This is a genomic window from Pseudomonas sp. HMSC08G10 (assembly GCF_001808425.1).
GTDB lineage: Bacteria > Pseudomonadota > Gammaproteobacteria > Pseudomonadales > Pseudomonadaceae > Aquipseudomonas > Aquipseudomonas guariconensis.
In genome coordinates, this window is sequence record NZ_KV793335.1 from 122506 (window position 1) to 177483 (window position 54978).

General features: G+C 62.6%; 53 protein-coding genes, 1 tRNA gene, 3 pseudogenes and 1 riboswitch (1 of these 58 only partly in view). Of the genes and pseudogenes, 32 read left to right on the forward strand and 25 right to left on the reverse strand.

Annotated elements, in window-relative coordinates; genetic code table 11:
* The 5 genes and pseudogenes from HMPREF3173_RS25175 to HMPREF3173_RS22610 form a co-directional block, all read left to right on the forward strand.
* Positions 1-111, forward strand: a pseudogene (locus tag HMPREF3173_RS25175) (hydrolase); the annotation flags it as partial.
* Positions 112-185: 74 nt separating this feature from the next.
* Complete coding sequence (locus HMPREF3173_RS22595; protein ID WP_070576929.1) at positions 186-2339, forward strand: FUSC family protein; 2154 nt, start codon at positions 186-188, stop codon at positions 2337-2339.
* The gene (locus tag HMPREF3173_RS22600) at positions 2329-2535 is read left to right on the forward strand and encodes a DUF1656 domain-containing protein (RefSeq protein ID WP_043214896.1); all 207 of its coding nucleotides are present in this window, start codon (positions 2329-2331) and stop codon (positions 2533-2535) included. The genes HMPREF3173_RS22595 and HMPREF3173_RS22600 overlap by 11 nt, the downstream gene beginning before the upstream one ends.
* Positions 2536-2537: 2 nt before the next feature.
* Entirely contained in the window at positions 2538-3485 is a 948-nt protein-coding gene (locus tag HMPREF3173_RS22605) for an HlyD family secretion protein (RefSeq protein WP_371906715.1), read from the forward strand.
* 18 nt (positions 3486-3503) lie between these two features.
* On the forward strand, positions 3504-4427 hold the full coding sequence (locus HMPREF3173_RS22610; RefSeq protein ID WP_070576931.1) for a LysR substrate-binding domain-containing protein: 924 nt from the start codon (positions 3504-3506) through the stop codon (positions 4425-4427).
* A 68-nt stretch (positions 4428-4495) separates the two neighbouring features.
* Here HMPREF3173_RS22610 and HMPREF3173_RS22615 read toward each other — a convergent pair whose 3' ends face one another.
* The gene (locus HMPREF3173_RS22615) at positions 4496-5362 is read right to left on the reverse strand and encodes a LysR family transcriptional regulator (RefSeq protein WP_070576933.1); all 867 of its coding nucleotides are present in this window, start codon (positions 5360-5362) and stop codon (positions 4496-4498) included.
* A gap of 100 nt (positions 5363-5462) precedes the next feature.
* On the opposite strand from HMPREF3173_RS22615, the gene HMPREF3173_RS22620 reads away from it, so the two are divergent.
* Together HMPREF3173_RS22620 and HMPREF3173_RS22625 are read left to right on the forward strand one after the other, a co-directional pair.
* The gene (locus HMPREF3173_RS22620) at positions 5463-5876 is read left to right on the forward strand and encodes a VOC family protein (protein ID WP_070576935.1); all 414 of its coding nucleotides are present in this window, start codon (positions 5463-5465) and stop codon (positions 5874-5876) included.
* A gap of 145 nt (positions 5877-6021) precedes the next feature.
* On the forward strand, positions 6022-7326 hold the full coding sequence (locus HMPREF3173_RS22625) for a cation:dicarboxylate symporter family transporter (RefSeq protein ID WP_070576937.1): 1305 nt from the start codon (positions 6022-6024) through the stop codon (positions 7324-7326).
* Between the two features lie 94 nt (positions 7327-7420).
* Here HMPREF3173_RS22625 and ychF read toward each other — a convergent pair whose 3' ends face one another.
* The 8 genes from ychF to HMPREF3173_RS22665 all read right to left on the reverse strand — a co-directional run bounded on the left by ychF (position 7421) and on the right by HMPREF3173_RS22665 (position 14220).
* On the reverse strand, positions 7421-8521 hold the full coding sequence (gene ychF / locus HMPREF3173_RS22630; protein ID WP_043214908.1) for a redox-regulated ATPase YchF: 1101 nt from the start codon (positions 8519-8521) through the stop codon (positions 7421-7423).
* Positions 8522-8543: 22 nt separating this feature from the next.
* Positions 8544-9128: an aminoacyl-tRNA hydrolase gene (gene pth / locus HMPREF3173_RS22635; RefSeq protein WP_043214910.1), complete on the reverse strand. Its 585-nt coding sequence runs from the start codon at positions 9126-9128 to the stop codon at positions 8544-8546.
* 79 nt (positions 9129-9207) lie between these two features.
* Positions 9208-9804, reverse strand: coding sequence for a 50S ribosomal protein L25/general stress protein Ctc (locus HMPREF3173_RS22640; protein ID WP_043214913.1), 597 nt, complete (start codon positions 9802-9804; stop codon positions 9208-9210).
* Between the two features lie 120 nt (positions 9805-9924).
* Positions 9925-10866, reverse strand: coding sequence for a ribose-phosphate pyrophosphokinase (locus HMPREF3173_RS22645; protein WP_043214915.1), 942 nt, complete (start codon positions 10864-10866; stop codon positions 9925-9927).
* Positions 10867-10913: 47 nt separating this feature from the next.
* Positions 10914-10988, reverse strand: a tRNA-Gln gene (locus tag HMPREF3173_RS22650).
* A gap of 34 nt (positions 10989-11022) precedes the next feature.
* Entirely contained in the window at positions 11023-11868 is an 846-nt protein-coding gene (gene ispE, locus HMPREF3173_RS22655; RefSeq protein ID WP_070576939.1) for a 4-(cytidine 5'-diphospho)-2-C-methyl-D-erythritol kinase, read from the reverse strand.
* 3 nt (positions 11869-11871) lie between these two features.
* Positions 11872-12489 (reverse strand): lipoprotein insertase outer membrane protein LolB, encoded by a 618-nt coding sequence (lolB, locus tag HMPREF3173_RS22660; protein WP_043214919.1) that lies wholly within the window; start codon positions 12487-12489, stop codon positions 11872-11874.
* A 3-nt stretch (positions 12490-12492) separates the two neighbouring features.
* Complete coding sequence (locus tag HMPREF3173_RS22665; RefSeq protein ID WP_070576941.1) at positions 12493-14220, reverse strand: tetratricopeptide repeat protein; 1728 nt, start codon at positions 14218-14220, stop codon at positions 12493-12495.
* 506 nt (positions 14221-14726) lie between these two features.
* Between HMPREF3173_RS22665 and hemA the strand changes: the two genes are divergently transcribed.
* Genes hemA through murI form a run of 5 tightly spaced genes read left to right on the forward strand, consistent with a single transcriptional unit; the run spans position 14727 to position 19453 of the window.
* A complete protein-coding gene (hemA, locus tag HMPREF3173_RS22670; protein ID WP_043215333.1) occupies positions 14727-16004 on the forward strand; it encodes a glutamyl-tRNA reductase in 1278 nt (425 codons plus the stop codon).
* Positions 16001-17083, forward strand: coding sequence for a peptide chain release factor 1 (gene prfA / locus HMPREF3173_RS22675; RefSeq protein WP_043215331.1), 1083 nt, complete (start codon positions 16001-16003; stop codon positions 17081-17083). Before hemA ends, prfA begins: the two co-directional genes overlap by 4 nt.
* Positions 17084-17914, forward strand: a complete 831-nt coding sequence (gene prmC / locus HMPREF3173_RS22680) for a peptide chain release factor N(5)-glutamine methyltransferase (protein ID WP_070576942.1) — start codon at positions 17084-17086, stop codon at positions 17912-17914. It begins immediately after the preceding gene.
* Positions 17908-18663 (forward strand): molybdopterin-synthase adenylyltransferase MoeB, encoded by a 756-nt coding sequence (locus HMPREF3173_RS22685; RefSeq protein WP_043215329.1) that lies wholly within the window; start codon positions 17908-17910, stop codon positions 18661-18663. Before prmC ends, HMPREF3173_RS22685 begins: the two co-directional genes overlap by 7 nt.
* A complete protein-coding gene (murI, locus tag HMPREF3173_RS22690; RefSeq protein WP_070576944.1) occupies positions 18656-19453 on the forward strand; it encodes a glutamate racemase in 798 nt (265 codons plus the stop codon). Before HMPREF3173_RS22685 ends, murI begins: the two co-directional genes overlap by 8 nt.
* A 33-nt stretch (positions 19454-19486) precedes the next feature.
* Here the strand turns inward: murI and phrB are convergent, their stop codons facing one another.
* From phrB to HMPREF3173_RS22710, 4 genes are all read right to left on the reverse strand, one after another.
* Positions 19487-20902, reverse strand: a complete 1416-nt coding sequence (phrB, locus tag HMPREF3173_RS22695) for a deoxyribodipyrimidine photo-lyase (protein ID WP_070576945.1) — start codon at positions 20900-20902, stop codon at positions 19487-19489.
* A 10-nt stretch (positions 20903-20912) separates the two neighbouring features.
* Positions 20913-21776 carry a MerR family transcriptional regulator gene (locus HMPREF3173_RS22700; RefSeq protein WP_070576946.1) on the reverse strand — a complete coding sequence of 288 codons (864 nt, stop codon included), beginning with the start codon at positions 21774-21776 and terminating at the stop codon, positions 20913-20915.
* A complete protein-coding gene (locus HMPREF3173_RS22705) occupies positions 21766-22734 on the reverse strand; it encodes a YbgA family protein (RefSeq protein WP_070576948.1) in 969 nt (322 codons plus the stop codon). The genes HMPREF3173_RS22700 and HMPREF3173_RS22705 overlap by 11 nt, the downstream gene beginning before the upstream one ends.
* 109 nt (positions 22735-22843) lie before the next feature.
* Positions 22844-23830 carry an NAD(P)/FAD-dependent oxidoreductase gene (locus HMPREF3173_RS22710; protein WP_043215317.1) on the reverse strand — a complete coding sequence of 329 codons (987 nt, stop codon included), beginning with the start codon at positions 23828-23830 and terminating at the stop codon, positions 22844-22846.
* A 188-nt stretch (positions 23831-24018) separates the two neighbouring features.
* Between HMPREF3173_RS22710 and HMPREF3173_RS22715 the strand changes: the two genes are divergently transcribed.
* Together HMPREF3173_RS22715 and hemH are read left to right on the forward strand one after the other, a co-directional pair.
* Positions 24019-24924, forward strand: a complete 906-nt coding sequence (locus HMPREF3173_RS22715; protein WP_070576949.1) for a TIGR01777 family oxidoreductase — start codon at positions 24019-24021, stop codon at positions 24922-24924.
* A gap of 13 nt (positions 24925-24937) precedes the next feature.
* Positions 24938-25951, forward strand: coding sequence for a ferrochelatase (gene hemH / locus HMPREF3173_RS22720; protein WP_070576951.1), 1014 nt, complete (start codon positions 24938-24940; stop codon positions 25949-25951).
* A gap of 71 nt (positions 25952-26022) precedes the next feature.
* Here hemH and HMPREF3173_RS22725 read toward each other — a convergent pair whose 3' ends face one another.
* Together HMPREF3173_RS22725 and upp are read right to left on the reverse strand one after the other, a co-directional pair.
* Positions 26023-27297: a uracil-xanthine permease family protein gene (locus tag HMPREF3173_RS22725; protein ID WP_043215312.1), complete on the reverse strand. Its 1275-nt coding sequence runs from the start codon at positions 27295-27297 to the stop codon at positions 26023-26025.
* A gap of 2 nt (positions 27298-27299) precedes the next feature.
* A complete protein-coding gene (gene upp, locus HMPREF3173_RS22730; RefSeq protein ID WP_028691132.1) occupies positions 27300-27938 on the reverse strand; it encodes a uracil phosphoribosyltransferase in 639 nt (212 codons plus the stop codon).
* Between the two features lie 165 nt (positions 27939-28103).
* Here upp and HMPREF3173_RS22735 point away from each other — a divergent pair, with 165 nt between their 5' ends.
* The 4 genes from HMPREF3173_RS22735 (at position 28104) to HMPREF3173_RS22750 (ending at position 30174) form a co-directional block, all read left to right on the forward strand.
* Positions 28104-28661 carry a hypoxanthine-guanine phosphoribosyltransferase gene (locus tag HMPREF3173_RS22735; RefSeq protein ID WP_043215311.1) on the forward strand — a complete coding sequence of 186 codons (558 nt, stop codon included), beginning with the start codon at positions 28104-28106 and terminating at the stop codon, positions 28659-28661.
* Between the two features lie 2 nt (positions 28662-28663).
* Positions 28664-29137 (forward strand): WbuC family cupin fold metalloprotein, encoded by a 474-nt coding sequence (locus HMPREF3173_RS22740; RefSeq protein ID WP_070576953.1) that lies wholly within the window; start codon positions 28664-28666, stop codon positions 29135-29137.
* A 207-nt stretch (positions 29138-29344) separates the two neighbouring features.
* Positions 29345-29815 carry a hypothetical protein gene (locus tag HMPREF3173_RS22745; protein WP_043215307.1) on the forward strand — a complete coding sequence of 157 codons (471 nt, stop codon included), beginning with the start codon at positions 29345-29347 and terminating at the stop codon, positions 29813-29815.
* Positions 29816-29883: 68 nt separating this feature from the next.
* Positions 29884-30174, forward strand: a complete 291-nt coding sequence (locus HMPREF3173_RS22750) for a PA4642 family protein (protein WP_043215305.1) — start codon at positions 29884-29886, stop codon at positions 30172-30174.
* 144 nt (positions 30175-30318) lie between these two features.
* Here HMPREF3173_RS22750 and mqo read toward each other — a convergent pair whose 3' ends face one another.
* Entirely contained in the window at positions 30319-31830 is a 1512-nt protein-coding gene (gene mqo / locus HMPREF3173_RS22755; RefSeq protein WP_070576955.1) for a malate dehydrogenase (quinone), read from the reverse strand.
* A 596-nt stretch (positions 31831-32426) separates the two neighbouring features.
* Positions 32427-32660 (reverse strand): hypothetical protein, encoded by a 234-nt coding sequence (locus HMPREF3173_RS22760; protein ID WP_070576957.1) that lies wholly within the window; start codon positions 32658-32660, stop codon positions 32427-32429.
* 178 nt (positions 32661-32838) lie between these two features.
* Between HMPREF3173_RS22760 and HMPREF3173_RS22765 the strand changes: the two genes are divergently transcribed.
* Positions 32839-33423, forward strand: a complete 585-nt coding sequence (locus HMPREF3173_RS22765; protein WP_043213803.1) for a YajG family lipoprotein — start codon at positions 32839-32841, stop codon at positions 33421-33423.
* A 95-nt stretch (positions 33424-33518) separates the two neighbouring features.
* Here HMPREF3173_RS22765 and HMPREF3173_RS22770 read toward each other — a convergent pair whose 3' ends face one another.
* The gene (locus HMPREF3173_RS22770; protein ID WP_043213804.1) at positions 33519-33725 is read right to left on the reverse strand and encodes a hypothetical protein; all 207 of its coding nucleotides are present in this window, start codon (positions 33723-33725) and stop codon (positions 33519-33521) included.
* Between the two features lie 159 nt (positions 33726-33884).
* Between HMPREF3173_RS22770 and HMPREF3173_RS22775 the strand changes: the two genes are divergently transcribed.
* On the forward strand, positions 33885-34145 hold the full coding sequence (locus HMPREF3173_RS22775) for a hypothetical protein (protein ID WP_070576959.1): 261 nt from the start codon (positions 33885-33887) through the stop codon (positions 34143-34145).
* 50 nt (positions 34146-34195) lie between these two features.
* On the opposite strand, the gene HMPREF3173_RS22780 is transcribed toward HMPREF3173_RS22775, so the two are convergent.
* Positions 34196-35365 (reverse strand): 1-acyl-sn-glycerol-3-phosphate acyltransferase, encoded by a 1170-nt coding sequence (locus tag HMPREF3173_RS22780; RefSeq protein ID WP_168166406.1) that lies wholly within the window; start codon positions 35363-35365, stop codon positions 34196-34198.
* A gap of 124 nt (positions 35366-35489) precedes the next feature.
* Here HMPREF3173_RS22780 and HMPREF3173_RS22785 point away from each other — a divergent pair, with 124 nt between their 5' ends.
* Genes HMPREF3173_RS22785 through HMPREF3173_RS22795 form a run of 3 tightly spaced genes read left to right on the forward strand, consistent with a single transcriptional unit; the run spans position 35490 to position 36568 of the window.
* Positions 35490-35675 (forward strand): CPXCG motif-containing cysteine-rich protein, encoded by a 186-nt coding sequence (locus HMPREF3173_RS22785; RefSeq protein WP_043213807.1) that lies wholly within the window; start codon positions 35490-35492, stop codon positions 35673-35675.
* Positions 35675-35935, forward strand: a complete 261-nt coding sequence (locus tag HMPREF3173_RS22790; RefSeq protein WP_043213808.1) for a putative signal transducing protein — start codon at positions 35675-35677, stop codon at positions 35933-35935. The genes HMPREF3173_RS22785 and HMPREF3173_RS22790 overlap by 1 nt, the downstream gene beginning before the upstream one ends.
* 12 nt (positions 35936-35947) lie before the next feature.
* A complete protein-coding gene (locus tag HMPREF3173_RS22795) occupies positions 35948-36568 on the forward strand; it encodes an SOS response-associated peptidase (RefSeq protein ID WP_070576962.1) in 621 nt (206 codons plus the stop codon).
* A 33-nt stretch (positions 36569-36601) separates the two neighbouring features.
* On the opposite strand, the gene HMPREF3173_RS25400 is transcribed toward HMPREF3173_RS22795, so the two are convergent.
* The 3 genes and pseudogenes from HMPREF3173_RS25400 to HMPREF3173_RS25410 all read right to left on the reverse strand — a co-directional run.
* Positions 36602-37444 (reverse strand): methyl-accepting chemotaxis protein, encoded by an 843-nt coding sequence (locus tag HMPREF3173_RS25400; protein ID WP_371906719.1) that lies wholly within the window; start codon positions 37442-37444, stop codon positions 36602-36604.
* A gap of 12 nt (positions 37445-37456) precedes the next feature.
* Positions 37457-37723: pseudogene (locus HMPREF3173_RS25405) on the reverse strand (HAMP domain-containing protein); the annotation flags it as partial.
* Positions 37724-37890: 167 nt separating this feature from the next.
* A pseudogene (locus tag HMPREF3173_RS25410) lies at positions 37891-38743 on the reverse strand (cache domain-containing protein); the annotation flags it as partial.
* Between the two features lie 149 nt (positions 38744-38892).
* On the opposite strand from HMPREF3173_RS25410, the gene HMPREF3173_RS22805 reads away from it, so the two are divergent.
* Positions 38893-39708, forward strand: a complete 816-nt coding sequence (locus HMPREF3173_RS22805) for a M48 family metallopeptidase (RefSeq protein WP_043213812.1) — start codon at positions 38893-38895, stop codon at positions 39706-39708.
* A 64-nt stretch (positions 39709-39772) separates the two neighbouring features.
* Here the strand turns inward: HMPREF3173_RS22805 and HMPREF3173_RS22810 are convergent, their stop codons facing one another.
* The 3 genes from HMPREF3173_RS22810 to HMPREF3173_RS22820 form a co-directional block, all read right to left on the reverse strand.
* Complete coding sequence (locus HMPREF3173_RS22810; protein WP_177343710.1) at positions 39773-40357, reverse strand: TMEM165/GDT1 family protein; 585 nt, start codon at positions 40355-40357, stop codon at positions 39773-39775.
* 91 nt (positions 40358-40448) lie between these two features.
* Positions 40449-40568: riboswitch (yybP-ykoY riboswitch) on the reverse strand.
* Positions 40569-40607: 39 nt separating this feature from the next.
* Positions 40608-41606: a class I SAM-dependent methyltransferase gene (locus HMPREF3173_RS22815; protein ID WP_070576964.1), complete on the reverse strand. Its 999-nt coding sequence runs from the start codon at positions 41604-41606 to the stop codon at positions 40608-40610.
* A gap of 50 nt (positions 41607-41656) precedes the next feature.
* Positions 41657-42622 carry a 2-hydroxyacid dehydrogenase gene (locus HMPREF3173_RS22820; protein ID WP_070576966.1) on the reverse strand — a complete coding sequence of 322 codons (966 nt, stop codon included), beginning with the start codon at positions 42620-42622 and terminating at the stop codon, positions 41657-41659.
* 226 nt (positions 42623-42848) lie between these two features.
* On the opposite strand from HMPREF3173_RS22820, the gene HMPREF3173_RS22825 reads away from it, so the two are divergent.
* The 8 genes from HMPREF3173_RS22825 to HMPREF3173_RS22860 form a co-directional block, all read left to right on the forward strand.
* Positions 42849-44531, forward strand: coding sequence for a fatty acid--CoA ligase (locus HMPREF3173_RS22825; RefSeq protein ID WP_070576968.1), 1683 nt, complete (start codon positions 42849-42851; stop codon positions 44529-44531).
* Positions 44532-44842: 311 nt separating this feature from the next.
* Positions 44843-46705 carry a DUF1302 domain-containing protein gene (locus HMPREF3173_RS22830; RefSeq protein ID WP_043213820.1) on the forward strand — a complete coding sequence of 621 codons (1863 nt, stop codon included), beginning with the start codon at positions 44843-44845 and terminating at the stop codon, positions 46703-46705.
* Between the two features lie 24 nt (positions 46706-46729).
* Positions 46730-48094, forward strand: a complete 1365-nt coding sequence (locus HMPREF3173_RS22835) for a DUF1329 domain-containing protein (RefSeq protein WP_070576970.1) — start codon at positions 46730-46732, stop codon at positions 48092-48094.
* A gap of 232 nt (positions 48095-48326) precedes the next feature.
* A complete protein-coding gene (locus HMPREF3173_RS22840) occupies positions 48327-51041 on the forward strand; it encodes a winged helix-turn-helix domain-containing protein (protein WP_070576971.1) in 2715 nt (904 codons plus the stop codon).
* A 149-nt stretch (positions 51042-51190) separates the two neighbouring features.
* On the forward strand, positions 51191-52798 hold the full coding sequence (locus tag HMPREF3173_RS22845; protein WP_070576973.1) for a tetratricopeptide repeat-containing response regulator: 1608 nt from the start codon (positions 51191-51193) through the stop codon (positions 52796-52798).
* Positions 52795-53487 carry a sensor histidine kinase gene (locus HMPREF3173_RS22850; protein WP_043213827.1) on the forward strand — a complete coding sequence of 231 codons (693 nt, stop codon included), beginning with the start codon at positions 52795-52797 and terminating at the stop codon, positions 53485-53487. The genes HMPREF3173_RS22845 and HMPREF3173_RS22850 overlap by 4 nt, the downstream gene beginning before the upstream one ends.
* Positions 53488-53695: 208 nt before the next feature.
* Positions 53696-54340 (forward strand): MBL fold metallo-hydrolase, encoded by a 645-nt coding sequence (locus HMPREF3173_RS22855; RefSeq protein WP_070576975.1) that lies wholly within the window; start codon positions 53696-53698, stop codon positions 54338-54340.
* A gap of 95 nt (positions 54341-54435) precedes the next feature.
* A protein-coding gene (locus tag HMPREF3173_RS22860; RefSeq protein ID WP_043213831.1) for a YiaD family glycine zipper/OmpA-like lipoprotein crosses the window boundary here: on the forward strand, positions 54436-54978 show its 5' portion. It continues 177 nt past the right edge of the window; only the first 543 of its 720 coding nucleotides appear in the window; the start codon lies at positions 54436-54438; its stop codon lies beyond the right edge, outside the window.

The following is a 54978-nucleotide window of genomic DNA, read 5'->3' on the forward strand; positions in this document are numbered from 1 at the left end:
GAGCTGCACCGCGACTGGCGCAACGACATCGAAGGCCTGGGCACACTGTTCTCCAACCACATCCCGGACTACCGTAACCTGATGACCAGCTTCAGCACGCTGACGAAGTAATCCGGCGTGGGAGCTTTGCCTTAGGGGCTACTGCGCCTGGGGCAGGGCTCCCCGTCCGTGTCCAGAGGTACCGGATGGGTCCACTGATCGGCTATTTCAAACTGGCCCTCAATCCCGGGCGTGGGGTGTTGCTCTTCACCTTGCGCACCATCGTCGCAGGCCTGCTGTGCCTGTACCTGGCGTTCATCTTCGATCTGGAACAGCCCAAGTGGGCGCTGATGACCGTGATCATCATCAGCCTGCCCTTGGCCGGCATGACCCTCAAGCGCAGCTTCGCTCAGGTGATCGGCACAGCGGCGGGCGCGGCGGTGGCGGTGGTGCTGATGGCGCTGTTCCCCCAGGCACCGATGCCCTTCATCGTTTGCCTGGCCTTGTGGCTGGCATTCTGCACGGCAGGGGGCACGCTGCTGCGCTATACCGACTCCCATGCCTTCGTCCTCAGTGGTTTCACCGCCGTGGTGGTGGCGATGCTGGCGGTGCCCGAACCGGACGGCATCCTGCTACTGGCCATCACGCGCCTGACCGAAACCCTGCTGGCAGTGGCCTGTGTAGCCGTGGTCAGCCTGCTGACAGCGCGTCCGCAGGCGGTCGCCCAAGGTTACTTCGCCCAGGTCGACAGCCTGGTCAAGCTGATCGCTCGGCATGCCGCCGAGGTCATCAGGACCGAGGAAGACGAAGCCGCTTTCAACCACCGCCAAGCCCAGCTGATCGCCCAGGTCAGCGCGCTGGAAGGCCTGCGCCGACATCTGTATTTCGATGCCCCGCACCTGCGCAACGCCGATGGCCTGGTGCAACTGCTGGCCAACCAGCTGGTGCTGCTGGTGTCGCGCCTGTTGGTGTTGCGACAGCAACGTGAGCTGATCAAGCAGCACTGGCAAGGGCCACTGCCGTCCGACATCCAACTGTTGCGCAACGATGAGCTGGACAGCCTCGATGCCCTGGCCAGTGAGGGCGTGGCGTTGTCGGCGCAGCGTCGTCAGGCCATACACCGCCTGCACCAGCGCTTCGAGCAGGCCGCCGATCGTGCGGAGTTTCTCAGCGAGCCATTGCCACCGCGTCTGCGTTCACTGGCCTGGGCCCTGCGTTGGGAGCAGGCGCGTCTGTTGCAACAACTGAACGAGTTGATCGAGCTGAACGAGGCGATCCAGCAGGGCAGGGCTGCCAGCTGCCCCCATGCCCAAGGGCGGGGCAGTGCCCTGCATCTGGATTTTCGCCTGGCCGGCATGAACGCCGCGCGGGCCTTCCTGGCGTTGTTCCTGGCCGGGTGGCTGTGGATCGAGACCGCTTGGGACGGCGCCCGCTCCGGGGTGATCCTGATCGGCGTCATGTGCTCGCTGATGGCCACTTTGCCTCGACCGCTGCTGGCCAGTCAGAACTACAACCGCGGTTTGCTGGTGGCGCTGGTGCTGTCGGCGGTCTATCAGTTCGGCCTGCTGCCGATCTTCAGCGATTTCGAAATGCTCGCCCTGTGCCTGACACCCTTGCTATATCTGGCCGCCGTCGGTCTGGCCAACCCCATGACCGCCGGGATCGGCATGGGCATCGGCCTGGTGGGCCTGCTGATGATCGGCCCGCAGAACGTCGGGGCTTACCACAACAGCGCCATCCAATGGTTCGAGTTCGCCGGGGCCTACCTGGCCGGGGGGCTGCTGGCGATGGTGGTGTTTGCCCTGGTCTTCCCGTTCAACCCGCAAAGGCGCATGGCCCGCCTGTTTCGCCTGAGCCGGGAGGATGTGTACCAACACGTGACTGCACCCTCCAGCCTGGTGCGCCAGTTCGATTTCGAGAGCCGCATGCTCGACCGGCTCTCGGCCATGATCGGCCTGCTGCCGGCCACCAGCGATGCGCGTTCGCGGGAGCTGTTCGAGTGCAATCTGGTGTGCCCGGCATTGGCTATCGTCCTGGCCAAGGCACAGGCCCAGTGCGTCACCAGCGAGACCTTGCCGGAAGGCGTAAAGGCGCGATTGCGCCTAGGGTTGCAAGAGATGGCGGACTTCATCGGTGCGCGTCGTCAGGTGGACCTGGATGCACTGCTGCACGAGCTCGAAGCGCTTGGCGAAACCCTGGACGCCTTGCATCAGGCGCATTTCGAGGCGGGCCGGGAGGCGCTGCGTCAGTTGTTCATCCTGCGGGTCGCGCTGGCGATCGCCGGCCAGTTGCTCCAGCGCTACCGCCAGGTGCTGGCGCCGACCACGCAGCCTGAAGAGGAGGGCGCCTATGCCCATTGATTTCGAGTTCGGCGGTGTCTATCTGCCGCCGATCGCCCAGGCGCTGTTGCTGGGCTTGCCGTTGTTTCTGCTTGCCGACGCCTTGCTGCGTCGAGTTGGGGTGCTGGCGTTGGTGTGGCATCCCGCCTTGTTCCAGGGTGCTCTGTATGCCGCGATCTGCGCGGCCCTGGTGTTATCGATGGGAGTGAGTGTCTGACGATGCCTGCCTTGAAGCCTGTATTTTCCAAGGCACTGACCTTGGCCGTGCTGGCCCTTGCCCTGGTGCTGGGCTGGTTTGCCTGGGACTACTACACCCGTGCGCCCTGGACCCGCGACGCCCGGGTGAGGGCGGACGTGGTGACCCTGTCGGCCGAGGTGGCCGGTCGCATCATCGAACTGCCGATCCATGACAACCAGTTCGTCAAGCAAGGCGACCTGCTGCTGCAGATCGACCCCGCCCGTTATGAGCTTGCGGTATTGCATGCCGAGCGCGCGGTCGAGGTCGCTCGCGCCGCACTGGGGCAGTCCAAGGCGTCGATCGTCGCCAACGAAGCCCTGCTCAAGCAACGGCGCAGCGAAGAGCAACGCCGGCGTAGGCTTCAGTCCTTGTCGGCGATTTCCGCGGAAGAGTGGGAGAAGTCCGGCACGGACGTGGCCGTGGCCCAGGCCGATCTTTTACGCGAGCAGTCCAACCTGGGGTTGGCCCAGGCCAACGTACAGCTCGCCGAGGCCACATTGAAGCAGGCCCGCCTGGATCTGGAGCGCACACGGGTCACCGCGCCGGTCAGTGGCTATGTGACCAACCTGTTGACCCGCCAGGGGGATTTCGCCCAATCCGGCACGCCGCTATTGGCGCTGGTCGACAGCAGCTCGTTCCACGTCAGTGGTTATTTCGAAGAAACCAAGCTGCCGAAGATCAAGGTGGGCAGCCACGCGCGCATCGCCTTGATGAGCGGCGAGGTGCTGGAGGGCACGGTGGAAAGCATCGCCTACGCCATCACCGATCGCGAGAACCAGCCGGGCAACCGCCTGCTGGCCAACGTCAACCCGAGCTATACCTGGGTCAAGCTTGCCCAGCGGATCCCGGTGCGCCTGCGTCTGGAGCACAGCGCCGACGCACCGCCGCTGCGCGCTGGGACCACGGCGACGGTCACCATCGTGGATTGAGTTAGGTGAGTCTGTCGCATGTTCGATCTGAATGATTTGTACCTGTACACCAAGGTGGTGGAGCACGGTGGCTTCGCCCCCGCCGGCCGTGTCCTCGGCTTGCCCAAGTCGCGCCTTAGCCGTCGTGTGGCCCTGCTGGAAGAGCGCCTGGGCGTGCGTCTTATTCAGCGCTCCACCCGCCAGTTCGCCGTCACCGAGGTGGGCCTGGAGTACTACCATCACTGTGTATCGATGATGGACCGGGCGTATGCCGCCGAAGACGCGATCGAGCGCAGCCGTGCGGTGCCCAGCGGTATTATCCGCCTGGCCTGCAGCACCTCACTGCTGGACTCGCGCCTGGCGCCGATGCTGGCGCGCTTCATGGCCGAATGCCCAGTGGTGGAGTTGCTGGTCAAAAGCTACAACCGGCGTGTCGATGTCATTGGCGAGGGCTTCGACCTGGTCCTGAGCGTGCGCCATCGACCACTGGAGAGCAGCGAGCTGGTGATGCGCAAGCTGGCCCATAGTCGCCAATGCTTGGTGGTCGCCCCCAGGCTGCTGATCGGACATGAGCAACCTCTCCGCCCCTCGGACCTGTTCGAACTGCCGAGCCTGGGCTGGGGCGCCAATGTACAGGAGTACAGCTGGGATCTGGACGGGCCGGACGGCGCCGTGGCGTCGATTCGCTACCGGCCCCGCCTGGTGTCGGACGATGTCGCGGTGCTGCGCCAGGGGGCGTTGGCAGGTGTCGGTGTGGTGTTGCTCCCCGAGGAACTGGTGCGCGCCGACCTGGCGGCCGGGCGCCTGGTGCATGCCTTGGAGGACTGGACCCCACGCAAGGGCGAGATCGTTGCGCTGTTCCCGTCACGACGCGGGGTGATGCCTGCGGTGCGCAAGCTGATCGACTTTTTGGTGGAGGCGTTCGAGCAAGAGGCCGAAGGCCAGATGCGACAAACCCCTTGAAACGAGGATGTCACGAGGTGGGAGGTCAGGGAGCTGCAAGGCTCGGCGTCCGCTTCGTAGAGAGCGGATCATAAAGCCGTGCGCTTGAGTATTTCTTTTATGGCATCCAGCGCTTTGGGCCTTCGCGGGATGGATTTATACAGCAGAACGAGTTGGCGTATGTAGTCATCGGAGTCTGAGACGGGCGTGGCGAACACCTTCCCACTTTTCAAACCTGCCCATGCGGGAACGAGCGATACGCCCATCCCTTTCTCTACCATGATGTAAATGGCGTCAAGCGCATCGAGGTTGCACAGTAAATCAGGGCTCAGATCGTTGTCATGCAAGTATTGCAGGGCTATCTGCCCGCCCCAGGCATTTGAATCGTATCGAATCAACGGGTGGGTGAGAATGGTCGTATTTATATTGCTCTGCTCAATGGGATCCTTTGTCAACAGCATTAAAGGTTCATGCCGCAGCGTTTGCATCTTGATGGATTTCGGTAAGGAAAACGGGGGGCAGACCATAAGCCCGGCATCGAGTTCACCTGATACCACCTGCTCATACAGCGTGCGCGAGTCGCCAGGGGTGATTCTAAGCCTCAGGTGCGGTGCCGTTATCGTTAATTGGTGCATTAATTCTGGAAGCAGGCCTGTCAACGCAGTTGAAATAGCGCCTAACTTGAAATCACCTGTAAGCCCACTGCTGTCGAATCCATCCCTCAGTTCCGTGGCGCGCTGAATTAAGTTGCGCATTTTCGGCAGCAGTGCCAGGCATTGTTCAGAGGGTTCAACCGAGTGGGATCCACGGTTCAATAGTTCACAGCAGAGCGATTTCTCAAGCGCTTGAATACGCTGGCTGATGGCAGGTGCAGTAAGGTTTTCTCTGCGGGCGGCTGCCGCGATGGAACCTGTTTCAATAACCGCGACCAAACTTTCGAGAAATCGAATATCCAAAACAATTCCTTTAGGTCAGAGATGGAAAATCACGCTCCAGAACAAGCGAAAGGATAGGGTAGGCTGCACGAAATTCCCACCCAAACAAGAGGGCGTTTCCGTGACCGCATTTTTCCATGCCTCCTATCATGTAACAAACCTTGAAGAGTCGCGTAAGTTTTACGGCGAGGTGCTGGGCTGTAAAGAAGGCCGCTCCAGCGAGAGGTACATCGATTACGACTTATTCGGTCATCAAATTTCCCTTCACGAAGGCACGCCATTTCCGACCACGCGCACCGGCAAGGTCGGCGAGCACATGGTGTTGATGCCGCACATCGGCCTGGTGCTTGAGCTGGATGATTGGATGGCGATGGCAGAGCGGCTGCAAGCCCATGGGGTGAAGTTCGATATTCCCCCCGTTGTGCGCTTCCCGGGTCAGCCGGGTGAGCAGCGGACAATGTTCTTCCTCGATCCAAGTGGCAACCCAATCGAGATAAAAGGTTTCAAGGACTTCAAAGAAGTCTTTGCTGTTTGAAGGCGTGCTTTCATCCAAGCAGCACGCTTTGTCGATCACGCTGTTTATCATGAGCATCAACGCATGAGTGCTAATACCGAATGCGTGAGTGTGCGCGGCGTTTACCAGCCAGTTGACAGTCCAAATTATAATAATGGGAGGACGTATGGCGAAGGCGAGTCTGGTCACAAGAATTATCGTGGGTCTGGTGTTGGGCATTATAGTGGGTGCCCTGTTAAATATTTATCCAGATTACAAAATATGGGTGAGTAGTCAGGTTCTGCAGCCAGCCGGTGATATTTTCATCAAGATGATGAAAATGATCGTGGCGCCACTGGTCTTTGCCTGCATGGTCAGTGCCGTTGCCGGTAATGGCGACAGCAAGGCAATCGGGCGGGTGGGGGCCAAAACCATGTTCTACTTCTTCGTCGTCACGGGTATCGCCATTGTTTGTGGTTTGATCATAGGTAGTGTGGCCCAGCCAGGTACCGGCGCAAACTTGAGCACCCTTTCGGCTGCCCAGTCACTGACGTTGCCCTCTTCTTCGGAGGGTGGCCATGTCGGAAGTGTGATTCTTGGTGTCATTCCGGATAACATCGTGAATGCAATGGCGCAGGGTAACTTGCTACCTATCTTGTTCTTTTCGATCCTGTTCGGTTTTGGTGTGAATGCGCTAGATGCGGATAAGAAGCGACCGCTGATCGCTGTATTCAACGCCATGTCGGGGGCGATGTTCAAAGTCACGCACATCGTCATGCACTATTCTCCGATCGGCATTTTCGGCCTCATTGGCGTGACGGTGTCTAACTTCGGACTTTCTGCGCTGTTGCCGTTGGGTAAATTGATTCTTGTCACTTACGCCGCTGTCCTGCTGTTCGGACTGGTCGTACTTGGCGGAATAGCCAAAGCGGTTGGCATTAACATCTTCGACCTGATCACGTTCATCAAGGATGAACTGATTTTGGCGTTCAGTACCGCCACTTCGGCTACCGTGATGCCACAGCTCATCGAGAAGGTGGAGGCTTACGGCGCGCCGAGGTCCATTGCTTCCTTGGTGATTCCTACTGGGTACTCATTCAATCTGGATGGCGCATCGCTCTTCGTAGGCATTGGTACGCTTTTCATCGCCCAACTGTACGAAATCCCATTGAGCCTAGCTGACCAGGCGGTGCTGGTGCTCATCATGGTTCTGACGTCCAAAGGCGCGGCGGGTGTGCCAGGGGCGATGTTCGTCATCCTCACCGCCACGCTGACCAGTGCCGGGCTTCCCGTGGAGGGCATCGCTTTCATCGCCGGTGTCTACCGGCTCATGGACATGCCGATCACCGCGTTGAATGTGCTGGGCAACGCCTTGGCGCCCTTGGTGATCTCCAAGTGGGAAAACCAATTTCGAGTAGCACCTAGCCAACAGCCTGACGCAGTTGCGGGTGAGCGCCCTATGAACGCGTTGGCAAGCGAAGGGGGTGTCTGAACCGGACACTCGTGGGCAATAAAAAACCCCTTGAATCGGCTGTATTCAAGGGGTTTTGATGTCCATCAGGAGCTCGTGCGATCTCGACTCCCGATTAGACGTTGAAGCGGAAGTGCATCACGTCACCGTCCTTGACGATGTAGTCCTTGCCTTCCAGACGCCATTTGCCGGCTTCCTTGGCGCCGCCTTCACCTTTGTACTGGATGAAGTCGTCATAGGCCACGACTTCGGCGCGGATGAAGCCTTTCTCGAAGTCGGTGTGGATCACGGCGGCGGCTTGCGGCGCGGTGGCACCGACACGCACGGTCCAGGCGCGGACTTCTTTCACACCCGCGGTGAAGTAGGTCTGCAGATTGAGCAGGGCGTAGCCGGCGCGGATCACGCGGTTCAGGCCAGGCTCTTCCAGGCCCAGGGCCTCGAGGAACATGTCCTTCTCCTCGCCTTCTTCCAGCTCGGCGATCTCCGCTTCGATCTTGTTGCACACTGGCACCACGACCGCGCCTTCTTCCTCGGCGATGGCCTTGACCACGTCCAGGTGCGGGTTGTTCTCGAAGCCGTCCTCGGCCACGTTGGCGATGTACATCACCGGCTTGCTGGTCAGCAGGTGGAAGCCGCGGATCACGGCCTTCTCCTCGACGCTCATGTTCTTCATCAGGCTGCGCGCAGGCTTGCCATCGGTGAAGTGGGCAATGAGCTTTTCCAGCAGGGCTTTCTGGGCCAGGGCTTCCTTGTCACCGCCCTTGGCGTTGCGCGCGACCTTCTGCAGTTGCTTCTCGCAGCTGTCCAGGTCGGCGAAGATCAGTTCCAGGTCGATGATCTCGATGTCACGCTTGGGGTCGACGCTATTGGAGACGTGGATCACGTTCTCGTCTTCGAAGCAGCGCACCACATGGGCGATGGCGTCGGTCTCGCGGATGTTGGCGAGGAACTTGTTGCCCAGGCCTTCGCCCTTCGAGGCACCGGCGACGAGACCTGCGATGTCGACGAATTCCATGGTGGTCGGGATCACACGCTCAGGCTTGACGATCTCGGCCAGGGCGTCGAGGCGTGCATCGGGCATCGGCACGATGCCGCTGTTCGGCTCGATGGTGCAGAAGGGGAAGTTCTCCGCCGCGATACCGGACTTGGTCAGGGCGTTGAACAGGGTGGACTTGCCGACGTTGGGCAGGCCGACGATGCCGCAATTGAAACCCATGGGAATTCCCCTCTCTAGGAAATCAGGCCTTCTGGCTGTGCAGTTCGCGCATCGCCTTGGCGAAATCGCCGGCGAGCACGTCCGGCATCACGCCGAGGGCAAAATCGATGCTGGCGTCGAGCTTCTCCTGCTCGGCGCGCGGTGCGCGGCCCAGGACGAAGTTGGAGACCAGTTTGGCGTCACCTGGGTGGCCGATGCCGAGCCGCAGGCGATGGAAGTCGTTCTGGTTGCCGAGCTGCGCGATGATGTCGCGCAGGCCGTTGTGCCCACCATGGCCGCCGCCTTTCTTGAGCTTGGCGACGCCCGGGGGCAGGTCGAGTTCGTCATGCGCCACCAAGATGGCCGCCGGTGGGATCCGGAAGAAATTGGCCAGTGCCGCGACGGACTGGCCGCTGCGGTTCATGTAGGTGGTGGGGATGAGCAGACGAACGTCTTGGCCCTGATGGCTGAACTTAGCCGTCAGGCCGAAATACTTGCGGTCAGCGGTCAGCGATACACGCTGGGCGCTGGCGAGGCGTTCAACGAAAAGAGCCCCTGCGTTATGCCGGGTCTGTTCGTATTCGGGGCCGGGGTTACCCAGGCCGACGATCAACTGGATGGCGGTCACGTCAGGGGCTCTTCCTTGGAGTTGGTGGGTTACGGTGCGCGCGGCACTGTAACCCGATCAACGCCGGCGTGCGAGTGGATTACTCGGCAGCGCCTTCAGCAGCGTCAGCGGCTACGCGCGGGGCGTGGACGTTGGCAACAGCTTTGTCATCACCGTGGGCCAGAGCGACGAACTCTACGCCTTTCGGAGCTTTCAGGTCCGACAGGTGGATGATGGTGCCGATTTCAGCCTTGGCCAGGTCGACTTCGATGAACTCAGGCAGGTCTTTGGCTTCGCAGGAAACTTCGATCTCGGCTTCTACGTGGGAGATCTCGCCGCCTTTCTTGACCGGGGCTTCTTCGTTGATGAAGTGAACCGGTACCTTGGCGGTCAGCTTCTGGCCAGCAACGACGCGAACGAAGTCGGCGTGCATGATGAAGCCTTTGGCTGGGTGACGCTGCAGGGCCTTGACGACGACGTTCTGCTTGGTGCCGTCGACGTTCAGTTCCAGAACGTGGCTGAAGGCAGCTTCGTTATCGAACAGCTTGGTGATTTCCTTGGCCAGGATGGTCAGGGATTGGGCTTCTTTGCCACCACCGTAGACAACGGCTGGGATGTTGGCGGAATGACGCAGGCGGCGGCTCGCACCTTTCCCCAGGTCAGTACGCGCTTGGGCGTTCAGGATGAAATCGGTCATTTTGTATCTCCAAAATAGCCTCCCGTATGGCGTTTGCGACCAGCGCCATCGGGATTGGCAAAAAAGCCCCGCCCCGACAAGATGCCGGGGCGGGGCGCTTTTCGTCAGCGAGCGTTCCGCTTAGCGGAACATCGCGCTGATCGATTCTTCGTTGCTGATGCGGCGAACCGCTTCAGCGACAACCGGTGCGATATCCAGCTGGCGGATACGGTCACAGGCTTGAGCAGCGGCGGACAGCGGGATGGTGTTGGTCACCACCAGCTCGTCCAGCACGGACTTCTCGATGTTCTCGATCGCACGGCCCGACAGTACCGGGTGCGTGCAGTAGGCGTAGACCTTGGCCGCGCCGTGGTCTTTCAGGGCCTTGGCCGCGTTGCACAGGGTACCGGCGGTATCGACCATGTCGTCTACCAGGATGCAGGTGCGTCCTTCGACGTCGCCGATGATGTGCATCACTTCGGAGTGATTGGCCTTTTCACGGCGCTTGTCGATGATACCCAGGTCGACACCCAGGGACTTGGCGACGGCACGTGCGCGCACGACACCACCGATGTCCGGGGAGACGATCATCAGGTTCTCGAAACGCTGGTCTTCGATGTCGTCGACCAGTACGGGCGAGCCGTAGATGTTGTCGACGGGAATATCGAAGAAGCCCTGGATCTGGTCAGCGTGCAGGTCGACAGTGAGTACACGGTCGATACCCACGACAGTGAGCATGTCAGCGACGACTTTGGCGCTGATGGCTACACGTGCCGAACGCGGACGGCGGTCCTGGCGGGCGTATCCGAAGTAAGGAATCACGGCAGTGATTCGTGACGCTGAGGAGCGGCGGAAGGCGTCGGCCATCACTACCAGTTCCATCAGATTGTCGTTGGTAGGGGCACAGGTTGGCTGAATGATGAAAACGTCCTTACCACGAACATTTTCATTGATCTCAGCACTGATTTCGCCGTCGGAGAATTTACCGACAGAAACATCACCCAGTGGAATATGCAGCTGACGTACGACACGCCGAGCCAGATCGGGGTTGGCATTCCCCGTGAAGACCATCATCTTGGACACGCGCAGTACCTGAAGGCTGAGGGTAACCTGGATGAGCATAAGGAAAATGGCAGGGGCGGCTGGATTCGAACCAACGCATGGCAGGATCAAAACCTGCTGCCTTACCGCTTGGCGACGCCCCTGTATCTGTTGCTGCGAGTACCGAATACTCGACTTCTAGAGCAGGCTCTGCAGCTTGCGATGCAACATCGAAATGTTGCTTCCCTTTGCCACAAACCCTGTTTGGGTCTCTGAAAGAAGGGCCAGAACTTTATCAGCTTCGGCTTTGCTTGGGAAGGCCCCAAACACACAACTTCCAGTGCCGGTTAGACGAGCTTCAGTGTATTTACCCAGCAGATTCAACGCATTGCGAACTTCTGGATAACCTTGCTCTACCACCGGTTGGCAGTCATTTCGACTGTTTCCCTCGGGAACGGGGCGCATCTTAAGGGGGAGGGAATCACGTGTCAACTCTGGATGCGAAAAAATTTCCGCTGTGCTGACAGACACTTGCGGCACCAGTACGACGTACCAGGGCTCTTCGGGGTCCACCGGGGTCAGTTGCTCACCCACACCTTGGGCGAAGGCGGCGTGGCCGCGGACGAACACCGGTACATCGGCGCCAAGCCCCAGGCCCAGGCCGGCCAGGCGGTCTTCGTCCCAGCCCAGTTGCCACAGATGATTGAGAGCCAGCAGCGTGGTCGCGGCGTTGGAGCTGCCGCCACCGATGCCGCCGCCCATGGGCAGGATCTTGTCCAGCCAGATGTCGACGCCGAGCGCGCAGCCTGATTGTTGTTGCAACTGGCGTGCAGCTTTCACGATCAGATTGCTGTCGTGGGGCACGCCGGCGATTTCGGTGCGCAAGTGGATCTGGCCATCTTCACGCAGGCTGTAGTGCAGCTGATCGGCATGGTCGAGAAACTGGAACACGGTTTCCAGCTCGTGGTAACCGTCTGGGCGGCGACCGATGATATGCAGCCACAGGTTGAGCTTGGCCGGGGCGGGAAGGGTGAGCGTGGCCATCGATCAATGCCCCAGCTGGCGTGGCTGCCAGTCCTTGACCACCAGGGTGACGTCTAGGTCCTGGCCGTGCAGCTTCAGGCGCTCAGGTAGCCAGTAGCCGTTCTGTTGGGTGTAGCTCAGGTACTGCACCTGCCAACCGTCCTGGGTCAGGCTGGCCAGGCGGCTGTCGCCATCCAGGGTCAGTTGGCTCTTGCTGTCGGGGGCAGGCAGGCCACGGACCCACCAGACCAAATGCGAGACCGGCAGTTGCCAGCCGAGCTGTTCTTCGAGCAGTGCCTCGGGGCTTGGGGCTTCGTAGCGGCCCTGGTTGGCCACTTCCAGCACCACGCCGCCGGGGCGTCCGGTCAGGCGTGCCGCCCCGCGACCCAGGGGGCCGGCCAGGCGGATGTCGTAGTAGTCCTGGCGTTGCAGCCAGAACAAGGTACCACTGCCCGAATCACGGGGGGCGCGAATGCCGACCTTGCCGTTGATCTGCCAGCCGTCGAGGTTGCTCAGTTGCTCTTTATGGGCGCGCCACAACTGTGGATCGCCGTGGCCTTGCAGGGATTCACGGCTACCGAATCCGGCGCAGCCGGCCAGCAGGGCAATCAGGGTAAAGGTGATGCAATGACGCAGGAACATGGTTTACAGGGTCTCTGATCCGGTCAGGCGCAGGAGAGTCTTGCGCAGGATTTGGCTGTCGGGTTGGCCCTCGAAGGCCTTGGCCCAGACCTGGCGGGCTTCGCGGCGTTTGCCGTTGGCCCAGAGCACTTCACCCAGGTGGGCTGCCACTTCGTGGTCGGGGAAGCGCGCCAGGGCCTGGCGCAGCAGGCGTTCGGCTTCGTCGAGGTTGCCCATGCGGTAGTTGACCCAGCCCAGGCTGTCGAGCACAGCGGGGTCGTCCGGGGTGAGCTGGTGGGCTTTTTCGATCAGCGCCTTGGCTTCGGCGTAGCGCGTGGTGCGGTCGGCAAGGGTGTAGCCGAGCGCGTTCAGGGCCATGGCGTTTTCCGGTTCGCGCTGGATGATGGCGCGCAGGTCTTTTTCCATTTGCCCCAGGTCATCGCGCTTTTCCGCCAGCATGGCGCGGGTATAAAGCAGGTTGAGGTCATCCGGGTAGCGCTTGATCGCCTGGGCCAGGACTTGTTCAGCCTGGGCTTCCTTGGCGTTGTTGCCGTAGCTTTCCGCCTCGATCAGGTACAGCTGGATGGCGTAGTCCGGCTGGGCCTCTCGGGCTTCGCCGAGCAGGCGCGACGCCTCGCTGGCGCGGCCGTTAGCGATGAGGATGTCGGCCTGGCGCAATTGCGCCGGCAGGTAATCGGGGCCAGGGCCTACCAGGGCGTATTCACGCAGGGCGGCCTCGGGATCGCCGCGCTCTTCGTGCAGGCGGCCCAGGTTCAGGTGTGCGGCGTCGACATTGCTGTCGCGCTCCACCAGCTCCTGCAGATACCCCTCGGCCTCGTCCCAGTTCTTGGTTTCCAGGCAGACCAGAGCGAGCGAATAGCGCAGCTCGTCATCTTCGGGGTACTGCTGGAGCAGGCTCTCGAATTCGGCCTTGGCGTCTGCCATGCGGTCCTGCTCGACCAGAGTGCGGGCATAGGTCAGGCGCAGGCGCTTGTCGTCGGGATTGTCGCGAATCGCCCCGCGCAGCAGTGGCAAAGCCTCCGAACCACGGTCCAGGGTCTGCAGCAGACGGGCGCGCAGCAACACCGGGGCGACTTCGCCGTTTTGCGGCGGGTGCGATTCGAGTAGTTCGAGGGCTTGCTCGGTCTTGCCATCCTGGTTCAGCAACAGTGCTTTGCCAAACACCAACTGGCCGTTGTCCGGATACTTGACCAACAGACGGTCGAAGCTTTGCAGCAAGCCGTCGCGGGTGTTCTGGTCGGTTTCGGCTGCGGACAGCGCGAGGAAGTCGAAGTGGGTGTCGCCCTGGCCCTGGAGGACCTTTTCCATGTAGGCCATGGATTCGTCGTAGCGTCCGGCGCGGGCCAGTTGAATGGCCGCGGCCCGTTGAGCGTCGAGGTTCTGCGCATCGTTGTGCGCCCAGATCATCGCGGTGTCCAGCGCGGGCTCGTCGGCACCGAGGTATTCGGCGATGCGGTAGGCGCGTTCGGAGACGGCTGGGTCCTGGGTCTTCTCAGCCTGGTCGACATAGTTGGCCAGGGCAATGTCAAAGCGGTTGCGTTGCCCGGCCAGTTCCGCCACCAGCAGGCTGTAGAGCGTTTCCTCTTTGAACGAGCCGTACACCACAGGCTTTTCCGGTGCGCTTTTGCCTGCCGCGGCAACGGGCGACGCGGCCTCGTTCTTCTGCGGGGCCAGGCTTTGGCAGCCCTGGAGCAGGGCGAGAGCAAGCAACAATGCGTAGGACTTGTTCATAAAGAAGGCTTTGGATACCGGCGGTCGGAGCATGATGACACAAGCGCGAAGGCAAACCCACCTGCGAAGGTCGAGGTTGCGAGGTTTCGGATTGTTCGGACCATTCTATTAGCGGGTTGTTCTGGACTTTAGAAATCACCGGACCAAAATCCCAATCCCGCTTTTGCTTTTAATTGCACAAATTAGTTCAGGCGCCGCCAATCGCGACTTCAGGAGGCCGCGAAGCCCCGGAAGGCGCCGGAGCGCAGGGAACGGATATTCACACGCTGTAAATGCCCACCGACGGTGTTTGGGCCATCGTGCACCAAAAAGCCAAAGCCAAAGCCAAAGCCGATAGGGTGAGAGCGAGGGCTGTCAGTCACTGTATGTGCTCGGTGCGTCTGGCCGGCGCAACGGCCCGCCACCGTCGATAGCCCTCGGGTATCGCGACAATAGCGAACGGTGGTTGTTCTGAAACCTGCGAAGTAGGACAATTATCGGCTTCTCGTCACAACCAGCGACCTTGCATGGCCTTTCTTGCACTTGGTATCAACCATAAGACTGCCTCGGTAGACGTACGCGAGCGCGTGGCGTTTACGCCAGAGCAGCTGGTCGATGCCCTGCAGCAGCTTTGCCGACTGACCGCCAGCCGTGAGGCGGCGATCCTGTCGACTTGCAACCGCAGTGAACTCTATATCGAACAGGACCACCTGGCCGCCGACGCCGTGCTGCAGTGGCTGGCCGAGTATCATCAGCTCAACCTCGAAGAGCTGCGTGCCAGCGCCTATATCCACGAAGAGCATGATGCGGTCAGGCACATGATGCGTGTGGCCTCGGGCCTGGATTCGCTGGTGCTGGGCGAGCCACAGATTCTCGGCCAGATGAAGTCGGCCTACGCCGTGGCCCGCGAGGCCGGGACCATCGGCCCGCTGCTCGGGCGCCTGTTCCAGGCCACGTTCAGTGCAGCCAAGCAGGTGCGCACCGACACCGCCATCGGCGAGAACCCGGTTTCCGTAGCCTTCGCCGCCGTCAGTCTGGCCAAGCAGATCTTCAGCGACCTGGGTCGCAGCCAGGCGCTGCTGATCGGCGCTGGCGAGACCATCACCCTGGTCGCCCGCCACCTCCATGAGCAGGGTGTACGGCGTATCGTCGTGGCCAACCGTACTCTGGAGCGCGCCAGCATCCTGGCCGAACAGTTCGGTGCCCATGCGGTGCTGCTTTCGGACATCCCTCAGGAGTTGGCCAACAGCGACATCGTCATCAGTTCCACCGCCAGCCAGTTGCCGATCCTCGGCAAGGGCGCGGTGGAAAGCGCCTTGAAGCAGCGTCGGCACAAGCCCATCTTCATGGTCGATATCGCCGTGCCAAGGGACATCGAACCGCAAGTTGGCGAGCTCGATGACGTCTACCTATATACGGTCGATGACCTGCATGACGTCGTCGCGGAAAACCTCAAGAGCCGCCAAGGCGCGGCCCAGGCTGCCGAGGAGCTGGTATCGGTCGGTGCCGAGGACTTCATGGCGCGCCTGCGCGAGCTGGCCGCGGTGGATGTGCTCAAGGCCTATCGCCAGCAAAGCGAGCGCCTGCGCGACGAAGAACTGCAAAAGGCCCAGCGCCTGCTGGCCAATGGCGGCAATCCCGAAGAGGTACTGGCCCAGCTGGCCCGGGGGCTGACCAACAAATTGCTGCATGCGCCCAGCGTGCAATTGAAAAAGCTCTCCGCCGAAGGCCGCCTCGATGCGCTGGCCATGGCCCAGGAACTCTTTGCCCTCAACGAGGGCTCGACGGACAAAACCCCGCAATGAAAGCGTCGCTGCTCAATAAACTGGACACGCTCCAGGACCGCTTCGAAGAACTCACCGCTCTGTTGGGCGATGCCGAGGTCATTTCCGACCAGACCCGTTTCCGCGCTTATTCGCGTGAATACGCCGAAGTCGAGCCGGTCATCGACGCCTATAAAGAGTGGCGAAAGGTCCAGGACGATCTGGCCGGCGCTCAGGCGCTGCTCAAGGACAGCGACCCGGACTTGCGCGAAATGGCCGTTGAGGAAGTGCGTGAGGCCAAGGAGCAACTGGTCGGCCTGGAGGCCCGGTTGCAGCGCATGTTGCTGCCCAAGGACCCCAACGACGGGCGCAACGTGTTCCTCGAGATCCGCGCCGGTACCGGTGGCGACGAGGCCGCGATCTTCTCGGGCGACTTGTTCCGCATGTATTCGCGTTACGCCGAAAAGCGTGGCTGGCGTCTGGAGATTCTCTCCGAGAACGAAGGCGAGCACGGCGGCTACAAGGAGATCATCGCCCGGGTCGAAGGCGACAGTGTCTACGGCAAGCTCAAGTTCGAATCTGGCGCACATCGCGTGCAACGAGTGCCGGAGACCGAATCGCAAGGGCGTATCCACACCTCCGCCTGCACCGTGGCGGTCTTGCCGGAGCCGGATGAACAGGTCGCCATCGAGATCAACCCGGCCGACCTGCGTATCGATACCTACCGCGCCTCGGGCGCCGGTGGTCAGCACGTCAACAAGACCGACTCGGCGATTCGCATCACCCACCTGCCTACCGGCATCGTGGTCGAATGCCAGGAGGAGCGGTCGCAGCACAAGAACCGTGCCCGGGCCATGTCCTGGCTGTCGGCCAAGCTCAATGACATGCAGACCAGCGCCGCGCAAAACGCCATTGCCACCGAGCGCAAGCTGCTGGTCGGCTCGGGCGATCGCTCCGAGCGTATCCGCACCTACAATTATCCACAGGGCCGGGTGACCGATCATCGCATCAACCTGACCCTGTACTCCCTGGATGACATTCTGGCCGGGGGCGTCGATGCGGTCATCGAACCCTTGCTCGCTGAATACCAGGCCGATCAGTTGGCCGCCCTGGGGGATTGAATGACCATCATCGCCAGCCTGCTGCGCGACGCGCAGTTGCCGGATTCCCCGACCGAGCGCCTGGACGTCGAGCTGTTGCTCGCAGCTGCCCTGGGCAAGTCGCGCAGTTATCTGCACACCTGGCCCGAGCGCATCGTCAGCAGCGAGGCCGCCGAGACGTTCGCCGGCTACCTGGCGCGTCGCCGAGCCGGTGAGCCGGTGGCCTATATCCTGGGCCAGCAGGGTTTTTGGAAGCTCGATCTTGAAGTCGCTCCACACACACTGATCCCACGTCCGGAAACCGAGCTGCTGGTAGAAGCGGCGCTGGAGCTGCTGCCCGTGCGACCTGCGCGGGTGCTTGACCTGGGCACCGGCACTGGCGCCATTGCCCTGGCCCTGGCCAGCGAATGCCCGGCCTGGCAGGTAACCGCACTGGACCGCGTGCCCGAAGCCGTGGCCCTGGCCGAGCGCAACCGCGATCGCCTTGGCCTGGCCAATGCCCAGGTATACATGAGCCACTGGTATGACGCCGTGGCTGGCGAGCGCTTCGACCTGATCCTGAGCAACCCTCCCTACATCGCTGCCGACGACCCGCATCTGGTCGCAGGCGATGTGCGCTTCGAGCCCAGCAGTGCCCTGGTGGCGGGGCAGGATGGCCTGGATGACCTGCGAGTGATCATCGCCCAGGCGCCGGATCACCTGTCGGCCGGTGGCTGGCTGCTGCTCGAACACGGTTACGACCAGGCCTCGGCCGTGCGTGAGCTGCTCACCCGCCACGGCTTTATCGACGTGGCCAGCCGCCTGGACCTGGCCGGTCACGAACGCATTTCCATGGGACGACTGCCATGCTGAGTGATCAGGAGCTGTTGCGCTACAGCCGGCAGATCCTGCTGGCCCAGGTGGATATCGACGGTCAGTTGCGGCTCAAGCGCAGCAAGGCGTTGGTCGTCGGGCTCGGGGGGCTAGGGTCGCCGGTGGCTCTGTACCTGGCCGCGGCCGGTGTCGGCGAGCTGCACTTGGCCGACTTCGACACCGTCGACCTGACCAACCTGCAACGCCAAGTCATCCATGACAGCGACAGCGTGGGTATGAGCAAGGTCGACTCGGCGTGCAAGCGCCTGGAGGCGATCAACCCCGAGGTCAAGCTGGTTGCGCACCGCGAGGCGCTGGACGAAGACTCCTTGGCCGCGGCCGTGGGCGCGGTCGATGTGGTGCTGGACTGCTCGGACAACTTCTCCACCCGCGAAGCGGTCAACGCCGCCTGTGTCGCCGCAGGCAAGCCGCTGGTCAGTGGCGCGGCGATCCGCCTGGAAGGGCAGCTATCGGTGTTCGACCCCCGTCGTGACTACAGCCCCTGCTACCACTGCCTCTATGGCCATGGCAGCGAAGCCGAGCTGACGTGCAGCGAGGCGGGTGTGCTCGGTCCGTTGGTGGGCTTGGTGGGCAGCCTGCAAGCACTCGAGGCGATGAAACTGTTGGCCGGCTTCGGCGATCCTCTGGTGGGGCGCTTGCTGTTGATCGATGCGTTGGGCACACGCATGCGCGAGCTGCGGGTCAAGCGCGATCCGGCGTGTGCCGTCTGTGGCAGCCGGCATGGCTGAGCGTGCGGCGCCGGTCGGCGTGATGGATTCTGGGGTCGGCGGTCTGTCGGTGCTCGCCGAGATCCAGCGCCTGTTGCCCAACGAATCGCTCCTGTATGTCGCTGACAGCGGCCATGTGCCGTACGGCGAAAAGTCGCCGGACTATATCCGCCAGCGCTTGCGCCACATTGCCGGGTTCTTCCACGCGCAAGGTGCCAAGGCGATGGTCCTGGCCTGCAACACTGCGACCGTGGCGGCAGTGGCCGACCTGCGCGAGCTGTACCCGGATTGGCCGCTGGTGGGCATGGAGCCTGCGGTCAAGCCGGCCGCTGCAGCGACGCGCTCTGGCGTGGTCGGGGTGCTGGCCACCACCGGCACTTTGCAGAGTGCCAAGTTCGCTGCCTTGCTCGATCGTTTCGCCAACGATGTCCAGGTCATCACCCAGCCGTGCCCTGGCTTGGTGGAGCGCATCGAGGCGGGGGATCTCGACAGTCCACAGCTGCGCCAGTTGTTGCACGGCTATGTGCGGCCTTTGCTGGACGCAGGTTGCGACACGCTCATCCTTGGCTGCACCCATTACCCCTTCCTGCGTCCGCTGTTGGCCAGCATGGTGCCGGCGGATGTGGCCATCATCGATACCGGTGCCGCTGTGGCACGGCAACTGCGGCGCTTGCTGGCGGCGCGGGACCTGCTGGCCGAGGGGCCAGCGCGTGATACCGCGTTCTGGACCAGCGCCGAACCACAGTCGCTGAACGACGTGCTGCCGCTGCTCTGGGGGCGTGCCGATCGGGTTCTGCCTTTTTCGCTGTAACCGAACTGCGCTGCCCAAGGGTGCGCCTCAGGCTCAATCCTTAAGACCTTGAAACGCCGCCAAGACCCGCTCACGACTGCTGCCCAGGTCCACGATCGGCTTCACGTATGGCGCAGAAAATAAATCCCCGCCGGCACCCGGTTCATGGATGGTTTTGTCATCGAGCCCCTGCAATTCCGGCAGCCAATGACGGATGAACTGCCCTTGCGGGTCGAAGCGGCGTGACTGGCTGACCGGGTTGAACAGACGGAAATAGGGCACTGCATCGGTCCCGGTGGAGGCACTCCACTGCCATCCACCATTGTTGGCGGCCAGATCGCCGTCGATCAGGTGTCGCATGAAATGCCGTTCGCCCAGGCGCCAGTCGATCAGCAGGTTTTTGCTCAGGAACATCGCCACGACCATGCGCAGACGATTGTGCATCCAGCCGGTGTGCAGCAATTGGCGCATGGCGGCATCGACGATCGGAAAGCCGGTACGACCGGTTTTCCAGGCTTCCAAGTCTTCGGGGGCATCACGCCAGGGCAGCGCTTCGGTGGGGGCGCGGAAGGCCCGGTGTCGAGAGACCTGTGGATAACCCACCAGGATGTGTTTGTAGAACTCCCGCCACAGCAGCTCGTTGATCCAGGTTTGTACACCCACGCTGCCGCTGTCCAATTCGCCCTGGTTCCCGCTCAAGGCAGCGTGCAGGCACTGGCGCGGCGAAATCACGCCGGCGGCCAAGTATGGCGAGAGTTGGCTGGTGCCGGTCCGGGCGGGTAGGTCCCGTAGTTGAAGATAGTCCTCGACCGTCTCGTCGATGAAGCGGGTCAGGCGCCGATGGGCTTCGTTTTCTCCGGCTGGCCAGTGCTCGCGAACACTTCGCGGTGGGGATGGAAAACCGGTGAAGCCCTGAGGGAGGGGATCGCTGGCAATGCGCAGCGGTGCCTGACGTTTCACGGGGGGCGCCAGGCTTGGCAGGCTCAGATGCAGATGCTCAAGGCATGCCCGACGGAACTGGCCGAACACCTGGAAGTAGTGCCCGCTTCGGGTCAGCACCGAGCCTGGGCGTAGCAGCAGCTGATCCAGGTGGCCATGGGTGAGGATGCCCGCCTGCTCGAGCAGATCCTGGGTAGCGGCGTCACGCTGCTGCTCGTTCACGCCGTACTCTTCATTCCAATGCACCGCCTCGATCCGATGTTCTCGGCAGACCTCCAGCACCGCCTGGGGCGCCTGTCGCCAGGTGTCGACGTGGCGGATCAGCAAGGGGATGTTCAGGCGCTCCAAGGACTGGCGCAGGGTCTGCAGGTTGCGCAGCCAGAAATCGACCTTGCAGGGAGCATCGTCATGGGCGAGCCACTGGCCGGGGCTGGCCAGCCACAGGGCGAGGGTCGGCCCAAGGGCACAGGCAGCGCTCAGGGCGGTGTTGTCTTCGACGCGCAGGTCGCTGCGCAGCCAGATCAGTTGCAAAAGCGTTTCCTCAAAGTGATTGCAGCAGGCGCAGGGCTGCCAGGGGCGTGTCGAACAACTGCAAGCCCTCGACGTCGGATTCGACCAGGCGCGGGCCGTGCGCGAAGACAGTGCCACCACCGGCCAGCAGTGGGATGTCGATGCCGGTCAACGCTGCCTTGAACGAGCGGATGTCGACACGGGTGCCGAGGTAGAAGATCACCGCCCGTGGCCGCAGGGCTTGCACCGCGCGGTGCAGGCAGGGGCCGGTGAGCGGTTGTTCGAGCACCTCCACGGCGATCGCACTGTTGCCGAGTAACCAGGCGCACAGCCAAAGGTGCGGATCGAACGCGCCATCGCCGCAGGTTGTGATGAGCACGGCGGGGCCTGGCAGCGACAGGCTGTCGTGCTGAACGCGCGCGCCCAGCTTGCTACGCAGCCAGGTGTAGAAGAATGCTTGCTCGAGCCGGGCGTTGAAGTAGCTGCGCCAGCGTTGTTCCAGGCTATCCAGCAGGGGCAGCAGCAATTGCTCGCACAAGGTGAAGGCCGGATACAGTGCCATCGCCTGGTTGAATTGCTGGTCGAGGGCATGATGTGAAAGCGAGGCGATGGCCTCGATCATTGCCTGTTCGCGTAATTGCCAGTCGCCCACCGGGGCAACGCTCGGCGGGCGTTCGAGCAGCTCGCGCACTTGGCCCACCGACGCGCCGCGTTCCAGCCAGCTCAGGATGGCGTGCACCCGGTCGACCTGTTCTGGCGGATAAAGGCGATGGCCTTTGGCGGTGCGCTGGGGTTTGAGCAAGCCATAACGCCGCTCCCAGGCCCGCAGGGTGATCGGGTTGACGCCCGTGCGCCGGGCCAGTTCGCCTATCGGCAGCAGGATTTCAGAGAGCATTGCGCAGGCCTAGGGGCGCGGGGTGTGGTTGCAGGTAAGCCTGTTGCAGCAGGTAAGGGTCGGGGTGGTTGCGCAGGTGATGCTTGAGCAAGGTCAGGGGCACCACCAACGGCACGATGCCTTGCTGGTACTGGCCGATGAGCTGCTGCAGTTCGTTGCGGTCGCCTTGTCCCAGAACATCTCTCAAGTAACCACTCAGGTGCTGCAAGACGTTGCCATGGGTGCCACGGCTGGCGCGACGACGTAGCGCCTGCATCAGCGCGCTGAAATAACGGGGGCCGATGTCGAGCGGGTCGTCGTCACGGCGCATGCTGCCGAGCATTCGGCCCAGTTCGCGATAGGCCTGGGGATTATTGGCCATGAGCAGGTATTTGTAGCGTGAGTGAAAGCGCACCAGGGCTCCGCGGTTCAGGCCCTGCGTCAGCAGATGCTGCCAGTCGGCATAGGCATAGACGCGGCTGATGAAGTTTTCCCGCAGTACCGGGTCGTGCAGGCGGCCTTCTTCTTCCACCGGAAGATCCGGGCGGCGCGCGCAAAATGCACTGGCGTATGCACCTTGCCCCGGCAGGCGGGAGAGCTGGCCGTCGTGCTGATAGACCTTCACCCGCTCCAGGCCACAGGACGGCGACTTCTGCATGAAGATGTAACCGCACAGGTCATCGAGCGACTCGGCCATCTGCTCGCCGTAGGCGCGCAGCGGGCCCGACAGGTCTGTGCCAGGGCTTTGGGGGGCTATCACTTCAGGGCGTTCAGGATCGCCGACCAAGCGGATTGCGGCGCGGGGAACGCCTAGTCCAATGGCCACCTCCGGGCATACCGGAGCCCATTCGAAGTGATCTGCGAGCAACTCAAGGCACAGGGGAGAGGCCTTGTGACCGGCGTTGAAGCGCACGGATTGGCCGAGCAGGCAGGCACTGATACCAATCCGCGGCTTGTCGGTGGGCGAAGCGATGTCCATGGCGGGTCTCCGGAAAACCTGTACGCTTATGTGCGTCTTGTACAGGTTCATTCCAGCACACCGAAAAACTTATGCAAGAGAAATTTTTTGTATAGCTCTGCGGATCGCGTTAATCGAGGTGCTCCAGCAGCCGCCGGGCAGCCTCCTGACCGCTGAGCCAGGCGCCTTCCACGCGGCCGGACAGGCACCAGTCCCCGCAGGCATACAACCCAAGGTCGGCATCGGCCAGGGCCCCCCACTCATGGTTGCCGGCCGGACGGGCATACAACCAGCGGTGCGCCAGGGCGAAGGTTGGTGGCGGCACGATGCAGCCAATCAACTCCGCGAATTCGCCCCACAGCTGCTCGATTACGTCCTCTTTGGGCAGGTCGATATGCTGCTTGCTCCAGTTCGAGGTGGCGTGCAGTACCCAGGTGTCGAGCTGTTCGTCGCGCCCAGGCTTGCTGCGGTTGCGGGCCAGCCAGTCGAGCGGGTTGTCCTGTACGAAGCAGCCCTGCATGGGCGTATCGAGGGCGGTCTGGAAAGCCAGGGCGACGGCCCAGGTAGGCTCCATCTGCACGCCAGCGGCCACGGCGGCGAGCTTGGGCGTCGCGGCCAGCAGTGGTGTCGCCTGGGGGGCGGGCACCGCGATCACCACACGGCTGAAGGGGCCATGGCTGCACCCTTCGGTGTCCTGCAGGTGCCAGTATTGTTTGCCACGGAAGACTTCGGCGATGCGGCAGCCGAAGTTCACCGTCACGTCCTTGAGCAGGCCGCGGGTGATGGCGCTCATGCGCGGCACACCGACCCAGCGCGTCTGTTCGTCGGGTGAGGGGGTCAATTCGCCGTCTCGGTAGTTGTAAAGCTGAGGCTTCCACTGCTGCACCCAGCCGGCCTCGACCCATTGATGGACCTGCTCGACGAAGCGCCGGTCACGGGCGGTGAAGTACTGCGCACCCAAGTCCAGTGCGCCCGCTTCGCTGCGTTTGCTGGCCATGCGGCCGCCGCTGCCGTGGCCCTTGTCGAACAAGTGGACCGTCTGCCCGGCTTTCTGCAGAGCTTGGGCGGCGGAAAGGCCGGCGATACCGGCACCGATGATGGCAATAGGTACTGTCATGATGGCCTCTTCGAACCTTGCTGTAAGCAGACTACGCTGTTAGGCAAACCTGTACAATGCACAAAATTTGTATAAGGTTATACCGCTCGATAGGGCAGGTTGGCCTATGTTTAATCCGAGAGCATCCGGTCTAAAAAGTGCCTTGTTCTTAAAAATAGACCACGGCCGCAACTTGCGAGGACACAGCCATGCATATATTGCTGACCGGCGGTACTGGCTTGATCGGCCGGCACCTGTGCCAGTACTGGCTCGGCCAGGGCCATCGCCTGACCGTATGGAGCCGTCGCCCCGAGCAGGTCGCTAAAATCTGCGGCACCGGCGTGCGCGGCATCGCCCGACTGGAAGACCTGGCAGCGGACGAGGAGGTCGACGCGGTGATCAACCTGGCCGGCGCACCGATCGCCGACCGTCCTTGGACTGCCTCGCGACGGACCCTGCTGTGGGCCAGCCGCATCACCCTCACCGAGCAGCTGCTGGCATGGCTGGAGAGCCGTGAGCAGCGCCCCGAGGTGCTGATATCGGGGTCCGCGGTGGGCTGGTACGGCGACGGTGGCGAGCGGGAACTGACCGAGGCCTCGCCCCCGGTGAAGGAAGACTTCGCCAGCCAGCTGTGCATCGCCTGGGAGGAAACCGCCCAGCGTGCGCAACGGCTGGGCATTCGCGTGGTGCTGGTGCGAACCGGGCTGGTGCTGGCCAGCGACGGCGGCTTTTTGTCGCGCCTGCGCCTGCCGTTCAAGCTGGGGCTGGGCGGGCCTTTGGGGGATGGTCGGCAATGGATGCCCTGGGTCCATATAGAAGACCAGGTCGGCTTGATTGATTTTCTCTTGCAGCACAAGGACACCACCGGTCCCTATAATGCCTGCGCGCCGGAGCCGGTGCGCAACCGCGAATTCGCCAAGCGTCTGGGGCGTGCCCTGCATCGGCCTGCCTTCATGCCGACACCGGCGCTGCTGCTCAGGGCGGGCCTGGGCGAGCTTTCGACGCTGCTGCTTGGCGGACAACGGGCGCGCCCGGTGCGCTTGCTAGCGGCAGGATTCACATTCCGTTTCAACGATCTGCAATCGGCCCTGGACGACCTGTCCAGCCGCCTCTGACATAGGATGCTGCATGACCGATCACGCCTTGCTACTGGTCAACCTGGGTTCGCCGGCCTCCACCTCGGTTGCCGACGTGCGCCGTTACCTCAACCAGTTCCTCATGGACCCCTACGTGATCGACCTGCCGTGGCCTGTGCGTCGTCTGCTGGTGTCGCTGATCCTGATCAAGCGACCGGAGCAGTCGGCCCACGCCTACGCCTCGATCTGGTGGGACGAGGGCTCGCCCTTGGTGGTCCTGACTCGCCGCTTGCAAGCGGCCATGGCCGAGCATTGGCCCCATGGCCCGGTGGAGATCGCCATGCGCTATGGCCAGCCGGCTTTGCCCGAGGTGTTGGAGCGCCTGGCTGCCAAGGGCGTGCGCAAGGTCACCCTGGCGCCGCTATATCCACAGTTCGCCGACAGCACCGTGACCACGGTGGTGGAGCTGGCCAAGCAGACCATCGCCAGCCAGCAACTGCCGTTACAGATGCGCGTGCTACAGCCGTTCTATGATCACCCCGACTACATCGATGCCTTGGTCGCCAGCGCCAGGCCTTATCTCGAGCAGGGCTACGATCACCTGCTGCTGAGCTTCCACGGCTTGCCCGAGCGACATCTGAAGAAGCTCGACCCGACCGGCAAGCATGACTTCCAGGCCGCCGATTGCTGCAAGGATGCCGATGCCCAGACCCGTGCGATCTGCTACCGCGGTCAATGCCTGGCCACGGCCAAGGCGTTCGCGCAAAAGATGGGGATCGCCGACGGCAAGTGGTCGGTGTCGTTCCAGTCACGCCTGGGGCGTGCCAAGTGGATCGAGCCCTATACCGAGACGCGTCTGGATGAGCTGGGCAAGGCTGGGGTGAAGAAGCTGCTGGTGATGTGCCCGGCGTTCGTCGCCGATTGCATCGAGACGCTGGAGGAGATTGGTCAGCGCGGCAGTGAGCAATTCATCGAGGCGGGAGGTCAGGAGTTGGTGCTGGTGCCATGTCTGAACGATCACCCGCAGTGGGTGAAGGTGCTGGCAGGGATGTGCGAAAAGGCCTGACTTTCTGAACACCTGCTCGGCCTCTTCACGAATAAACCCGCGAAGAGGCCTGGTCAGGCTGAAGTCGGGTGTCAGGGTAACTGATCGTCCAGTTTCTTGTGCTTCCAGCTGTCGTTGCCCGGCAGGATCAGGTTCAGGGCGATGGCCACGATGGCGCACAGGGCGATGCCCTTCAGCCCCCAGTCATCGGGGCCGTCGCCGCTGCCGATCAATACGCCGCCGATGCCGAACACCAGGGTCACCGAGACGATCACCAGGTTGCGGGCTTCGGCCAGGTCGATCTTGTGACGGATCATGGTGTTCATGCCCACTGCGGCGATCGAGCCGAACAGCAGACACAGAATGCCTCCCATCACCGGCACCGGAATGCTCTGCAACAGTGCGCCGAACTTGCCGATGAACGCCAGGGTGATGGCAAAGATCGCCGCCCAGGTCATGATCTTCGGGTTGTAGTTCTTGGTCAGCATCACCGCGCCGGTCACTTCGGCGTAGGTGGTGTTGGGCGGGCCGCCGAACAGGCCGGCTGCGGTGGTGGCCAGGCCATCGCCGAGCAGGGTGCGGTGCAGGCCCGGCTTTTTCAGGTAATCGCGCCCAGTCACGCTGCCCACGGCAATGACGCCGCCGATGTGCTCGATCGCCGGAGCCAGAGCCACCGGAACGATGAACAGGATCGCCTGCCAGTTGAATGCCGGCGCGGTGAATTTCGGCAGCTCCAGCCAGGGCGCCGAGGCGATCTTGGCGGTATCGACCACCCCAAAGGCGAACGACAGGCCAAAGCCCACCAGCACGCCGGCGATGATCGGTACCAGACGGAAGATCCCCTTGCCGAACACGGCCACGATCAGCGTGGTCAGCAATGCCGGCATGGAGATCAACATGGCGGTCTTGTACGGCATCAGCACGCTGCCATCACCGGCTTTGCCCATGGCCATGTTGGCCGCGATCGGCGCCATGGCCAGGCCGATGGAGATGATCACCGGGCCGATCACTACAGGCGGTAGCATACGGTCGATGAAACCGGTGCCCTTGATCTTCACCATCAGGCCCATGAAGGTGTACACGAAGCCCGCTGCCATCACGCCGCCCATGGTCTCGGCCAGGCCGAACTGGCCCTTTGCGAGAATGATGGGGGTAATGAAGGCAAAGCTGGAGGCCAGGAATACTGGGACTTGGCGGCCTGTGACCAGCTGGAACAGCAAGGTGCCGATGCCCGCGGTGAACAGCGCCACGTTGGGGTCGAGGCCTGTGATCAGCGGCATCAGTACCAGCGCGCCGAATGCCACGAAGAGCATCTGCGCGCCCGAGACGACCTGGCGCCAGAGCGGGTCGTTGAAGCCGTCCTGCATGGTCAGGCGTCCTTCTGCTTGGTGCCGAAGATCTTGTCGCCGGCATCACCCAGGCCTGGGACGATGTAGCCGTGTTCGTTCAGGCGCTGGTCGATCGAGGCGGTGTAGATCTGCACATCAGGGTGGGCTTTCTCCACCACGGCGATGCCTTCGGGTGCGGCGACCAGGACCATGGCGCGGATCTCTTTGCAGCCCGCCTTCTTGAGCAGGTCGATGGTGGCGACCATCGAGCCGCCGGTGGCCAGCATCGGGTCGATGATCAGGGCCAGGCGCTGGTTGATGTCCGGCGCGAGCTTTTCCAGGTAGGTATGTGCTTCGAGGGTTTCTTCGTTGCGGGCAACGCCCACGGCGCTCACTTTGGCGCCTGGCACCAGGCTGAGCACACCATCGAGCATGCCGATGCCAGCGCGCAGGATCGGGACCACGGTGATCTTCTTGCCGGCGATTTTCTCGACCTGCACCTTGCCGCACCAGCCGTCGATCTCGTAGGTCTCCAGCGGCAGGTCCTGGGTGGCTTCATAGGTCAGGAGCGCGCCGACTTCCTGGGCGAGTTCGCGAAAATTCTTGGTGCTGATATCGGCGCGGCGCATCAGGCCGAGCTTGTGGCGGATCAGCGGGTGGCGGATCTCACGAGTAGGCATAGGGGAGGGCTCCGGGAGGCGGGCAAAAAAACGGCGGTAGATTAATCTATTCAGTCCGGCATGTCGTCTGCTCATTCTGGACGTTAGTCCATAAATGCTTGATCTGGGGCGGGCGGATGCGTACCTTTGCCCGCTTTTCCAATTCCGAGCCCCCTGGAGAGCGCCATGTCCGCCGATCTCGAGCATATCCGTCAAGTCATGCGCGAGGCTGACTGCCTGTACACCGAAGCCGAGGTCGAAGCGGCCATCGCCAAGGTCGGCAAGCAGATCTGCCAAGACCTGCACGACAAGAACCCGGTGGTCTTCTGTGTCATGAACGGTGGCCTGATCTTCGCCGGCAAGCTGCTGACTCACCTGCAGTTCCCGCTTGAGGCCTCCTACCTGCACGCCACGCGTTACCGCAACCAAACCAGCGGCGGCGAACTGTTCTGGAAGGCCAAGCCTGAGATTTCCTTCATCGACCGCGACGTGCTGATCGTCGACGACATCCTCGATGAGGGTCACACCCTCAGCGCCATCATCGATTTCTGCAAGCATGCCGGTGCCCGCTCCGTGCACACCGCGGTGCTGATCGACAAGGATCACGACCGTAAAGCCAGCCCGGACCTCAAGGCCAACTATGCCGGCTTGCCGTGCGTCGACCGCTACATCTTCGGCTATGGCATGGACTACAAAGGGTACTGGCGCAACGCCAACGGCATCTTCGCAGTCAAGGGCCTGTGACCATGCGCCAACCTGCATTCATCGACCACGCGTTGTTTGCCGAGTTGGCGCAAAAAGCTGCCGACAGCCCCCGTGGGCGGCAACACCATAATTTCCATGAGATGGAAGAACCCTGCCACCGCATGGCCGTCGGCCTGCAGCCCACCACCTACATCCCGCCCCACCGCCACCTGAGCGACGACAAGGCCGAGGCGCTGATCGTGCTCAAGGGGCGCCTGGGCCTGTTGATCTTCGACGAGCAGGGCGTGGTGATCGACAAGCGGGTGATGCAGGCCGGAGGCGATTGCCTGGGTGTCGACCTGGCGCCGGGTACCTACCATGGGCTGGTGGTGCTCGAAGCCGACAGCATGCTGTTCGAATGCAAGGCCGGGCCCTACCGGCCGGTGGGCGAGGGCGAGCATGCTCATTGGGCGCCGCGTGAGGGCGAGCCGGGCGTGGCCGAATACCATGCGTGGATGCGTGCGCAGTTCGAGTAGCGTTCGCGGGTAAGCCTGGTCCGCAGTGCCTTTGGGGGCGAGTTTACCCACTAAGACGACACCGCAGAGCAAGGCAGTTTCACCACGAACCTGAGTGGCAGCGGTTTTCTGCGAGGGGACGCAGACGCAATCAAAAAGCGCCACGCCCACTCAGGATCCTGAACCCACCTCCATGCTAGAGTGCTTCTCCCTGTCAAGGAGCCTCACATGCGTGCGATTCTTCCTTTCCTGCTGGCGGTGAGCCTGCCGCTGTCCGCGGCGCCGCTGCATGGCCAGTTCCTGCCCCCCGATGAGCTGTCCCTGCGTCAAGAGGCTCCGACAGCCCAGCAACTGCTGCAGGTGACCGACTATTCGGTGGTGACCGGCATCCAGCGTCAGTCCGACCAGCAACCCATCCCCATCACCTCATCGTTGCTGTTGCGCCTGAAGGGCAAGCCCTTGAGCAAGGGCGCCACCCTCAGCCAGGTCTTGATCAATTTCGATGGCGAAGGCGGCAAGAGCCTGAAGAAGCCGGTCTACGACGAGAAGACCCGAACCCTCACCTTGAGCTATCCGCTGGCCAACTATCGAGTGATCATGGACCTGCTGCGCAACGAGACGTTGTACGTGCAGTTCCTCACCTACCCCAACGGTCATCTCTGGGCGGATCTGCACACCGGCACCGTACGTACGCGTTGAGACCCGCGGGCCGTGAGGGGTAAACTGCGGGCCTTTGAATGCCCATGATGGCCCAGTTGGAGTCGGCAATGCGTAAAGACAAGAAGCAGGTGATTGGTGACGAGATCAGCGACGATTACGTCAAGACGTTCCTCCAGTTCGAGCCGGCCGATGGCGTGACCTCGCCGTCGCTGCACAAACTGGTCAAGGCCTATCGCGGCCTGCGCGTAGACGATTTCGAGCGTTTCGTCGGCTTCTTCGTCGAGGCGGGTCTGGACCTGGACGGCAAAGACGAGCACGGCAAGACCTTTGTCGAGCTGATCGCCGACCAGCGCAATGCGCCTGAGTACATCGAGATCATCAATAACGCCCGTGGCTGATCGGTAAGCCTGTGTCTACCTTTCGTGGGTAGACCCGCTCCCACAGGGTTCATTACAATGCTTGTGGGCGCGGTTTCCCGCGAAGAGCACCGCAGATCCAGGCACAAAAAAACGCCCCGAGGGGCGTTTTTTTGTGGGTCGGTATCAAGCGTAGTGCTGGGCCGGGCTGCTGGTGTCTTCCACCATTTCCAGCGCTTCGTCGTTCTGTGCGCTGATCTTGTGGTAGAGCGCGGCATCGGTGGCCAGGACCTTCTCGCGAGCCGGGAAGATCTCCTTGAGCTTGGCAGCCCAGGCACCCTTGGCCTGCTCGGGGAAGCAGCGCTCGATCAGTTCAAGCATGATCGAGACGGTCACCGAAGCGCCTGGCGAGGCGCCGAGCAGGGCTGCCAGGCTGCCGTCCTGTGCCGAGACCAGCTCGGTACCGAATTGCAGGATGCCGCCTTTCTTCGGGTCCTTCTTGATGATCTGCACGCGCTGGCCTGCAACTTCCAGACGCCAGTCCTCGGCTTTGGCTTCAGGGTAGAAGCGGCGCAGGGCCTCCAGGCGTTGTTCCATCGACTGCATCACTTCGCTGACCAAGTATTTGGTCAGGTCCATGTTGTCACGGGCGACGGCCAGCATCGGGCCGATGTTGCCCATGCGTACCGACAGCGGCAGGTCGAGCAGAGAGCCGTGCTTGAGGAACTTGGTGGTGAAGCCTGCATACGGGCCGAACAGCAGCGACTTCTTGCCATCGACCACACGGGTGTCCAGGTGTGGAACCGACATGGGCGGAGCGCCGACCGCGGCCTGGCTGTAGACCTTGGCCTGGTGCTGCTTGACGATCTCGGGGTTGTCGCAGCGCAGCCACTGGCCGCTGACCGGGAATCCGCCGAAGCCCTTGCTTTCGGGGATGCCGGACATCTGCAGCAACGGCAGGGCCGCGCCGCCAGCACCGAGGAAGACGAAGCGGGCATCGACTTCACGGCTGCCGCCGCTGTTGACGTCCTTGATGCTGACGGTCCAGCCGCTGCCGTTGCGGCGCAGGCCGACGACCTTCTTGCTGTACTTGACCTGCGCATCGGCGCAGTTGCCCAGTTGCTTGAGCAGCTTGTTGGTCAGGGCGCCGAAGTTCACGTCGGTACCCTTGATCACGCGCGTGGCGGCGATGCGCTGGTCGGCCGGGCGGCCCGGCATCATCAGCGGCATCCACTGTTCCATCACGGCCTTGTCTTCGGTGTACTCCATCTCGCTGAAGGCATGGTGCTGTTTGAGCAGCTCGAAGCGCTTCTTGAGGAAGGATACGCCCTTGTCACCTTCGACATAGCTCAGGTGCGGGACCGGATTGATGAAGGCACGTGGCGAGCCGAAGCTGCCCTTGCGCACGAGGTAGGCCCAGAACTGGCGGGACACCTCGAACTGGGTATTGATGTGCACGGCCTTCTTGATGTCGATGCTGCCATCGGCGGCCTGAGGCGTGTAGTTCAGCTCGCACAGGCCTGCGTGGCCCGTCCCTGCGTTGTTCCAGGGGTTGGAACTTTCCGCGGCACCGGAGTCCATCGCCTCGACGACCTCCAGCTTGATCGACGGGTCGAGTTCCTTGAGCAGTACGGCCAGGGTGGCACTCATGATGCCCGCGCCTACCAGTACCACATCAACCGATTCGTTCTGCGCCATTAACGCGTCTCCACAATCTACAGCACCTAATTGACAGCATAGGATCCCTGGGTTGGCCAGGATCGCCATGTCCGACTCTTCGCAGTTCTTGCCACTTCCGCGGACCCTGCCAATTCAGTCTTGGTGTTCGGCTATTGAACGCCGCTTGCCACGGGTGCGGCAATTCGACTTATGGTCAAGGTATCCGCCGTGCGGTATGGACCGGCCTCAGTACTTCATCGAGGATGAGCACTTTTGCCGTCTGTTCGAGGCTGTTCGGGACGCATCTGTCGCTTTTGCACATGCCAGACTGTTCATTTGCTCGCCACACTCTTGTGAAGTTTGAAAAACCCGTTTTTTCACGCTCTTTTGGAACGTGAACCTCAAAAGGGACTGCGCGATGGCAATCCACAGGTTCCTGCAATGCGAAGGCCGGGACAGCAGGCGCGGCGGATGCAAGACCTGAGTGGAAGGCTCTCTGTGGGCAAAGCGTCGAAAGTGCCGTGGTCAACGGCGATGCGGGGCCCGATCAGGAGACGTCCTTATAATCGGGGGGAGATTATAACGATGTCGCGGGCAGAAAGGTGCGCTTAATGGGCTTTTTATTGCTGCGTTTGTCAGGCTGGCAGGGTGCGTTGCTGCCAGCGGCGGCTTGCGTGGGCGCAAACCCGAGCACTGTCCGGTAGCGGCTGACCAAGCCAGCCCAGCTGGGCTTCGCTGACCTGCACCCAGCCGCTGCTGCTGGGCAGTCGTGTGCAGTGCAGGAATCCAATGCAATTGCCCTCGGCATCGAGGCGGACATAGGTATTCTGGCGGGGGCGGGAGAAAAGCAGATTCAACAGCGAGGTCATGGCGGCGATCCTGTTCGGTCGGTCTGGCAACAGGATGAACGCCCGGCATGAAACCCATGTGACAACCGCAATGAAGGAGGCAGATCGGTTGCCCGGCTGCTTTTTCTAACAGCTTGCAGCGTGAAGCTTGTCGCTAGGTATACTGTGGGCCTTTGCCGTATTTTCTGGAGAAACGCGCATGTTGCAACGTCTGTTGTTCGGTTTGATCGCGGTGGCCAGCCTGAGCCTGGTCGGTTGTGCCCACAGCCCGCAACAACTCAGCCCGCAACCCAAGCTCACCGCCCAGCTCAATCCGGTCGGCCGTGGCCAGCCGGTCGTGGTCAAGGTGGTCGATGGCCGTGCCTCGCAATCGTTGGGCACCCGTGGTGGCATGTACCCTGAAACCAGCACCATCAGCGTCAGTGGCAACGATATCGTGCCCAAGCTGCAAGCCCAGGCTGAGGCCGCGGTACGCCTGTTGGGCTTCACACCGACGCCCAACGCCTACAATGCCCCCCAGTTGACCGTGACCCTGGCCGAGCTCAAGTATCAGTCGCCCAAGGACAAGATGTATGTGACCGAGGCCACCATCGGCGCCACCTTCCGTGCCGATGTGTCCAACGCCAACCGTCGCTACAGCGGCCGTTACGGTGCTTCCCTGGATCAGCGCTTCGGCATGGCGCCGAATCAGGAGACCAACACCAAGCTGGTCGGTGACGTGCTCAGCGATGCCCTGACCCGCCTGTTCAAGGATCCGACCATCGGCCAGGTCCTAGGCGAATAAGCGCAGTACCCTCGATGAAAAGCCCGCTGCCGGGTGTTTCCGGTAGCGGGCTTTTTGTTGCCTGTGAAGAGGCTAAGGAGCAGGCCTGCTGCTTGTCATGCGGCCTCTATACGAAAGTCGAGCAGGCTACGGCCGGTATAAATATCGACTTCGGGCAGGTCTTGGTGGGCATGACCACCCAAGGCGCAATAGACCAGCCACTGGCGATCCTGGACGTTAATGGCCAAGCCGTCGATCAGCGCCTGTTGTTCATCGCTCTGGGCGACAAGGTAGAGGCGGTCCTGGTTTTCGGCGTGCAGCATGACAAGCTCCATCGTAGGAAAAGGCCGACAGGGTGGCCTGTCCTGATGACGAGCGTGTGACAGTGAAATTCAATGACAGTTGGTCGCAAAATCCGAGCAGCTGGATTGGGCTTGGGTAGAATGCCGGGCTTTGCCGTCGTTCTTTTCCGAGGTTATGCGATGTCCTTGCAAGTGCTCTGGGGATTCCTGGCTGCCCACCCGGCCAAGTTGATCAACCTGCTGGCCCTGCTGATTACCTGTCCCGGCGGGCTGCTGCTGCAAAGCGCACGGCGGCGCGAACTGGTGGCGCGGGCAAGTGGTGCGAGCGACGAGGCGGTGGTCGATGCCTTCGACCAGCGGGTGCCGCGCTACTACTACATCCTCGGATTCTCTTGCCTGGCCATGGCGCTGCTACTGTCCTGGTTCAGCACCTGGATCTGAACACCTGATGCCCCTGTTGGGACGGGTAACCCGCCCCGACAGGGGATATTTCAGGCGACGGGGCTTTGAGCCTTGACCTGGTACTGGTTGCGCACCGGGGTGGCGTACTGCTGCACCAGGTAGGGCTGGTGTTCCACCGGGCAAGCGTCCAGGCGGCGCTGCCATTCTTCCTTGGCCTTGGCCAATTCCTGCGCGGGGAACAGTTTCTCCGCACTCGGCACCTGCAGGGCCGGGTCTGCTTCACTCCACATGCCATAGGCCAGGTAATGCACCGGGAACAGGCGGTAGCCGCCGAGAATCTGCCGGTCGATTTCCTGCGCCAGTTGCTTGGTGTCTTCGAAGTAGTCGGTCACCGGGGCCGCGAAGCTGATATGCACCCGACCTTTGTAGCCGGTGATGCCCTGGGCGATGCTGTTGTCGTCCTCGCCCGGTGCCTTCTTGTAGGTGCCGGTGGTGGCGCGGATGTACAGCTCGCGGGCCTTGGCCAGGTCGCACGGATCGTACTCGTAGCTGATCGACACCGGTGTCAGGTTCAGGCTCTGGATCACGGCGCCGAAGGCTTCGTCCTTGCGGCTCATGTGGAACATCTTGAGGATGGCCGAATCGGTACGGTCATCGCCGTCCTTGGCCCGTCCTTCGGCCTGGGCTATCCAGATCGAGACGCAGTCGTTGCGGATCGAATGATTGATATAGGCCGACAACAGCTGGTAGGCGGCGAGTTTTTCCCGGCGACCGCTCAGCGAGCGATGAACGATGAAGCTCTTGTTCAGGCGCATCATGTCGCTGACGAAGGGCTTTTGCAGCAGGTTGTCGCCAATGGCGATACGTGGCGTCGGCAGGCCGGCGTGGTACACCGCGTAATTGACGAACGCCGGGTCCATGACGATGTCGCGGTGGTTGGCCAGGAACAGGTAGGCCGTCCCCGACTTGAGCTGCTCGACCCCGGAGTAGGTGACCCCATCGGTGGCGCGCTCGATGGTCTGGTCGACATAGTGCTCGACCTTGTCCTGCAGGGTCGAGACGCAGGTAACGCCGGCGAACTCGTTGCGCAGGCGGCGGGCGATCAGTGGCTTGAGCAGCCAGCCGAAGGCGCCGGCCGCCCGCGGGAAGCGGAAGTGGGTGAGGATATCCAGAAATGCCGGGTCGCTGAGCAGGCGTGCCAGGACGGCAGGGACCTCAGCGTCGTCGTACGGTCGGATGGCATCGAATTCGCCCATCATGCTCTCTTGTTGGAAACGGCTAGGGTAATAAGGTAGGGGTGGGGTCCGAAAAAAACGGCTCGGACACACGCAGGCCCTGTAAACAGACCGGCAATTATACGCATAAGTCACCGCGGAGGCCGCGATGCTGGAAACCGACTTCTATCGTTGTCCCTATTGTGGTGAAACCGTGGAAACCACGGTGGATATCTCCGGCGGCGACCAGGTGTACACCGAGGACTGTCAGGTGTGTTGCCAGCCTGTGGTGTTCATCTTGCAGGTGCATGGTGACGAATGGATGCTCGATGTCAGACGCGAGGATGATGCCTGATGATGCGGATCTACGAGCCGGAGAGCCTGATGGAGGCACAGTTGCTGGTGGGCATGCTGGCCAGCGAGGGTGTCCAGGTGCATCTGGCCGGGCGTGATCTGGTCGGCGGTGCCGGCGAGCTGCCGATGCAAGGGTTGCTCGGTCTGGTGGTACCGGACGAGCAGGCTGGGTACGCACGGCAGTTGATCGATGCGTACAATGCGGCCCTGCCACTTGCCGGCGACGAACCGGAGAGTTTCCCCGGAACCCTGATCTGCTGAGTTTTTATCGCCATGTGTGGACGCTACGCCCTGTTTCGCTGGTCCCCGGCCTTTGCCGCCTTGCCCGGGTACCCCGCCGACCAGCAGGCGCAATGGAACATTGCCCCAGGCGCTTCGGTGCTGATCCAACGTCAGCTCGATGGTCAGGTCCAGTTGGCCAGGGCCCGCTGGGGACTGACCCCGGCCTGGCTGACCGACTTATCCCGCACACCTGCCCAGGCGCGTGCCGAAACCTTGGCGGAGCAGCCGATGTTCCGCGAGGCCTTCCGCCAGAGGCGCTGTCTGATGCCGGCCAATGGTTTCTACGAGTGGCGTGGCACGGTGCGCAAGCGGCCGTACTGGCTGACGCCGGGGGAGGGGGCCTCGCTGTTCTTCGCGGCGGTGTGGGAGGCGTATCCGGTGCAGGACGAGGTCTGGCTGAGTTGCGCGGTAGTGACCCAGGCGGCGATGAACCAACGTCGGCCGCTGATTCTCGATGAAGCGGGGCAGGCCGCCTGGCTGGACCCGGAAACGCCGCTGGCGCGGCTGCACGAGCTGTTGGCCAGCCCACCAGCAGCGTTGCGCGAGCGGGCGCTGGCGCATTTCGTCAATGATCCGAAGCTCGATGCGCCGGAGTGCCTGACCCCGGCGTGAACCTCACGGGGCTGCAAGGCAGCCCCTTGTTCCTCAAACGCGGAACTGGTTGATCAAGCGCCGCTGCTGTTCGGCCAGCTTGGTCAGTTCGGCGCTGGCCTGGCTCGACTCGTCGGCACCGCCGGCCACTTCACCGGCCACCTGGCCAATGTTGATGACGTTGCGGTTGATGTCTTCGGCCACGGCGCTCTGCTGCTCGGCCGCGCTGGCGATCTGGGTGTTCATGTCGTTGATCACCGACACGGCCTGAGTGATGCTCTCTAGCGCTTCGGCGGCACGGGTGGCCTGTTGCACGCTGTCGTCGGTCTTGCCCTGGCTGTCTTCCATGACCTTGACCACTTCGCGGGTACCTTGCTGCAGCTGTTGGATCATCTGCTGGATTTCTTCGGTGGCCTGCTGGGTCTTCTGCGCCAGGTTGCGGACCTCGTCGGCGACCACGGCAAAGCCCCGGCCTTGCTCGCCCGCGCGCGCCGCTTCGATGGCGGCGTTGAGCGCCAGCAGGTTGGTCTGCTCGGCGATGGCCCGGATTGCCACGAGGATCGCGTTGATGTTCTCGCTGTCGCGGGCCAGGGTCTGGACCACCTCCACCGCACGGCCTATTTCAGTGGCCAGCACGCTGATCGAATGGGAGGTGTCGCGCACAATCTGCAAGCCCTGGTTGGCCGCCTGGTCGGCGTTGTTCGCGGCCTGGGCGGCGTGGGTCGCATTGCGCGCCACGTCCTGGGCAGTGGCGGTCATTTCCTGCACGGCAGTGGCCACCTGATCGATCTCGGCCATCTGCTTGTGCACGCCTTGGTTGGTACGAATGGCGATATCGGCAGTGTGCTCCGAGGAGTCGCTGACTTTCTGCACCGAGCCCACCACCTGGGTGATCATCGCCTGCAACTTGGCCAGGAAGGTGTTGAAGCCCTTGGCGATCGCGCCCAATTCGTCGGCACGGTCGCTGTGCAGGCGACGGGTAAGGTCGCCTTCGCCCTGGGCGATGTCGTCGAGCATGGCCACCATCTGACGCAGGGGGCGGGCGATGCCGTGGGCCAGCAGCCAGATCACCAACAAGCCGATGGCGGCGATACCCAGACCCATCAGGGTCATGCCAGTGATGTCGGTGCGCCGTTGTGCGGCGAGGTCTTTCTGCAGTTGGTTGACGTCGGCCATCACTGTGCTCAGCGGCAGTTCGAGCAGCAGCGTCCAGCGGGCGTCGGTGCTGGCGACGCGGAAGGGCAAGTAGAGTTCGATGCGGTCCTTGGTTTCGTCGAGCTCATAGTGGAGGTTTTCGCCAGTCAGGGATGTAAGCGTGCCCGACTCCTCGGCATCCAGCACATCACTGGCTTTTTCGCCGAACTTCGACGGGTCACGGGTATAGGCCACCAGGCGGCCGTTGCTCGAGACCAGGGCCAGTTCGCCGGCGCCGTCGTATAGCTGACGGTCGGCGTTGTTGAGCAGGTCCTGGATGAAGTCTACCGACAGGTCGGCACCGGCCATGCCCTGGAACTGGCCATCGATCATGATCGGTGCGACGAACGAGGCGAGCATGACGGTCTTGTCGCCCACCTTGTAGGGCGCCGGATCGATCACACAGGGCTTCTTCGACTCTTTCGGGCATAGGTAGTACTCACTGGCGCGTACACCTGTGGCCAGCACGGTATGGTCGTTCACATCGATCAGCTTGTCCTGGCCGAGGCTGCCGTCACCATTACGGAACCACCACGGCAGGAAACGTCCCGTGGCGCTATCGACGCCAACCATGTTGCTGCCGACATAGCGGGCATCGTCATGGTCCAGGGCATTGGGTTCCCAACCCAGGTAGGCGCCGAGCACGGTCGGGTTGACCTCGACGGTGCGCTTGAGTTGGTTGACCAGGGATTGGCGGTCGACGCGCATCAGCGGTTGGCCATCGGTGCCTTGCATGCCGATCATGGCATTACTGGTGGCCAGGCTGCGGGCAATCAGCAGCGGCGCTTCCAGCCCGCGCTGGATCTCGCTGACCTGCGTACGGGCCAGGGCCCCCAGGCGTTGCTCGATCACGTTTTCAAACTGTTGACGGGTGCGTTCCTGCACCAGCGACTGAGTGCGTTCGCCGGAGTACACGGCGTACAGCACCAGGGCCGCGACAATGCTCAAAACGATGGCGCCCGCCAGGGCAGCCACGGAAAACTGAATCGACTTGAACTTCATGGGGCACCGCGTTCGAGAATGATTGTTTCCCGGGTTATCGGCGGGGCCTGGCGAAAGCATGAGGGGGTGATGAGAAATCTTACCTGCGGCTCTGGCGAGGCCAGGCGACTCGGCCTAGGATACGCGGCATGTAAAAACGGAGTGCTTTCATGCGTAGTTCATTCGTTGCCAGCCTGATCGGCGCCAGTATCCTGCTGTCTGGTTGCCAGGCAGTGAATACCACCAGCGGTGGTGCCGTGGGCGTCGATCGCCAGCAGTACATGTTCAGCATGCTCTCGACCGACCAGGTCAACCAGATGTATGCCCAGTCGTATCAACAAACGCTCAGCGAGGCCTCGAGCAAGGGTGAGCTGGACAAGAGCAGCGCCAAGGCCAAGCGTATCCAGGCCATCGCCAGCCGCCTGATCGCCCAGGCGCCGAAGTTCCGGCCGGACGCCGCGCAGTGGAACTGGGAGGTTAACCTGATCGACAGTGACGAGCTCAACGCCAACTGTGGTCCGGGCGGCAAGATCATTTTCTATACCGGCCTGATGGACAAGCTGCAGCTCACCGACGCTGAGATCGCTGCTGTACTGGGTCATGAAATCGCCCATGCCCTGCGCGAGCATGGCCGCGAAGCCATGTCCAAGGCCTATGGAGTGGAAATGGCGCGCCAAGGCGCCGGTGCTCTGTTCGGCCTGGGTCAGGGCGGCATGGCCCTGGCGGACACCGTGGTGAACTACGCCATGACCCTGCCCAACAGCCGCGCCAACGAGAACGAGGCCGACCTGATCGGCCTGGAGTTGGCGGCGCGTGCCGGTTACGACCCGAATGCCGCGATCACCTTGTGGAACAAGATGAGCAAGGCCTCCGAAGGCGCGCCGCCTGAGTTCATGAGCACCCACCCGGCCTCAAGCAGCCGTATTGCCTCGCTGCAGGCAGCGATTCCGAAGGTGATGCCGCTGTACCAGGCAGCCAAGAAGTAAGCTGCAAGCTTCAAGCTGTAAGGACGGCGTGACTCGCTTCTCTTGCAGCTTGCAGCTTCAGTCTTTAGCCCACCCAGCCGCTGGCTTTCATGGCCGAGTACACGGCGACGATGGCCAGTACGAAGAATGCAGCCGCTGCCAGGCGTCGAATCAGTGTCAGTGGCAGCTTCTCGGCGGCGAAGTTGCCCGCCAGCACAACCGGCACGTTGGCGATCAGCATGCCCAGGGTGGTCCCGAGGATGACCATGATCAGGTGAGGATACTGGGCCGCCAGCATGACCGTGGCGACCTGGGTCTTGTCGCCGATTTCAGCCAGGAAAAATGCGATCAGCGTGGTGACGAAGGGACCGAAGCGGCGTGCGGCGCTGTTTTCGTCATCGTCCATCTTGTCTGGAACCAATGTCCACAGGGCTGTTGCAGCGAAGCTCGCGGCGAGGATCCAGTGCAATACCGTCTCGCTGAAGAAACTGCTGACCCAGGCGCCCACGGCACCGGCGGCGGCATGGTTGGCGAGGGTGGCTGCGATGATGCCGGCGATGATCGGCCAAGGCTTGCGAAAACGCGCGGCGAGAATGAGGGCGAGCAATTGCGTCTTGTCGCCGATTTCAGCGAGGGCGACGATTGCGGTGGGGACGAGCAGGGATTCCAGCATCAGGTTTCCTACGGGGGCGGGTCGACACGGCTATGACACGTACAACCTCCCCGCCCCGGGTAAGGTGTGCGTGTCATAGGTCTTGTCAAACCCTGGATCTGTCTGCGCAGACCGCGGGTCGCACGCGCCATGGCCTGTGGGCCAAGTGTGTTGACGCGTGCCGGGCGAGCAGGGCGCTCGCGGGAGACTACTCCCCTAGGACGGTGCGGATTCTGCCTAGGTGAATGCGTTTCGGCAAGCCCTGTTTTCAGCCGCGTGTGGCCTGGTAGATACGAAAGCCGTCCGCCTCGGCGCAGACCCGGCAATTGCCCAAGGCGCCTTCGATCAGCGGTTGATAGCGCAGGAAACTATTGGCGACCAGACGCATTTCCCCACCTTTTTGCAGATGAAGGCCTGACTTTTTCAGCAGGTTCTCCGATGCCTGGTAGTTGGTATGCACACCGGTATGGAAGGGCGGGTTGCTCAGGATCACGTTCAGCCCGGTAGGCGCGGCATCGATGCCGTCGCCACTGATCACGTCGCCTTCCAGACCATTGGCCGCCAAGGTCAGCCGACTGCTCGCCACGGCGAAGGCATCCACATCGAGCAGGGTGACGCGGCTCTGTGGATAACGGCGTTTGATGGCCGCGCCCAGTACGCCGGCACCGCAGCCGAAGTCCAGCACGTGACCGGCCGGCAGGTTGTCCAGGTGTTGGAGCAGCAGCGCAGTGCCGCGATCCAGACGACCATGGCTGAACACGCCGGGCAGGCTCACGACCTGCAGCGGGCCGTCTTCCAGGGGCAGCTCGAAACGTTCGGCCAGGCTCTCTAGGGGTTTGGCCTGCGGAGCATGGTCCACCGTCACCTGCCACAGCTGGCAGTGACGCGCGCTGTCGAGCTTGCGCGGCTTGCCGAAAGCTTGCAGCTGCTTGGCAGCGCCCTCGATGCCACCGCGCTTCTCGCCTACCAGATACAACTCACGGCCTGCCAGGCGGGACGCCAGGGCATTGAGCAGATAGGCAGCAAGCTCCCGCGACTTGGGCAGAAACAGTACGGCGGCCTCGAAGGCCTCTTCGGGCACGTGCACGCCATAGTGGCTGCGGTCGCTGAATCGGCTGTCGAGCAGGGCCTGGTCGCCGGCGTGCCAGGACCAGCCGCTGGCCTGCGGCAGTTGGCCGAGCAGGTCGTCGGCGGGCAGCCCGGCGAGCAACAGCGGGCCTTGGAACAGTTCGGCCTGGCGAAGCAACACTTCACTGCGCGGGTCCATGGACGACGTCTCCTGAAAAAGCGCGCAGTGTACCAGAGCCCCTTGCCGATTCAGCTGACCACTCGCCGTGGCTGGCCGGCGAAGAAGGCCTGGGCGTTCTCGCTCAACTGGCCGACGATGCGCTGGCGCGACTCCACCGCGCCCCAGGCGCTGTGCGGGGTGACGATCAGACGCGGGATGTCCGGGGCCAGCAAGGGGTTGCCATCGATCGGGGGTTCGACGCTCAGCACGTCGGTGGCGGCGCCGCCGAGGTGGCCGCTGCGCAGGGCGTCGGCCAGCGCCTGTTCATCGATGAGGCCGCCTCGAGCGGTATTGACCACCAGGGCGCCGGGTTTGAGCTGCGCCAGTTCGCGCGCACCGATCATGTGGCGGGTGTGCTCGTTGAGCGGGCAGTGCAGGGTCAGCGCATCGACCTGAGGCAGCAGTTCGTCCAGTGGCAAACGTTCAGCGCGGGCTGGGCGACCGGGGATCTGCCCGCTGAGCACGCGCATGCCAAACGCCTCGGCCAGCCGCGCCACCGCGCCGCCGAGCTCGCCGTGTCCAAGCAGGCCGAGGGTCTTGCCTTCCAGTTCGACGATCGGGAAGTCCAGCAGGCAGAACTGGCTGGCCGTGGCCCAGCGGCCCTCGGTGACCGCCTGGTGGTAGTCGCACAGGCGCGTGGCCAAGGCCAGCAACAAGGCCAGAGTGTGCTGGGCGACCGATGGGGTGCCATAACCCTGGCAGTTGCACACGGTGATGCCCTGGGCGCGGGCGGCGGCCAAGTCGACATTGTTGGTGCCGGTGGCGGCGACCAGAATCAGCTTGAGCTGTGGATTGGCCGCCATGGCCGCGGCGTCGATCATTACTTTGTTGCTGATCACCGCCGTGGCACCTTGCAGGCGCTCGGCGACCTGTTCCGGCTGGGTAGAGGCGAACAGCTGCAGGCTGTCGAAGGGGCGTTGCAAGGGCGCGAGATCGAGGTCGCCCAGGTCAAGGGATTGGTGATCGAGGAAGACGGCGCGACGCGGGCTAGGCATGAGGGGCTCCGGGCTGGGGTTCGGGCGGTGACAGATCAGGTCAGCCGTTGCGCGACAGCGCAGCCGATCAAGCTGAAGGCGGGTTGGCAAAGTGTCAAGCGTGTGGGGCGAGGCCACTCATACCTTTATCCCTTCGAATCATTCCTTCGGCTGATTTGACCAAAGTGTCACCGTTCTAGAGTAGACATCAGACTTCTCCGGCCAGCATTGCAGATAAGGGATCCCTATGTTGCAGACGCGTATCATCAAGCCCGCCGAGGGCGCCTATACCTTCCCGCTGTTGATCAAGCGTCTGCTGATGTCGGGCAGCCGCTACGAAAAGACCCGTGAGATCGTCTACCGCGACCAGTTGCGCCTGACCTATCCGCAACTGGTCGAGCGCATCGCGCGTCTGGCCAACGTGTTGACCGAGGCTGGGGTCAAGGCCGGTGATACCGTGGCGGTGATGGATTGGGACAGCCATCGATACCTGGAGTGTATGTTCGCCATCCCGATGATTGGCGCGGTGGTGCACACGATCAACGTGCGCCTGTCGCCGGAGCAGATTCTCTACACCATGAACCACGCCGAGGATCGCGTGGTGCTGGTCAACAGCGACTTCGCCGGTCTTTACCAAGCCATCGCCGGCCAGTTGACCACGGTGGACAAAACCATCCTGCTGACCGATGGGCCAGACAAACAGGCCGATCTGCCCAGTCTGGTCGGCGAGTACGAGCAACTGCTCGCCGCGGCCAGTCCACACTATGACTTCCCCGATTTCGACGAAAACTCGGTGGCCACCACCTTCTACACCACTGGCACCACCGGCAACCCCAAGGGGGTATATTTCACGCATCGCCAGTTGGTGCTGCACACCCTGGCCGAGGCGTCGGTCACCGGTAGTATCGACAGCGTGCGCCTGTTGGGCAGCAACGATGTGTACATGCCTATCACCCCGATGTTCCACGTGCATGCCTGGGGCATTCCCTATGCGGCCACCATGCTCGGCATGAAGCAGGTCTATCCGGGGCGCTACGAGCCGGAAATGCTGGTGAAGCTGTGGCGTGAGGAAAAGGTCACCTTCTCCCATTGCGTGCCGACCATCCTGCAGATGTTGCTCAATTGCCCGTCTGCCCAAGGCGAGGATTTTGGCGGCTGGAAGATCATCATCGGCGGCAGCGCGCTCAACAGGGCGCTCTATGAGGCGGCCCTGGCGCGTGGCATCCAGCTGACCGCAGCCTACGGAATGTCGGAAACCTGCCCGCTGATTTCCTGCGCCCACCTCAACGACGAATTGCAGGCCGGCAGCGAGGACGAGCGTATTTCCTACCGTATCAAGGCGGGTGTGCCGGTACCGTTGGTGGAGGCGGCGATCGTCGATGGTAACGGCAACTTCCTCCCGGCCGATGGCGAGACTCAGGGCGAACTGGTCTTGCGCGCACCCTGGCTGACCCAGGGGTACTTCAAGGAAACCGAAAAGAGCGAGGAACTGTGGGCGGGCGGCTGGCTGCATACCGGCGATGTCGCCACCCTCGACGGCATGGGCTACATCGACATCCGTGACCGCATCAAGGACGTGATCAAGACCGGTGGCGAGTGGGTCTCCTCCCTCGACCTGGAGGACCTGATCAGTCGCCACCCGGCGGTGCGCGAAGTGGCGGTGGTCGGTGTGGCCGACCCGCAATGGGGCGAGCGGCCATTCGCCTTGCTGGTGGTCCGCGAAGGGCACGCCATCGATGCCCGGTCGCTCAAGGATCACCTCAAGCCGTTCGTCGAGCAGGGGCACATCAACAAGTGGGCGATCCCTAGCCAGATCGCGATTGTTACTGAAGTTCCCAAGACCAGTGTCGGCAAGCTCGACAAGAAGCGTATCCGCCAGGACATCGTCCAGTGGCAGGCCAGTAACAGCGCGTTTCTGTCGACCTTGTAACCTCCCTGCCGGTCGCGCTCGTCTGTGCGCGACCCGCAGGCCAGAGCGGCTGGCGCTTGTAAAACGCTGAAATTGCGCCATGCTTGCGCGCGTCCTGAAAGCCATCGTCGGCCCAGGACACACAAATCACACTTTAGAGGGATCAAGCACCCGGACCTGCTGGCTATAGTCGGGGCCAGGTGATTTTCAGGAATGGGGCAAGGCACTGCGCGCAAGTCGCAGCGCCGCGGGCGCAAGCCTGCACACCGGTCGCACGGGCCGTTTCTGAAAGGACTCACTGCCATAACAATAAAGTACATGGAGTAGCGTCGATGACATCTGCAAATCTGTTCTGGCGCCGGGCGAAGCTGCCCTTGGCCGTCAGCCTCGCTTCCACGCTCGCAAGCCCCGCATTTGGTGTCAGCTTCAACATCGGGGAAATCGAAGGCCAGTTCGATTCGTCGCTCTCCATCGGGGCCAGCTGGTCAACGGCCAATCCGAACCAGAACCTGATCGGGGTCAACAACGGTGGCAAGGGCTTGTCCCAGACCTCCGATGATGGCCACCTGAACTTCAAGAAAGGCGAGACCTTTTCGAAGATTTTCAAGGGCATCCATGACCTGGAATTGAAGTACGGCGACACCGGCGTGTTCGTCCGGGGCAAGTACTGGTATGACTTCGAACTCAAGGACGAGCACCGTCAGTTCAAGGACATCAGCGACTCCAATCGCAAGGAAGGCGCCAAGTCCTCGGGCGCCGAACTGCTCGACGCCTTCGTCTACCACAACTACTCCATCGGCGATCTGCCAGGCTCCGTACGCCTGGGCAAGCAGGTGGTCAGCTGGGGTGAGAGCACCTTCATCGGTGGCGGCATCAACGCGATAAACCCGATCGACGTGTCTGCCTTCCGCCGCCCTGGCGCCGAGATCAAGGAAGGCCTGATCCCGGTCAACATGTTCTATATCTCCCAGAGCCTGACCGACAACTTGTCGGCCGAGGCCTTCTACCAGATCGAATGGGACCAGACGGTCGTCGACAACTGCGGCACCTTCTTCTCCCAGGCCGACATCATCGCCGATGGCTGTAGCGACAACCTGCGCGTGCTCAACAGCAGCCGCTCCCTGCCGGCTCCGGTGCTGGGCCTTCTGGCCAGCCAAGGGGTGGATATCAACCAGGAGGGCGTGAAGGTCGCCCGTGGGCCGGACCGCGATGCACGCGACAGTGGCCAGTTCGGCGTGGCCATGCGCTACATGTTCGAGCCGCTGGATACCGAGTTCGGCGCGTATTTCATGAACTACCACAGCCGTGCGCCGATCTTCAGCGCAACTGGCGCACCTGCGTCGGTCTATGCCGCAGCGGGCAACTTCGGTCGACTGGCGCCGATCATCGTCGCGGGTAACTCGAAATACTTCGTCGAATACCCTGAGGATATCCGTCTGTATGGCCTGAGCTTCTCCACCACGCTGCCCACCGGCACTGCCTGGAGTGGCGAGCTTAGCTACCGCCCCAACGCTCCGGTGCAGTTGAACACCACCGACATCCTCTTCTCGGCCGTGCGTCCGCTGGGCGGCCCTTACGCCGATGCCTCGGTGCTCACCGGCGTGCCGGGCGAAGACCTGCACGGGTACACCCGAAAGGAAATCACCCAATTCCAGACCACCTTGACCCACTTCTTCGATCAGGTCATGGGCGCCAGCCGCCTCACCGTGGTGGGTGAAGTGGGCGTCACCCACGTAGGGGGGCTCGAGAGCTCGAGCAAAGCGCGGTACGGTCGCGATCCGGTCTTTGGCCCAGGCAATCTGCCCAACGGTACCTGCGAGGCGCTCAACGGCAGCACCATCGGGGGCTCTGGCCTGAACAGCTCCACCGCCAACATCAGCCGCAACTGCGAGAACGATGGCTTTACCACCACGACCTCCTGGGGTTACCGCGCCCGCGCCATCTGGGACTACAACGATGTCTTCGCCGGGGTGAACCTGCGGCCGAACGTGGCCTGGTCCCATGACGTCTCGGGTTACTCGCCAGGCCCTGGCGCCAACTTCGAGGAAGGCCGCAAGGCCATCAGCCTGGGCCTGGACGCCGAATACCAGAACACCTACACGGCGAGCCTTTCGTACACCAACTTCTTCGATGGCAAGTACAGCACCGTGGACGATCGCGACTTCGTGGCGCTGAGCTTTGGCGTGAACTTCTAAGCACACTGATCCAGGACGACAACAATGAACAAGACCAGAAGTCTGCTCAAAGCCGGTGTACTGGGGCTGTCCCTGCTGGCCACCAGCGTAATGGCCGCGGTGTCCGCCGACGAGGCTGCCAAGCTGGGCACCAGCCTGACCCCGATGGGGGCAGAGAAGGCCGGCAATGCCGATGGCTCCATCGGCCCGTGGGAACCGCTGTCCAAGACGGCAGGCAGCGCCGACGCCAAGGGCTTTTTGTCCGACCCCTATGCCAGCGACAAGCCGCTCTACACCATCACCGCGCAGAACGTCGACCAGTACAAGGACAAGCTGTCCCCAGGCCAGGTGGCGATGTTCAAGCGCTACCCGGACACGTACAAGATCCCGGTGTACAAGACCCACCGCGGCGCGACCGTGCCCGATGAAGTGTTAGCCGCCATCAAGGAAAACGCCACCAAGACCACGCTGGTCGAAGGCGGCAACGGCCTGAACAACTTCCGCACCGCCATTCCGTTCCCGATCCCCAAGAGCGGTCTGGAGGTGATCTGGAACCACATCACCCGCTACCGTGGCGGTAGCGTGACCCGCCTGGTCACCCAGGCCACGCCCCAGCAGAACGGCTCCTACAGCCTGGTGTACTTCCAGGACCAGTTCGTCTTCCGTGACCGCATGAAGGACTACGACCCGAACAACCCGGGCAACATCCTGTTCTACTTCAAGCAGAAGGTCACCGCCCCGGCGCGTCTGGCGGGCACCGTGCTGCTGGTTCACGAGACCCTCGACCAGGTCAAGGAGCCGCGCAAGGCATGGATCTACAACGCTGGCCAGCGTCGCGTGCGCCAGGCTCCACAGGTGTCCTACGATGGGCCGGGCACCGCCGCGGACGGGCTGCGCACCTCCGACAACCTGGACATGTACAACGGTGCACCGGACCGCTACGACTGGAAGCTCGAAGGCAAGAAGGAGCTGTACATCGCCTCCAATAGCTACAAGCTCGACTCGCCCACCCTCAAGTACGCCGACATCCTCAAGCCGGGGCACATCAATCAGGACCTGGCCCGCTACGAGCTGCGCCGTGTGTGGCATGTGGTCGCGACCTTGAAGCCTGGCCAGCGGCACATCTACGCCAAGCGTGACTTCTACATCGACGAGGACACCTGGCAGGCCGCGGTGATCGACCAGTACGACGGCCGTGGCCAGCTGTGGCGTGTGTCGGAGGCTCATGCCCAGGATTACTACAACGTGCAAGTGCCGTGGTACACCCTGGAGACCATCTACGACCTGCAATCGGGCCGTTACCTGGCACTGGGCATGAAGAACGAGGAAAAACGCGCCTACGACTTCGGCTTCAGTGCCAGCAAGAGCGACTTCCAACCGGCGGCGCTGCGCCAGGACGGCGTGCGTTGAGGTCTGATTTCGCCTGAAGCCTCTGCGGCTGCAAAAGCAGCCCCAGAGGTTTACACACCCTGCCTGCCATTCATGCATCCAATGCCTGCTCATTCCCGCCATCGGCCTTGTTTCTTTTTGTTGTAGTCTTTTTCTTGCCAGCCGCAGCCATCATCTTCAAATGAGCGGCGTTACCGGCTAGTCTCGCAACAATCCATACCCGCCGTAGTCCTCCACCCAGAACGAGCCGGCCATGACAGACCTGTCCCGTATGCATGGATTTGCCAGTCAGGCCTTCGGCCTGTTGGACGGGCGTTTCTTCCGGCCGCCCCTGCCTGATGGCCATGTGCCCAGGTCGCGGCTGTGCCAGCGCCTGCAGTTGGGCCTCGACGGGCGTCTGTTGCTGGTCAACGCACCGGCGGGCTTCGGCAAAAGCTCCCTGGCTATCGAGTTCTGTCAGGCCTTGCCCGTTCACTGGCGCAGCCTGTGGCTTGGCCTCAGCCAGCGCGATGCCGACCCCGGCCGCTTCCTTGAACGCCTGCTCGAAGGCCTCCAGCAGTTCTGTCCGGCCCTGGGGGGCCAGGCCATGGGGCTGCTGAAAATGCGTCAGCGCCACCAACCGTTCGCCTTCGAACAGTGGCTCGATGGCCTGCTCGACGAGCTCGCGCTCTACCTGCAGGCGGACTCTCCTTTGTTGTTGGTACTGGACGACTATCACCTGGCCCAGGGGCCCGTGCTGGACCGTTGCCTGCAGTTCTTCCTCAACCATTTGCCCACCGGCCTGGTCTTGCTGGTCACCAGCCGCCAGCGACCTGACTGGCACCTGGCGCGGTTGCGGCTGTCGCGCCAATTGGTCGAGCTCAATGAGCAGGACCTGCGCCTGACGCCCGACGAAGCCTTGGCAGTGATCGGCCGCCAACCCACAGGGCTGCGTGGGCAGGCGCTGGACAACTTGATTCAGCGCAGCGACGGTTGGGTTGCCGGGCTGCGTTTCTGGCAACTTGCGGCCAGCGAGTCCGGCGAGGACAACGCCTTGCCCCAGGCCTTGCACGGCGGCGAAGGGCTGATTCGCGACTACTTGCTCGAAGAGGTCATCGAGATCCTGCCGGCCCATGTGCAGGCGTTTCTCTATGACACCGCCTGCCAGGAGCGCTTCTGCGCTGAGCTGTGCGATGCATTGCGCGAACGCGAGGACAGCGCCGGCATCCTGAAGTACCTGCAGGCCCACCAGGTGTTTCTGGTGCCGTTGGACGAACATGGCCGCTGGTTCCGTTATCACCATCTGTTCTCCGACCTGTTGCGCAGCCGTCAATCCAGCCAGCCGCTAGGCGCCCTGCATCTGCGGGCGTGCCGCTGGTTCCAGGTCCAAGGCTTGCTCGACGAGGCCGTGGAACAGGCCTTGCGCGCGGGGCATCTGGACGTGGCTGCCGACCTGGTGCAGAGCCTGTCTGAAGAGCAACTGCTGGCCGAGCAGAATGTCGGCATGCTGCTGCGCTGGAAGATGGACCTGCCCGACAGCTTGCTGATCAGCACCCCGCGTCTGATCGTGCTGTATAGCTGGGCCCTGGGCCTGGCGTGCCAGCTTGATGCGGCCGAAGAGCTGGCGGCGCACTTGAGCCGTTTCCTGCCAGCCCCTTCGGCCACTGCGCAGAAATCCATGCTCGCCCAGTGGCTGGCATTGAGCGGGGTGATCGCCCGGGGGCGGGGAGACCGTCAGCGCACCTTGGCCTACTGTGGCGAGGCACTGCGCAGCCTGCCTTACAAACGCTATGGCCAGCGTCTGGTGTGCCTGTCGACGTTATCCAACCTGGCGATCGCCGATGGCGATTTCTGGCGGGCCCGAGGCTGGAACCGAGAAGCCTTGGAGTTGGCGCAGCGCGTCGGCAATCCGTTGTTCGAGGCCCTGGCCCATTACGATCGGGCGCGTGTGCTGCACGCCCGGGGTGAGGTGCTGCGTGCCCTGGATGAAGTGCATCAAGGCCTGCAGCGTCTGCAAGGGTTGTCGGCACAACGCCTGTATGCCGTACGTGCCCGGCTGACCCTGTATGAGGGATATCTGCTGGTCTCGCGCCTGCAGCCTGCCCAGGGCCGCGCGCGGCTTCGTGCCGGGCTCAGCGAGGCGCGGGCTTGCCGCGATATCAGCGTGCTGATCGGCCATTGTGTGATCGCCTCGCTCGACGGTCGGGAGGGCCGGTTCGCCGAGGCCTTCGCCGAACTGGCCGAGGCCGAGCGGTTGATGCACATCTGGGATGTACCGCCGATCTTCTACCTGGCCATGATCACCTTGGTGAAATGCGAGCTGTGGCTGGCCCAGGGGCGTACCGACCTGGCCGGCTCCTGGCTGTTGCGCCTGGGCCAGACCTACGGCGGCGAGCGACCGGCGGCGGCGCCGGAATTCCACCCCTTGCTGGCGCTGCACATCGAGTTGCAGCAGTCACTGCTCGAGCCCGTGCTGGCGCGGCCTCAGGAGGCGGCGGAGCGTCTGCGTGCACTGGTGGAGCGTGGTCAGGCCAGTGGCGGCATGATGCTGGTCGTCAACGCCCTGTGCCAATGGATGTCGCTGTTGCTGGCCGAGGGGCAGGAGCAGGAGGCGGCGGCCTTGCTGCCTCAAGCCCTTGAGGCCGCCCGGGGCGGCGTGTTGCAGCCGTTCCAGCGACTGCTCGAGCAGCAGCCCCACTGGCTGCGTGTGCAACTGGCCACACGCCCGGCCTGTCAAGTCCAGGCCGAATTGCTCGCCCGCCTGCCGCGCCCTGCGGCGGTCGTGGAAAACATCGAGGCGCTCAGCGGACGCGAGTTGGCGGTGCTCGAGTTGATCGCCCAAGGCTGCTCGAACCAACAGATCAGCGAGCGGCTGTTCATCTCCTTGCATACCGTCAAGACCCACGCCAGTCACATCAACGCCAAGCTTGGCGTTGAGCGTCGCACACAGGCCGTGGCCAAGGCCAAGAGCCTGGGGCTGCTTGCCTGATCGTGGATCGGGCTGGATAATGGCTCATGGCCATTATTTCTGGGCGGCCATCGCGGGCTCATCTTTCCTGACTCGCTGCCGATAGCCTGTTCGGCGGTACGCATCGCCACGGACCATTCTCCAACTCTTGCCAATACAGGGTCGTGTTGATGCTGCAGTACGGGCAAAAAAGCTTCCTGATCGTCGACGACTTCACCGACTTTCGCACCTCGACCCGCTCCATGCTCCGTGAGCTGGGGGTGCGCGATGTGGATACCGCCGACAGCGGCGAGCAAGCCTTGCGCATGTGCGCGCAGAAGCGCTACGACTTCGTCCTCCAGGATTTCCACCTGGGCGACGGCAAGAAGAACGGTCAGCAGGTGCTCGAAGACCTGCTGCTGGACAAGCTGATCAGCCATGAATGCGTGTTCATCATGGTCACCGCCGAGAGCAGCCAGTCCATCGTCCTGAGCGCACTTGAACATGAGCCCGATGCCTATCTGACCAAACCGTTCAACCGGGTGGGCCTGGCCCAGCGCTTGGAAAAACTCGTTCAGCGCAAGACCCTGCTCAAGCCGATTCTCCAGGCCCTGGACCGTGCACGCCCTGCCGAAGTGCTGGCGGCCTGCGCCGAGCTGTGCAAGAAGGACCCACGCTTCGCCCCGCTGTGCCTGCGCTATCGCGCCGATGCGCTGCGCGACCTGAACCGCTTCGAAGAGCTGGAAAAATTCCTCACCAGCATCCTTGCCAGTCGCCCCCAGCCGTGGGTCTATGCGTCCCTTGGCAGCCTGCTGCACAAGCGTGGCCAGCATGCCCAGGCCCAGGGTGTCTATGAGCAGGCGCTCAAGGCGTTCCCGATCATGCCGGGGTTGTACGATGGCATGGCTGAAGTGCTGGTGGCCCAGGGCGAGACCAAGCGGGCCCAGCATATGCTCGAAGAGGCTGTGCGCCTGTCGCCCCTGGCGGTACGCCGGCAGGCGGCGCTGGGTAAGCTGGCGCTGGACAACGAAGACTTCGAGAGCGCCTCCAAGGCCTATCGTCACGCCGTCAACCAAGGCCAGAGTTCTCGTTACAAAAGCCCGGAGAGTAACTTGGGCCTGGTCCAGGCGCTGATGAGCAAGAACGCCGGCAATGGCCTGGATGCCCGCACTCGCGTCGAGATCAACACGGTGCTCAGCGAAGTGGCCAAGGAAAACGTCGAGGACCAGGGCCTACAGGTGCGTGCCCGACTGATGAAAGCCGCCAGTCTGCAACAGGCCGGTGACGAGGAAACGGCGGGCAAACTCACCGAGCAGGCCATGCAGCGCCTGGAGAAGATGGACCAGTTCTTCTCGGTCGAAGCGGCCCTGACCGTGGCCAAGCAGTTGCAGCAACTCGGCCAGGCTTCGGCCGGTACCAGCATCCTCAAGGGCTGTGTGGAAACCTACGGCGACGACCCCAAGGTCATGCAGAGCGTGGCCAAGCTCACCGACGACCCCAGCGTGCTCGGTGCTGTCACCGAGGCGGTGGACCTCAACCGCCAAGGCGTGCGCAGCTACCAGGGCGGCCAGCTCAACGAGGCGCTGGAGATGTTCCGCCGGGCGCTGGCGTTGCAGCCCAAGAACATCAGCATTGCACTGAACACCGCCCAGGCGCTGCTGCGTATCGGTGGCGAAAACCCAGCGCCTGTACTGATGCAGGAGTGCCGCAACTGCTTGCAGAGCGTCGCCGGCATTCCGGCCAGTGACAACCGCTACGATCGCTACCGCAAACTGCATATCCGGGTGTTCGGCGCATGAATCGAGACGAGCAGGGGCTGGACTTCTCCACGGTGATCGCGTCTACCGTGCATGACATGAAAAACTCGCTGTCGGCGCTGATCCAGGCCCACGACCAATGGCTGGCGCGGCTGCCCGAAGTGCTGCACGGCGGCAGCGAGCAAGGCGTGATGGAGCACGAGTTCCGCCACCTCAACGGCATGCTGGTGCAGTTGCTGGGCCTGTACAAGCTGGACATCAACCAATTGCCGATCTGCCCGGACTACCACGAACTGGACGACTTCATCGAAGCCCAGCTCGCCGCCCAGCAGGAGGTGCTGGAGCATCGCGACATCCTCGCCACCTGGCGCCTCGAGACCGAAAGCCCGCTGGGTTTCTTTGACCGCGAGCTGGTCGCTTCGGTGGTGGGCAACGTCCTGACCAACGCCATTCGCCATGCCGGTCACGCCTTGCAGATCAGCATCGAAGACGTGGGAGAGCAACTGGTAATCAGCGTCAACGACGATGGCCCCGGTTATCCACAGCGCATGCTCGAACGCCAGCAGGACTACGTCCAAGGCATCGACTCGAGCACCGGCAGCACAGGCCTTGGTCTGTATTTCGCCGCCCGCATCGCCGCCCTGCACGAGCGCAATGGCGTGCGCGGGCGGATCGAGATCAGCAACGGCGGGGTGCTGGGGGGCGGGTTGTTCCGGTTGTATTTGCCTTGATGCTGTGTCGAACACGTTTTGTATAAGCCCCGTTCGCGGGTAAACCCGCTCTCGCAAGGGGCAACGCAGGCCAGGTATGAGCGAGTTTACCCGCGAAGAAGGCGCCACGAAGCGAGACAGTTGCTCTTCAGTTCTCTGTTGTTGGTATGGGGAGCCTGGGGTTTTTCTTGTATGGTTTCTGCCTGAACGCAAGCAGGACCAAACGCACATGAATCCGCAATCTCCCAGCCTTATCCGGGAAACCTTCCCCGTCGGCCCGTTACAGTGCAACTGCACCCTGATCGGCGATCCGATCAGCAAGAAGGCAATCGTGGTCGACCCGGGGGGCGATCCGGAGAAAATTCTCTCCCGCCTGCAGGCCCATGGCCTGACCTTGGTGAGCATCATCCATACCCATGCCCACTTCGATCACTTCCTCGCCTCGGGCAAACTCAAGGAACTGACTGGCGCGACTTTGCATCTGCACAAGGACGACCAGCCTTTGTGGGACAACCTTCAGATGCAATGCCAGATGTTCGGCGTGCCCTACACGCCGGTGCCGCCACCGGACCGCTGGTTGGGAGACGACGAGGAACTGGCTTGTGGCTGCGGTGTGGCGTTGCATACGCCGGGACACACACCGGGCTCGATGAGCTTCTGGTTCGCCGATGCCAAGCTGCTGATCGCAGGTGACACGTTGTTCCGCCGGGGAATCGGTCGCACCGATTTGTGGGGTGGGGACCAGCGGGCGATCGTCCGTTCCATCAAGGAGCGGCTCTATCGCCTGGACGAGGAAGCGGTGGTGGTGACCGGCCATGGCCCGGATACTCGTCTTGGCGACGAAATGCGCGAAAATCCTTTCGTGCGGGCGTGAGGTTTCACGGAATTATTCCGCCTCGCTTCGGTCCAAGGCTGGCATAGGGCCATCCACGACCTTTTGCACTTTCGAATTTCTGTAGGAGCTTGTCCATGTTCACCATGCGTCGTCTGATTATCGTCGCTACCGCTGCTGCCCTGATGACCGGCTGTGCCGGCCAGAACCCCTATGACAGCCAGGGCCAGGCGCAGGGCTCCACCGGGATGAGCAAGACCGCCAAGTATGGTGGCCTGGGTGCGCTGGCCGGTGCCATCGCTGGCGCTGCCATCGATCACAACAACCGTGGCAAGGGCGCGCTGATCGGCGCCGCCGCAGTGGGCGCCGCCGCTGCTGGCTATGGTTACTATGCCGACAAACAGGAAGCCGAGCTGCGCGCCAAGATGGCCAATACCGGTGTCGAAGTGCAGCGCCAAGGCGACCAGATCAAGCTGATCATGCCGGGCAACATCACCTTCGCCACCGATTCGGCGAACATCTCCCCAAGCTTCTACTCGCCGCTGAACAATCTGGCCAACTCGTTCAAGCAGTTCAATCAGAACACCATCGAGGTGGTCGGCTTTACCGACAGCACTGGCAGCCGCCAGCACAACATGGACCTGTCCCAGCGTCGCGCCCAGGCCGTCAGCAGCTACCTG

Coding starts and splice junctions, on each gene's coding strand:
- prmC (WP_070576942.1), top strand. CDS start 17,084: ATGACCATCATCGCCAGCCTGCTGCGCGACGCGCAGTTGCCGGATTCC.
- HMPREF3173_RS22605 (WP_371906715.1), top strand. CDS start 2,538: ATGCCTGCCTTGAAGCCTGTATTTTCCAAGGCACTGACCTTGGCCGTG.
- HMPREF3173_RS22750 (WP_043215305.1), top strand. CDS start 29,884: ATGCGTAAAGACAAGAAGCAGGTGATTGGTGACGAGATCAGCGACGAT.
- HMPREF3173_RS22855 (WP_070576975.1), top strand. CDS start 53,696: ATGAATCCGCAATCTCCCAGCCTTATCCGGGAAACCTTCCCCGTCGGC.
- HMPREF3173_RS22625 (WP_070576937.1), top strand. CDS start 6,022: ATGGCGAAGGCGAGTCTGGTCACAAGAATTATCGTGGGTCTGGTGTTG.
- HMPREF3173_RS22700 (WP_070576946.1), bottom strand. CDS start 21,776: ATGCTCTCTGAAATCCTGCTGCCGATAGGCGAACTGGCCCGGCGCACG.
- murI (WP_070576944.1), top strand. CDS start 18,656: ATGGCTGAGCGTGCGGCGCCGGTCGGCGTGATGGATTCTGGGGTCGGC.
- hemH (WP_070576951.1), top strand. CDS start 24,938: ATGACCGATCACGCCTTGCTACTGGTCAACCTGGGTTCGCCGGCCTCC.
- HMPREF3173_RS22840 (WP_070576971.1), top strand. CDS start 48,327: ATGACAGACCTGTCCCGTATGCATGGATTTGCCAGTCAGGCCTTCGGC.
- ispE (WP_070576939.1), bottom strand. CDS start 11,868: ATGGCCACGCTCACCCTTCCCGCCCCGGCCAAGCTCAACCTGTGGCTG.
- HMPREF3173_RS22830 (WP_043213820.1), top strand. CDS start 44,843: ATGACATCTGCAAATCTGTTCTGGCGCCGGGCGAAGCTGCCCTTGGCC.
- HMPREF3173_RS22795 (WP_070576962.1), top strand. CDS start 35,948: ATGTGTGGACGCTACGCCCTGTTTCGCTGGTCCCCGGCCTTTGCCGCC.
- ychF (WP_043214908.1), bottom strand. CDS start 8,521: ATGGGTTTCAATTGCGGCATCGTCGGCCTGCCCAACGTCGGCAAGTCC.
- HMPREF3173_RS22665 (WP_070576941.1), bottom strand. CDS start 14,220: ATGAACAAGTCCTACGCATTGTTGCTTGCTCTCGCCCTGCTCCAGGGC.
- HMPREF3173_RS22825 (WP_070576968.1), top strand. CDS start 42,849: ATGTTGCAGACGCGTATCATCAAGCCCGCCGAGGGCGCCTATACCTTC.
- HMPREF3173_RS22735 (WP_043215311.1), top strand. CDS start 28,104: ATGTCCGCCGATCTCGAGCATATCCGTCAAGTCATGCGCGAGGCTGAC.
- HMPREF3173_RS22715 (WP_070576949.1), top strand. CDS start 24,019: ATGCATATATTGCTGACCGGCGGTACTGGCTTGATCGGCCGGCACCTG.
- hemA (WP_043215333.1), top strand. CDS start 14,727: ATGGCCTTTCTTGCACTTGGTATCAACCATAAGACTGCCTCGGTAGAC.
- HMPREF3173_RS22740 (WP_070576953.1), top strand. CDS start 28,664: ATGCGCCAACCTGCATTCATCGACCACGCGTTGTTTGCCGAGTTGGCG.
- HMPREF3173_RS22785 (WP_043213807.1), top strand. CDS start 35,490: ATGCTGGAAACCGACTTCTATCGTTGTCCCTATTGTGGTGAAACCGTG.
- HMPREF3173_RS22595 (WP_070576929.1), top strand. CDS start 186: ATGGGTCCACTGATCGGCTATTTCAAACTGGCCCTCAATCCCGGGCGT.
- HMPREF3173_RS22610 (WP_070576931.1), top strand. CDS start 3,504: ATGTTCGATCTGAATGATTTGTACCTGTACACCAAGGTGGTGGAGCAC.
- HMPREF3173_RS22770 (WP_043213804.1), bottom strand. CDS start 33,725: ATGCTGCACGCCGAAAACCAGGACCGCCTCTACCTTGTCGCCCAGAGC.
- HMPREF3173_RS22780 (WP_168166406.1), bottom strand. CDS start 35,365: ATGATGGGCGAATTCGATGCCATCCGACCGTACGACGACGCTGAGGTC.
- HMPREF3173_RS22815 (WP_070576964.1), bottom strand. CDS start 41,606: ATGGACCCGCGCAGTGAAGTGTTGCTTCGCCAGGCCGAACTGTTCCAA.
- HMPREF3173_RS22850 (WP_043213827.1), top strand. CDS start 52,795: ATGAATCGAGACGAGCAGGGGCTGGACTTCTCCACGGTGATCGCGTCT.
- upp (WP_028691132.1), bottom strand. CDS start 27,938: ATGCCTACTCGTGAGATCCGCCACCCGCTGATCCGCCACAAGCTCGGC.
- HMPREF3173_RS22760 (WP_070576957.1), bottom strand. CDS start 32,660: ATGACCTCGCTGTTGAATCTGCTTTTCTCCCGCCCCCGCCAGAATACC.
- HMPREF3173_RS22725 (WP_043215312.1), bottom strand. CDS start 27,297: ATGCAGGACGGCTTCAACGACCCGCTCTGGCGCCAGGTCGTCTCGGGC.
- HMPREF3173_RS22845 (WP_070576973.1), top strand. CDS start 51,191: ATGCTGCAGTACGGGCAAAAAAGCTTCCTGATCGTCGACGACTTCACC.
- HMPREF3173_RS22710 (WP_043215317.1), bottom strand. CDS start 23,830: ATGACAGTACCTATTGCCATCATCGGTGCCGGTATCGCCGGCCTTTCC.
- HMPREF3173_RS22835 (WP_070576970.1), top strand. CDS start 46,730: ATGAACAAGACCAGAAGTCTGCTCAAAGCCGGTGTACTGGGGCTGTCC.
- HMPREF3173_RS22705 (WP_070576948.1), bottom strand. CDS start 22,734: ATGGACATCGCTTCGCCCACCGACAAGCCGCGGATTGGTATCAGTGCC.
- HMPREF3173_RS22805 (WP_043213812.1), top strand. CDS start 38,893: ATGCGTAGTTCATTCGTTGCCAGCCTGATCGGCGCCAGTATCCTGCTG.
- HMPREF3173_RS22790 (WP_043213808.1), top strand. CDS start 35,675: ATGATGCGGATCTACGAGCCGGAGAGCCTGATGGAGGCACAGTTGCTG.
- HMPREF3173_RS22820 (WP_070576966.1), bottom strand. CDS start 42,622: ATGCCTAGCCCGCGTCGCGCCGTCTTCCTCGATCACCAATCCCTTGAC.
- prfA (WP_043215331.1), top strand. CDS start 16,001: ATGAAAGCGTCGCTGCTCAATAAACTGGACACGCTCCAGGACCGCTTC.
- HMPREF3173_RS22775 (WP_070576959.1), top strand. CDS start 33,885: ATGTCCTTGCAAGTGCTCTGGGGATTCCTGGCTGCCCACCCGGCCAAG.
- mqo (WP_070576955.1), bottom strand. CDS start 31,830: ATGGCGCAGAACGAATCGGTTGATGTGGTACTGGTAGGCGCGGGCATC.
- HMPREF3173_RS22765 (WP_043213803.1), top strand. CDS start 32,839: ATGTTGCAACGTCTGTTGTTCGGTTTGATCGCGGTGGCCAGCCTGAGC.
- HMPREF3173_RS22685 (WP_043215329.1), top strand. CDS start 17,908: ATGCTGAGTGATCAGGAGCTGTTGCGCTACAGCCGGCAGATCCTGCTG.
- HMPREF3173_RS22600 (WP_043214896.1), top strand. CDS start 2,329: ATGCCCATTGATTTCGAGTTCGGCGGTGTCTATCTGCCGCCGATCGCC.
- HMPREF3173_RS25400 (WP_371906719.1), bottom strand. CDS start 37,444: ATGATCACCCAGGTGGTGGGCTCGGTGCAGAAAGTCAGCGACTCCTCG.
- HMPREF3173_RS22745 (WP_043215307.1), top strand. CDS start 29,345: ATGCGTGCGATTCTTCCTTTCCTGCTGGCGGTGAGCCTGCCGCTGTCC.
- HMPREF3173_RS22640 (WP_043214913.1), bottom strand. CDS start 9,804: ATGACCGATTTCATCCTGAACGCCCAAGCGCGTACTGACCTGGGGAAA.
- lolB (WP_043214919.1), bottom strand. CDS start 12,489: ATGTTCCTGCGTCATTGCATCACCTTTACCCTGATTGCCCTGCTGGCC.